At 65.3% G+C, this 54418-nt stretch carries 53 protein-coding genes and 1 tRNA gene (1 of these 54 only partly in view); 36 read left to right on the forward strand and 18 right to left on the reverse strand.

The genetic code is table 11. The annotated features are described in order from the left end of the window. The 7 genes from GGD63_RS24975 to GGD63_RS25005 all read left to right on the forward strand — a co-directional run. Window positions 1–206, forward strand: the 3' portion of a protein-coding gene (locus GGD63_RS24975; RefSeq protein ID WP_183245805.1) for a DUF2948 family protein. Its footprint begins 244 nt before the window's first position; the window shows 206 of its 450 coding nt (coding positions 245–450); its start codon lies off the left edge, out of view; the stop codon is at window positions 204–206. Window positions 207–323: 117 nt separating this feature from the next. Then, window positions 324–1619, forward strand: a complete 1296-nt coding sequence (gene hisD / locus GGD63_RS24980; protein ID WP_183245806.1) for a histidinol dehydrogenase — start codon at window positions 324–326, stop codon at window positions 1617–1619. Next, the gene (locus GGD63_RS24985) at window positions 1616–2113 is read left to right on the forward strand and encodes a UPF0262 family protein (protein ID WP_080135152.1); all 498 of its coding nucleotides are present in this window, start codon (window positions 1616–1618) and stop codon (window positions 2111–2113) included. The genes hisD and GGD63_RS24985 overlap by 4 nt, the downstream gene beginning before the upstream one ends. Before the next feature lie 6 nt (window positions 2114–2119). Beyond that, window positions 2120–2587 carry a low molecular weight phosphatase family protein gene (locus GGD63_RS24990; RefSeq protein WP_183245807.1) on the forward strand — a complete coding sequence of 156 codons (468 nt, stop codon included), beginning with the start codon at window positions 2120–2122 and terminating at the stop codon, window positions 2585–2587. Window positions 2588–2785: 198 nt separating this feature from the next. Beyond that, the gene (locus GGD63_RS24995) at window positions 2786–3415 is read left to right on the forward strand and encodes a Maf-like protein (RefSeq protein ID WP_183245808.1); all 630 of its coding nucleotides are present in this window, start codon (window positions 2786–2788) and stop codon (window positions 3413–3415) included. A 154-nt stretch (window positions 3416–3569) separates the two neighbouring features. After that, a complete protein-coding gene (yacG, locus tag GGD63_RS25000) occupies window positions 3570–3752 on the forward strand; it encodes a DNA gyrase inhibitor YacG (RefSeq protein ID WP_183245809.1) in 183 nt (60 codons plus the stop codon). Between the two features lie 175 nt (window positions 3753–3927). Next, a tRNA-Phe gene (locus GGD63_RS25005) sits at window positions 3928–4003 on the forward strand. 97 nt (window positions 4004–4100) lie between these two features. On the opposite strand, the gene GGD63_RS25010 is transcribed toward GGD63_RS25005, so the two are convergent. After that, entirely contained in the window at window positions 4101–4598 is a 498-nt protein-coding gene (locus GGD63_RS25010; protein WP_183245810.1) for a cupin domain-containing protein, read from the reverse strand. A gap of 244 nt (window positions 4599–4842) precedes the next feature. On the opposite strand from GGD63_RS25010, the gene GGD63_RS25015 reads away from it, so the two are divergent. From GGD63_RS25015 to GGD63_RS25040, 6 genes are all read left to right on the forward strand, one after another. Continuing rightward, on the forward strand, window positions 4843–6129 hold the full coding sequence (locus tag GGD63_RS25015) for an adenylate/guanylate cyclase domain-containing protein (RefSeq protein ID WP_183245811.1): 1287 nt from the start codon (window positions 4843–4845) through the stop codon (window positions 6127–6129). 129 nt (window positions 6130–6258) lie between these two features. Further along, window positions 6259–6504 carry a hypothetical protein gene (locus GGD63_RS25020; RefSeq protein ID WP_183245812.1) on the forward strand — a complete coding sequence of 82 codons (246 nt, stop codon included), beginning with the start codon at window positions 6259–6261 and terminating at the stop codon, window positions 6502–6504. A gap of 159 nt (window positions 6505–6663) precedes the next feature. Then, window positions 6664–7983, forward strand: a complete 1320-nt coding sequence (locus tag GGD63_RS25025; protein ID WP_183245813.1) for an aminotransferase class V-fold PLP-dependent enzyme — start codon at window positions 6664–6666, stop codon at window positions 7981–7983. 208 nt (window positions 7984–8191) lie between these two features. After that, window positions 8192–8863, forward strand: a complete 672-nt coding sequence (locus GGD63_RS25030; RefSeq protein WP_183245814.1) for an FABP family protein — start codon at window positions 8192–8194, stop codon at window positions 8861–8863. Between the two features lie 19 nt (window positions 8864–8882). After that, a complete protein-coding gene (locus GGD63_RS25035) occupies window positions 8883–9605 on the forward strand; it encodes a dihydrofolate reductase family protein (RefSeq protein ID WP_183245815.1) in 723 nt (240 codons plus the stop codon). 9 nt (window positions 9606–9614) lie between these two features. Beyond that, window positions 9615–10886 carry an NAD(P)/FAD-dependent oxidoreductase gene (locus GGD63_RS25040; protein WP_183245816.1) on the forward strand — a complete coding sequence of 424 codons (1272 nt, stop codon included), beginning with the start codon at window positions 9615–9617 and terminating at the stop codon, window positions 10884–10886. A 49-nt stretch (window positions 10887–10935) separates the two neighbouring features. On the opposite strand, the gene GGD63_RS25045 is transcribed toward GGD63_RS25040, so the two are convergent. From GGD63_RS25045 to GGD63_RS25055, 3 genes are all read right to left on the reverse strand, one after another. Then, a complete protein-coding gene (locus GGD63_RS25045) occupies window positions 10936–11238 on the reverse strand; it encodes a hypothetical protein (protein WP_183245817.1) in 303 nt (100 codons plus the stop codon). Window positions 11239–11394: 156 nt separating this feature from the next. Next, the gene (locus tag GGD63_RS25050; protein WP_183245818.1) at window positions 11395–11964 is read right to left on the reverse strand and encodes a cysteine hydrolase family protein; all 570 of its coding nucleotides are present in this window, start codon (window positions 11962–11964) and stop codon (window positions 11395–11397) included. Window positions 11965–12050: 86 nt separating this feature from the next. After that, complete coding sequence (locus tag GGD63_RS25055; protein ID WP_183245819.1) at window positions 12051–12398, reverse strand: DUF3088 domain-containing protein; 348 nt, start codon at window positions 12396–12398, stop codon at window positions 12051–12053. A 113-nt stretch (window positions 12399–12511) separates the two neighbouring features. Here GGD63_RS25055 and GGD63_RS25060 point away from each other — a divergent pair, with 113 nt between their 5' ends. After that, window positions 12512–14326 (forward strand): long-chain fatty acid--CoA ligase, encoded by a 1815-nt coding sequence (locus GGD63_RS25060; protein ID WP_183245820.1) that lies wholly within the window; start codon window positions 12512–12514, stop codon window positions 14324–14326. A 107-nt stretch (window positions 14327–14433) separates the two neighbouring features. Next, window positions 14434–15993: an oleate hydratase gene (locus GGD63_RS25065; protein WP_183245821.1), complete on the forward strand. Its 1560-nt coding sequence runs from the start codon at window positions 14434–14436 to the stop codon at window positions 15991–15993. A 22-nt stretch (window positions 15994–16015) separates the two neighbouring features. Here the strand turns inward: GGD63_RS25065 and GGD63_RS25070 are convergent, their stop codons facing one another. The 5 genes from GGD63_RS25070 to GGD63_RS25090 all read right to left on the reverse strand — a co-directional run bounded on the left by GGD63_RS25070 (window position 16016) and on the right by GGD63_RS25090 (window position 21879). After that, a complete protein-coding gene (locus GGD63_RS25070) occupies window positions 16016–17872 on the reverse strand; it encodes an ATP-binding protein (RefSeq protein WP_183245822.1) in 1857 nt (618 codons plus the stop codon). Window positions 17873–18014: 142 nt separating this feature from the next. Next, window positions 18015–18605: a hypothetical protein gene (locus GGD63_RS25075; RefSeq protein ID WP_183245823.1), complete on the reverse strand. Its 591-nt coding sequence runs from the start codon at window positions 18603–18605 to the stop codon at window positions 18015–18017. 189 nt (window positions 18606–18794) lie between these two features. Continuing rightward, a complete protein-coding gene (locus GGD63_RS25080) occupies window positions 18795–20111 on the reverse strand; it encodes a tetratricopeptide repeat protein (protein WP_183245824.1) in 1317 nt (438 codons plus the stop codon). A 15-nt stretch (window positions 20112–20126) separates the two neighbouring features. Beyond that, the gene (locus GGD63_RS25085; protein WP_183245825.1) at window positions 20127–21149 is read right to left on the reverse strand and encodes an aldo/keto reductase; all 1023 of its coding nucleotides are present in this window, start codon (window positions 21147–21149) and stop codon (window positions 20127–20129) included. Window positions 21150–21453: 304 nt separating this feature from the next. Then, a complete protein-coding gene (locus tag GGD63_RS25090; RefSeq protein WP_183245826.1) occupies window positions 21454–21879 on the reverse strand; it encodes a PaaI family thioesterase in 426 nt (141 codons plus the stop codon). Window positions 21880–21946: 67 nt separating this feature from the next. Here GGD63_RS25090 and GGD63_RS25095 point away from each other — a divergent pair, with 67 nt between their 5' ends. Both GGD63_RS25095 and GGD63_RS25100 read left to right on the forward strand, forming a co-directional pair. Continuing rightward, window positions 21947–22576 (forward strand): CoA pyrophosphatase, encoded by a 630-nt coding sequence (locus GGD63_RS25095; RefSeq protein ID WP_183245827.1) that lies wholly within the window; start codon window positions 21947–21949, stop codon window positions 22574–22576. Between the two features lie 56 nt (window positions 22577–22632). After that, a complete protein-coding gene (locus tag GGD63_RS25100; RefSeq protein WP_183245828.1) occupies window positions 22633–23847 on the forward strand; it encodes a hypothetical protein in 1215 nt (404 codons plus the stop codon). A 173-nt stretch (window positions 23848–24020) separates the two neighbouring features. Here GGD63_RS25100 and GGD63_RS25105 read toward each other — a convergent pair whose 3' ends face one another. Beyond that, a complete protein-coding gene (locus GGD63_RS25105; protein ID WP_183245829.1) occupies window positions 24021–24323 on the reverse strand; it encodes a hypothetical protein in 303 nt (100 codons plus the stop codon). Window positions 24324–24518: 195 nt separating this feature from the next. On the opposite strand from GGD63_RS25105, the gene GGD63_RS25110 reads away from it, so the two are divergent. The 5 genes from GGD63_RS25110 to GGD63_RS25130 all read left to right on the forward strand — a co-directional run bounded on the left by GGD63_RS25110 (window position 24519) and on the right by GGD63_RS25130 (window position 29638). After that, window positions 24519–24998 (forward strand): hypothetical protein, encoded by a 480-nt coding sequence (locus GGD63_RS25110; RefSeq protein ID WP_183245830.1) that lies wholly within the window; start codon window positions 24519–24521, stop codon window positions 24996–24998. Window positions 24999–25171: 173 nt separating this feature from the next. Beyond that, on the forward strand, window positions 25172–26119 hold the full coding sequence (locus tag GGD63_RS25115) for a TAXI family TRAP transporter solute-binding subunit (protein WP_183245831.1): 948 nt from the start codon (window positions 25172–25174) through the stop codon (window positions 26117–26119). 212 nt (window positions 26120–26331) lie between these two features. Then, window positions 26332–28440, forward strand: a complete 2109-nt coding sequence (locus GGD63_RS25120; RefSeq protein WP_183245832.1) for a TRAP transporter permease — start codon at window positions 26332–26334, stop codon at window positions 28438–28440. Next, window positions 28401–28820: a DUF1850 domain-containing protein gene (locus tag GGD63_RS25125; protein ID WP_183245833.1), complete on the forward strand. Its 420-nt coding sequence runs from the start codon at window positions 28401–28403 to the stop codon at window positions 28818–28820. Before GGD63_RS25120 ends, GGD63_RS25125 begins: the two co-directional genes overlap by 40 nt. Before the next feature lie 11 nt (window positions 28821–28831). Beyond that, entirely contained in the window at window positions 28832–29638 is an 807-nt protein-coding gene (locus GGD63_RS25130; RefSeq protein ID WP_183245866.1) for an SDR family NAD(P)-dependent oxidoreductase, read from the forward strand. A gap of 164 nt (window positions 29639–29802) precedes the next feature. Here the strand turns inward: GGD63_RS25130 and GGD63_RS25135 are convergent, their stop codons facing one another. Both GGD63_RS25135 and GGD63_RS25140 read right to left on the reverse strand, forming a co-directional pair. Next, window positions 29803–30573, reverse strand: a complete 771-nt coding sequence (locus GGD63_RS25135; RefSeq protein WP_183245834.1) for a hypothetical protein — start codon at window positions 30571–30573, stop codon at window positions 29803–29805. A gap of 202 nt (window positions 30574–30775) precedes the next feature. Continuing rightward, window positions 30776–32353 (reverse strand): sodium:proton antiporter, encoded by a 1578-nt coding sequence (locus tag GGD63_RS25140; protein ID WP_183245835.1) that lies wholly within the window; start codon window positions 32351–32353, stop codon window positions 30776–30778. An 80-nt stretch (window positions 32354–32433) separates the two neighbouring features. On the opposite strand from GGD63_RS25140, the gene GGD63_RS25145 reads away from it, so the two are divergent. The 5 genes from GGD63_RS25145 to GGD63_RS25165 all read left to right on the forward strand — a co-directional run bounded on the left by GGD63_RS25145 (window position 32434) and on the right by GGD63_RS25165 (window position 38471). Beyond that, on the forward strand, window positions 32434–33198 hold the full coding sequence (locus GGD63_RS25145) for a hypothetical protein (RefSeq protein ID WP_183245836.1): 765 nt from the start codon (window positions 32434–32436) through the stop codon (window positions 33196–33198). Between the two features lie 129 nt (window positions 33199–33327). Continuing rightward, window positions 33328–34710, forward strand: a complete 1383-nt coding sequence (locus GGD63_RS25150; RefSeq protein ID WP_183245837.1) for a tetratricopeptide repeat protein — start codon at window positions 33328–33330, stop codon at window positions 34708–34710. A 420-nt stretch (window positions 34711–35130) separates the two neighbouring features. Further along, window positions 35131–37053 (forward strand): propionyl-CoA synthetase, encoded by a 1923-nt coding sequence (locus GGD63_RS25155; protein WP_183245838.1) that lies wholly within the window; start codon window positions 35131–35133, stop codon window positions 37051–37053. Window positions 37054–37219: 166 nt separating this feature from the next. Further along, on the forward strand, window positions 37220–37489 hold the full coding sequence (locus tag GGD63_RS25160; RefSeq protein ID WP_018646450.1) for a hypothetical protein: 270 nt from the start codon (window positions 37220–37222) through the stop codon (window positions 37487–37489). A 253-nt stretch (window positions 37490–37742) separates the two neighbouring features. Beyond that, window positions 37743–38471 carry an OmpW family protein gene (locus GGD63_RS25165; protein WP_183245839.1) on the forward strand — a complete coding sequence of 243 codons (729 nt, stop codon included), beginning with the start codon at window positions 37743–37745 and terminating at the stop codon, window positions 38469–38471. A 101-nt stretch (window positions 38472–38572) separates the two neighbouring features. On the opposite strand, the gene GGD63_RS25170 is transcribed toward GGD63_RS25165, so the two are convergent. Then, the gene (locus GGD63_RS25170) at window positions 38573–39265 is read right to left on the reverse strand and encodes a DUF1013 domain-containing protein (RefSeq protein WP_183245840.1); all 693 of its coding nucleotides are present in this window, start codon (window positions 39263–39265) and stop codon (window positions 38573–38575) included. Window positions 39266–39518: 253 nt separating this feature from the next. On the opposite strand from GGD63_RS25170, the gene ispH reads away from it, so the two are divergent. The 3 genes from ispH to rnhA are packed head-to-tail and all read left to right on the forward strand — an operon-like array spanning window position 39519 to window position 41938. Further along, window positions 39519–40487 carry a 4-hydroxy-3-methylbut-2-enyl diphosphate reductase gene (ispH, locus tag GGD63_RS25175; protein WP_183245841.1) on the forward strand — a complete coding sequence of 323 codons (969 nt, stop codon included), beginning with the start codon at window positions 39519–39521 and terminating at the stop codon, window positions 40485–40487. 6 nt (window positions 40488–40493) lie between these two features. Continuing rightward, window positions 40494–41477 (forward strand): homoserine kinase, encoded by a 984-nt coding sequence (locus GGD63_RS25180; protein WP_183245842.1) that lies wholly within the window; start codon window positions 40494–40496, stop codon window positions 41475–41477. After that, window positions 41474–41938, forward strand: a complete 465-nt coding sequence (gene rnhA / locus GGD63_RS25185; RefSeq protein ID WP_183245843.1) for a ribonuclease HI — start codon at window positions 41474–41476, stop codon at window positions 41936–41938. The genes GGD63_RS25180 and rnhA overlap by 4 nt, the downstream gene beginning before the upstream one ends. A 136-nt stretch (window positions 41939–42074) precedes the next feature. On the opposite strand, the gene GGD63_RS25190 is transcribed toward rnhA, so the two are convergent. The 5 genes from GGD63_RS25190 to GGD63_RS25210 form a co-directional block, all read right to left on the reverse strand. Further along, window positions 42075–42560 carry a peroxiredoxin gene (locus GGD63_RS25190; RefSeq protein ID WP_183245844.1) on the reverse strand — a complete coding sequence of 162 codons (486 nt, stop codon included), beginning with the start codon at window positions 42558–42560 and terminating at the stop codon, window positions 42075–42077. A gap of 233 nt (window positions 42561–42793) precedes the next feature. After that, window positions 42794–44479 carry a long-chain fatty acid--CoA ligase gene (locus GGD63_RS25195; protein WP_183245845.1) on the reverse strand — a complete coding sequence of 562 codons (1686 nt, stop codon included), beginning with the start codon at window positions 44477–44479 and terminating at the stop codon, window positions 42794–42796. 192 nt (window positions 44480–44671) lie between these two features. Further along, the gene (locus GGD63_RS25200) at window positions 44672–46117 is read right to left on the reverse strand and encodes a D-alanyl-D-alanine carboxypeptidase family protein (RefSeq protein ID WP_183245846.1); all 1446 of its coding nucleotides are present in this window, start codon (window positions 46115–46117) and stop codon (window positions 44672–44674) included. A gap of 190 nt (window positions 46118–46307) precedes the next feature. Then, entirely contained in the window at window positions 46308–48104 is a 1797-nt protein-coding gene (locus GGD63_RS25205) for a glucan ABC transporter ATP-binding protein/ permease (protein WP_183245847.1), read from the reverse strand. Between the two features lie 85 nt (window positions 48105–48189). Next, entirely contained in the window at window positions 48190–49239 is a 1050-nt protein-coding gene (locus GGD63_RS25210) for an ABC transporter substrate-binding protein (RefSeq protein WP_183245848.1), read from the reverse strand. A gap of 227 nt (window positions 49240–49466) precedes the next feature. Here GGD63_RS25210 and GGD63_RS25215 point away from each other — a divergent pair, with 227 nt between their 5' ends. From GGD63_RS25215 to GGD63_RS25240, 6 genes are all read left to right on the forward strand, one after another. Beyond that, complete coding sequence (locus GGD63_RS25215; RefSeq protein WP_183245849.1) at window positions 49467–49835, forward strand: hypothetical protein; 369 nt, start codon at window positions 49467–49469, stop codon at window positions 49833–49835. Window positions 49836–49964: 129 nt separating this feature from the next. Further along, entirely contained in the window at window positions 49965–50369 is a 405-nt protein-coding gene (hisE, locus tag GGD63_RS25220; protein ID WP_183245850.1) for a phosphoribosyl-ATP diphosphatase, read from the forward strand. Between the two features lie 36 nt (window positions 50370–50405). Further along, a complete protein-coding gene (locus tag GGD63_RS25225; RefSeq protein ID WP_183245851.1) occupies window positions 50406–51008 on the forward strand; it encodes a YqaA family protein in 603 nt (200 codons plus the stop codon). Window positions 51009–51055: 47 nt separating this feature from the next. Further along, on the forward strand, window positions 51056–51595 hold the full coding sequence (locus GGD63_RS25230; protein WP_183245852.1) for a hypothetical protein: 540 nt from the start codon (window positions 51056–51058) through the stop codon (window positions 51593–51595). A gap of 36 nt (window positions 51596–51631) precedes the next feature. Beyond that, a complete protein-coding gene (locus GGD63_RS25235) occupies window positions 51632–53032 on the forward strand; it encodes an aspartate ammonia-lyase (RefSeq protein WP_183245853.1) in 1401 nt (466 codons plus the stop codon). 263 nt (window positions 53033–53295) lie between these two features. Further along, window positions 53296–54264 carry a nitronate monooxygenase family protein gene (locus tag GGD63_RS25240; RefSeq protein WP_183245854.1) on the forward strand — a complete coding sequence of 323 codons (969 nt, stop codon included), beginning with the start codon at window positions 53296–53298 and terminating at the stop codon, window positions 54262–54264. Window positions 54265–54418: the final 154 nt, after the last annotated feature.

Genomic DNA, 54418 nt, shown 5'->3' on the forward strand with positions numbered 1-54418 from the left:
TGGGCGCGCTGGACAAGGTTCTGGACCTCGTTGGCATCGAGTTTCACCCCCAGGACGGCCGCGCCGAAGAGCCCGGCGGCAGCGCCCTCCTGCTGTTTGCCCAGGGCGGCGCCATCCGCTTGGACGTCGAATGCCTGGAATGCGAGTTGACGGATCTGGGTACGGACGATCTGGGGACGGGTGTGGAGGTCGAGGGGGAGGGGTGAGGTGGCATGCCAACAGGGGCGGGGCCCCAAGGGTTGACGCCGCTTCCCCGCCGCGCCATTGAGCAGGGGCCCGGGTGAGCCAATCCGCCCCAAAGACCAGCCGGAAGCCAAGCCAAAATGCCCGTCCGTCTCGACCGCAGCAGCGCCGATTTTGACCAGCGATTCGCGGCCTTCCTCGCCGCCAAGCGCGAGGTTTCGGCCGACGTGGAGGCCGCCGCGCGCGCCATTGTCGACGATGTGGCGAGGCGCGGCGACGCGGCCCTGCTCGAGGCCACCGCCAAGTTCGACCGGCTGAAGCTGGATGCATCCGGCCTGCGCGTCACGGCCGCCGAGATCGAGACGGCCGTGAAGGCCTGCGATGCCGCGACGCTGGACGCGCTCAAGCTCGCGCGCGACCGCATCGAGACCTATCACAGCCGCCAGCTGCCGAAGGACGAGCGCTTCACCGATCCGCTCGGTGTCGAGCTCGGCTGGCGCTACACCGCGATCGAATCCGCCGGCCTCTACGTCCCCGGCGGCACTGCGGCCTATCCGTCCTCGGTGCTGATGAATGCGGTGCCCGCAAAGGTCGCCGGCGTCTTGCGCCTCGTGATGGTGGTGCCCTCGCCGGATGGCAAGCTCAATCCGCTGGTGCTGGCAGCCGCGCATCTCGGCGGCGTCACCGAGATCTACCGCGTCGGCGGCGCGCAGGCCGTCGCCGCGCTCGCGCACGGCACCGCGACCATCGCGCCGGTCGCAAAAATCGTCGGTCCCGGCAACGCCTATGTTGCCGCCGCAAAACGGCTGGTGTTCGGCAAGGTCGGCATCGACATGATCGCCGGTCCCTCCGAGGTGCTTGTCATCGCCGACGACACCGGCAATGCCGACTGGATCGCCGCTGACCTCTTGGCGCAGGCCGAGCACGATGCCAGCGCGCAATCGATCCTGATCACGGATTCCGCGCGGCTTGCCGCCGATGTCGAAAAGGCCGTGGAGGCGCAGCTGAAGATGCTGCCGCGCGCCGCGATCGCAGGGAGCTCGTGGGCGGATTTCGGCGCCATCATCATGGTGAAGAATCTCGCGGAGGCCATCCCGCTCGCGGACGCGATCGCCGCCGAGCATCTCGAGATCATGACGGTTGACCCCGACGCGCTCGCCGCAAAGATCCGCAATGCCGGCGCGGTGTTCCTTGGGGCCCATACGCCTGAGGCGATCGGTGACTATGTCGGCGGCTCCAACCACGTGCTGCCGACGGCGCGCTCGGCGCGATTCTCCTCGGGCCTGTCGGTGCACGATTTCATGAAGCGCACCTCGATCCTGAAATGCGGCCCGGATCAGCTCCGCGCGCTGGGACCTGCCGCGATGACGCTCGGCAAGGCGGAGGGGCTGGATGCCCATTCGCGCTCGATTGGATTGCGCCTCAATCTGTCATGACAAAGCCGCCCGAACAGGACGACTCCAACAATCGCATCGTCGCGGTCACTCTCGACGAGGACTCGATCGGCCGCTCCGGGCCGGACATCGAGCACGAGCGCGCGATCGCGATCTACGACCTGATCGAGCAGAACCTGTTCGCGCCGGACGGTGCGGACGGGCAAGGGCCGTTCACGCTGCATATCGGCATCACCGGCAATCGCCTGATGTTCGACATCCGCCGCGAGGACGGCACGCCCGTGGTCGCGCATCTGCTGTCGCTGACGCCGTTCCGGCGGATCGTGAAGGACTATTTCATGATCTGCGACAGCTACTACCAGGCGATCCGCACCGCGACGCCGGACAAGATCGAGGCCATCGACATGGGCCGCCGCGGCATCCATGACGAGGGATCGCGCACGCTGCAGGAGCGGCTGAAGGGCAAGGTGCGGGTCGATTTCGAGACCTCGCGCCGGCTGTTCACGCTCATTACTGTCCTTCATTGGAAAGGCTAAACGCGGATGGCTGCGCCCCCACGCGCACGCGATCCGCAATCGGTGCTGTTCGCCTGCGCGATGAACAGCGTGCGCTCGCCGATGGCCGAGAGCCTCCTGCAGCACATGTTTCCGCAAGGCCTCTACGTGAAGTCCGCCGGTGCGAGAAAGGGCGAGCTCGATCCGTTCGCGATCGCCGTGATGGGCGAGCTCGGCCAGGACATCTCCACGCACAAGCCGCAGACCTTCGAGGAGCTCGAGGACTGGGAGGGGCTGAATTTCGACCTCATCATCACGCTCTCGCCGGAAGCGCACCACAAGGCGCTGGAGCTGACCCGCACGCTCGCGGCCGATGTCGAATACTGGCCGACCCAGGACCCCACCACCATCGAGGGCAGCCGCGACCAGAAGCTCGCCGCCTATCGCGAGGTCTGCGACCAGCTCCTGCTGCGCATCCGCCGGCGGTTCGCCAAGGTTGGCGCGGCGAGCGGGTGAGGGACGACTGCTGCTTCGCTCCCTCTCCCCGCAAGCGGGGAGAGGCGAAGGGCCCGTAACACCCGCGTCACAGAGCGCAGGCACAGCCATGTCGGAGACATCGAATCAGCAAAGTCCGGGTTCCCGGGTTGTGAAATCAGCCCCCTTCCGATAGGTTCCGCGCGCAATTCACCCCTGCCTCATCCCCCAAATCACCTGATGCTCGGCCGCCCCAAATTCGTACTTGCCTCCGGTTCGCCGCGGCGCCTGTCGCTGCTCAACCAGGCCGGCATCGAGCCGGACGCACTCCGGCCGGCCGACGTCGACGAGACGCCGCGGCGGGGTGAGCTGCCGCGCGCCTGCGCCAATCGGCTCGCGCGGGCCAAGGCCGATGCGGCACTCAAATCGGTGCAGCTCGACGACGAGCTGCGCGGTGCCTTCATCCTCTCCGCCGACACCGTGGTGGCGGTCGGCCGCCGCATCCTGCCCAAGGCCAATCTCGTGGATGAAGCTGCGCAGTGCCTGCGGCTGCTGTCGGGCCGCAACCACCGCGTCTACACCGCGATCTGCCTCGTGACCCCGCGCGAGGCCTTCCGCCAGCGCCTGGTCGAGACCCGCGTCCGCTTCAAGCGCCTGTCGGAGGACGACATCCAGGCCTATATCGGCTCCGGCGAATGGCGCGGCAAAGCCGGCGGCTACGCCGTGCAGGGCATCGCCGGCTCGTTCGTGGTGAAGATGGTCGGCTCCTACAGCAACGTCGTCGGCCTGCCGCTCTACGAGACCACGACGCTGCTCGGCGGCGAGGGGTTTCCGATCCGCTTCGGCTGGCTCAACTCCACCGCGGTGTGAGCGCCAGGCCGCGCCGACAAAAACCTCGAAAACAACCCCATGCACAGTAGAATGGCCCGGCCGGGTTCGGGTGGCGGCGCATGTGCCGCCACTCCGGGAACCCCTTCGCCGACAGGCGCTTGAACTCCCTCACCCCGTGTAAGCTGCGCGCATCATGGACGACCAGGTCAAAAAGCCCGCCGGGCCGCTCAAAACCTGCCCGATCTGCGGCAAGCCGCAGGCGCAGGCCACCCGCCCGTTCTGCTCCTCGCGCTGCCGCGACGTCGATCTGAACCGCTGGCTGAAGGGTACTTACGTCATCCCCGGCCGCGACGACGATGTGGATGACGTTGAATAATGAAGTAATATCAATTGCTTAATTGAGCGGCCGTGCCGCCGCCTCGGTGAGGCCCCACCTTGTGCACAGCCGGGCCGCGCCCCGCGAAGCCAAGGGCGAAGCGTGGGTGGACAGGCAGCTCTCGGCCCACTATAAACCGCCCGCTCGATGGGCTTTGGCCCCTCTCTTGGAGCACGCCCAGGTAGCTCAGTTGGTAGAGCATGCGACTGAAAATCGCAGTGTCGGTGGTTCGATTCCGCCCCTGGGCACCAAGGCCCGCCCTTCAGCAGCGGTTGCCCGAATTCCACTTTCCGACGTCGCTCCTGCATCTCTAAGAAAACCGGGGCGCCGCTTGCGGTGGCTGTTCGTTCAGCCAGCCGACGAATGGATGATGACACCGTGCTGCTCGGCAATTGCAGCGATGGTCTGGATCGGTGGCACCTGTCCGCCCCGTTTTCCGAGCTCGTCGAAGGTGGCGAACATGCGATCGAGGCCCGCGCCTGGCATCGCGAACACCAGGAGGCGCGCCGTATCAGTGCCGACGTTGCGGTAGCCGTGGCGCCGATGGCGCGGTGCAAAGAGAAATGCGCCAGGACCGAGACGCAACGGATCGGCAGCACCTTCGACCTCCACGAGCACTTCGCCACTCAGCACATAGAAGGCTTCGTCCTCGCGGGTATGCGTGTGTGCCGGCGCGCCGCAGCCTGGCGGCACGATCGATTCCCACACCGAGAATTGCTGGCCGGTCTCACTCGCCATCGCCTTGTAGCTGTGCGTCACACCCAGCACGTCGAGCATAGGTCCGGTGTCCGGCGTCCGAAAGAGCGGGCTCAATTGCGAAACATCGCGGCGTGCCTCGTTGCTCATGGGGAGCCTCCGCGATCGGGTTGCGATGACGTCGTTGAGCAGGAATGAACCCGCCTCATGCCCGCAAGGTTCCTCGCATAAAGGATGTGATGCGCGTGCCGAGGTTGCGCGATGTGGAACCAGCCTTGCCGATTGATGGAACACCACTTGCCGCAATTGCAGCGCTTCCCAGATGAATGGGGTGGTCGCCGCTCGGCTCGGAGAGCGGGGGCCCGTCTTAGGTTCTCCGCCGGGGAGACCGGCCATGTCCTTGCCGACACCTGCAAACGAAACGGAACGGTTGGCTGCCCTGCGCGCGCTCGACATCATCGATAGCGCGCCGGAAGCCGCTTACGATGAAATCACCGAGCTTGCGGCGCAGATCTGTGGTTGTCCGGTCTCTTATATCAGCTTCATCGATGACGACCGACGGTGGCTCAAGGCAAGATATGGTTTGCCAGCTGAAGCGACTGACGCACCGCGTGAGAGTGCCATCTGCACGACAACGATTTGCGGTACGGAACTGCTCGTCGTTCCCGACTTGAAGCGGGATTCCCGCTTTGAGAATAGCCGGATGGTCACGCGGGAGCCGTCCTGCCGCTTCTATTGCGGGATGCCGCTCATTACCGATGAAGGCTATGCGCTTGGAACGCTGTGCGTGATGGATTTCGAGCCGCGGCAACTCTCTTTCGAGCAGACTGAATCGCTGCGACGGCTGTCGCACCAGGTGCTGGCGCAACTGGAGCTCCGTCGGAAACTGATCGAGCACGGCCGGACCATCAGGGAGCTGGATCAGGCGCGCCTCGAGGCAACTGCCGAAAGAGCGCGTGCCGAAGAGCTGCTCCGCAACGTCCTGCCGGCGCCGATCGCCGACGAGCTGGAGCGCAGCGGCAAGGTTCAGCCGAGATACACACGGTCGGCAACCATTCTGTTCGCGGATATTCAAGGCTTTACGCTGCTGGCTGAACGGACCGAGCCGGCCAGGCTCATCAATCTTCTGGACGCGTATTTCTCAGCCCTTGACGAGATCGGCGCCCGATACGGTCTGGAGAAGGTCAAGACCATTGGCGATGCCTACATGGCGGTTGCCGGCGTGCTTTCGCCCGAGCGACGACATTCGATCGATGTTTGCCTCGCGGCGCTGGAGATGCGGATCCGGCTTGATCAGTTGAAGGCGCGAAGCGAAGCGATCGGAGAATGTGCCCTCCAATTGCGCATCGGCATCCATACTGGACCGGTCATTTCCGGGGTCGTCGGTCACCGCAGGATGACCTTCGATATCTGGGGCGATGCGGTCAACACCGCCTGGTTCATGGAAGCGTATGGGGTCGTCGGGCGGATCAACGTCTCGGAAACCGTAGCCGGACATGTCCACGGGCTGTTCGAACTGGAGCCGCGCGGCCCTATCGAAGCCAAGCACGAACGCTCGCATGAAATGTTCTTTCTCAACGGCTTGAAGAAGGAATATTCGCGCCATGGCGACGGCCATCTGCCGAATGACCATTTTCTTGCGGAGTATGACCGTATCGGTGGTTCGCGGTTGGCCCCATAGCCGGACCATCGCGCCGTGCGCAGCTGATTCCCGAACCAGATCCCGCCCGCCCATTCCTGGCACTCCGCTTGCTCAGCTGAGTCCAATCCAGGCCCCAGCAGAGGTGGCCGTTTCAGATTGAGGCAAGTCATGCAGGAAGTGTCCCGTTCTGGTGCTGGTGAACTCCAGCTCGATGCGTTGATCGCCGATTTGTGGTGGCGTGTTCGGCTGCTGAACACCGACATTCTCGAGGAAGAAGCGAAAACCGGGGTGTTCGACGTGAAACAGCCGACCTATCCGCTGCTCGCGGCCAATCTTCGCGCGCGACGCGACAATCTGGTGTCGACGATCGGCGTGCTCGAGCAGCGTGCGAAATCAATGTCGGAAGCGGCTTGAGCGCGGTCTTCGGTTGAGGGCTGCGATCAGCGGCCCTCATTCCCGCGACCGCCTGCGCGATGCACGCACATTCCCTGTGCGGGGCCGCCGGCATCATCGGATTGTCATCGCCCGGTCAATGAATGCTGCTCCTTTCGCCGCGCTTCGCGGAGAGTGGACATGCATCTGATCAAGACAATTTCTTCCGACCGCCGGTCGATCCTGAAGGGCCTCGCGGCCGCAGCCGTCGCGCCGCTGGCGGCGCCGGCGCTTGCCGCCGAGGGCCTGCCGGCGCAGCCGACCGGACCTGCGGCCGCAATCGCCACCGACAAGGCCTATTGGACGCCCGTGAAGGGGCTCTATGCGGTGACGCCTGACGTCGTCAATCTGGAGAACGGCTTCTGGGGCATCATGGCCGAGCCGGTGAGGCGCGAGTTCATCCGCCTCTCCGACATGGTCAACTATCAGAACACCTATTACGCGCGGCAGCGCGCGGGCGCGGATTTCGAGGCCGTGCGGGCCAAGGTGGCGGCGGCGGTGGGTGCAGCGCCGGAGGAAATCGCGCTCACCCGCGGCGCGACCGAAGCGCTGCAGCTGCTCATCGGCGGCTACAACAGGCTGAAGCCCGGCGACGGCGTGCTCTACGCCGACCTCGACTACGATTCGATGCAATATGCCATGAACGCGCTGAAGGCGCGCCGCGGTGTCGACGTGGTCAAGTTCGACGTGCCGGAGCCGGCCACCCGACAGGGCGTGCTCGACGCCTATGCCCGCGCGCTCGAGGCGAATCCGAAGACCAGGCTTCTCCTCCTCACCCATGTCAGTCATCGCACCGGCCTCATCATGCCGGTCGCCGAGATCGCGCGCATGGCCAGGGCGAAGGGCATCGACATCATCCTCGACGCCGCTCATTCCTGGGGGCAGATGGACTTCAGGGTAAGCGAGCTCGAGGTCGATTTCGTCGGCTTCAACCTGCACAAATGGATCGGGGCGCCGGTCGGCGTGGGCTTCCTCTACATCAGGAAGGACCGCCTCGCCGACATCGATCGCGACCTCGGTGACGAGGATTTCCCGGAAACCGACATCCGCTCGCGGGTGCACACCGGCACGGTCAATTTCGCGACGGTGCTGACGGTGCCCACGGCCGTTGAACTGCATCAGCAGATCGGCGCTGCGGCGAAACAGGCGCGCCTGCGCTATCTGCGCGACTACTGGGTCAGTCGCAGCAGGGGCTTTAGGGACCTCGAGATCCTGACGCCGGATGAGGCGGGCCTCTATGGTGCGATCACCTCCTTCCGCCTCGCCGGCAAGACGAGCAAGGCCGACAACGACGCCATCGTGGCGAAGCTCAGGGACACCTACAAGGTCCTGACGGTTCGCCGGGCGGGCGTCGCCAAGGGCCAGTGCATCCGCGTGACGCCGGCGCTCTACACCGATGAGGCCGATCTCGACCGCCTCGTCGAGGCGCTTGCGGCCGTCACGGGGACGAAGGCGGGCTGAACCCGAAGGGGGATTCAGCCAGTCGCAGTCGCGGTCGGTTTGCGTCAGCGCGTGATTGACGACACATATCATTCTCGCTGGAGCCGCGACGTGCCCCGGCAAGCATCTGCGCGTGGCGCCTATGTCCATTCGCGATTGTGAGGCTCGAGCCCGAGCCAGGGTCCCGCTGCCGTGCTATTGCTGCCTCCGCAATGACGCGAGGCCAGCCATGCTCCCGATTCCCGCCGACATCTTCACCGAGCCCGAGGACGTCTCGCCCGACGCCCTCGCCAATCTCGGCCCGCTTCGCCGTCTTGCCGGCACGTGGCAGGCGGACAAGGGGATCGACATCAATCCGAAGGCGGAGGGGCCGGAGCGGCGGACCTTCATCGAGCGCATCAGGATGGACCCGATCGATCCGCAGGCCAACGGGCCGCAGCTGTTCTATGGCTTGCGCTATCACATCCACATCAACACGCCGGAAGAGGACATCACCTTCCACGACCAGGTCGGCTACTGGCTGTGGGAGCCCGCGACCGGGCTGATCATGCAGACGCTGGCGATCCCGCGCGGGCAGGTGCTGCTGGCCTCGGGCAAGGCCGCGCCGGACGACCGCAAGATCTCCGTCACGGCCAGGCGCGGCGATACCGCTTACGGGATCTGCTCGACCGACTTCCTGGAACAGGCCTTCCGCACTGATTCCTACCGTTGCGACATCGCCTTCAACGACGACGGAAGCTGGACCTATCTGATCCAGACCGAGTTGTTCGTCCGCGGCGCGCCGTTCAATCATCACGACACCAACACGCTCAAGCTGGTCGCGCCACCCAAGCTCAATCCGCTCGCGGTGATCGTCAACGATCGCGCCAAAGCCGACGGCGGTGGCGGAACGGCGGCTTGAGCGTCATCAGGAGATTTGCATGAAGCCGTACGTCATTTGCCTGATGCATTCGAGCCTCGACGGCCGCACGCATCCCAGCCGCTGGCGCCCGAAGGGCGCGGGCATGGACTGGTTCGAGAAGATCCATGAGGAGCTCGGCGGCGATGCCTGGGTGATCGGCAGGGTTACCGGCTCGGAGTTCGCCAAGGGCAAGCCCTATCCCGCGAGGCGGGGCGAGACGTTTCCGCGCCAGAACTGGTTCGCGCGGCGCGACGCGAAAACCTACGGCGTCGTGCTCGACGCGCAGGGCAAGATCGGTTGGGGCCGTTCCGACATCGGCGGCGATCCGATCGTGGTGGTGCTGACCGAGAGCGTGCCGGATTCGCATCTCGCGGGGCTGCGTGGCGAGGGTGTATCCTACATCTTCGCCGGCAAGTCCGAGATCGACTCCGAGATCGACCTGGCGCTGGCGCTCGACATCCTCAATCACGAGCTGGGGGTGAAGCGGCTGCTGGTGGAGGGCGGCGGCGTCGCCAACGGCGCCTTCCTGCGCGCCGGCCTGATCGACGAATTCAACCTGATCCTCAGTCCCGCGATCGATGGCGCCAGCGGCGCGCCGTTCGTGTTCGATTCGATCGCAGCGGACAGCGACAAGCGCGCGCCTCTGGCCGCGATGACGCTGGAGAGCGTGCGTGAGCTCGGCGGCGGCGTCCTGCTGCTGCGCTATCTGATCAAGAACGATCCGCAAGGCGTGGCCGGGTAAAGCGTCGCCATGTCGGACATGTCGGAGCACATTGTCATCGTCGGCGCGGGGGCGGCCGGCCTGATGGCGGCGCGCGGGCTCGTGCGCGCCGGCAAGAGGGTGACCATCCTCGAAGCACGCGAGCGCTGCGGCGGTCGCATCCATCCGCTGCCGGCATCGGAGTTCGGTTACCCCGCCGATGGCGGCGCCGAATTCGTCCATGGCGAGGCGCCGGTCACGCGCGCCCTGCTGCGCGAGGCGGGGCTGTCGCTTCAGGAGATCGAAGGAACGCAATGGAGCTTTGACGGCACAGGACTCTCGCGCGAGGACCGGCACGATCCGCATGAGGCGGAGCTGCATGCCGTGCTCGCGGAGTTGAAGGACGATCTCACCGTCACCGATTTCCTGCGCCGCCATTTTGCCGGACCCGAATACGACCGGCTGCGCTATTCCGTCGAGCGCATGGTCGAAGGCTACGATGCGGCCGATCCGGCGCGCGCCTCCATTCTGGCGCTGCGCGAGGAATGGATGGACGGCGGGCACCACACCCAGGCGCGCATCGTCGGCGGTTATGGCGCGCTGATCGAATTTCTGGCGGCCGAGTGCCGCGGGCATGGCGCCGCGATCCGCTTCGGCTGCGTGGTGTCGGCCATCGAAGAGGCGAGCGGCGCGCTCGTCATCCGTTGCGCCAATGGCGAGGTGCACGGCTGCGATCGCGCCATCGTCACCGTTCCGCTGCCGCTGTTGCGCGAGATCGCTCTGCCTGCGGCTGCACGGGCGAAGGCCGCTGCCGCCCACGACATCGGCTTCGGCAGCGTGATCAAAATCCTGCTGCGCTTCGCGCGGCCATGGTGGCGCGAGCGCAAGCCTGACCTCGCCGACATGACCTTCCTGCTGTCGGGCGAGGCTATCCCGGTGTGGTGGACGCGCTATCCGGACCAGCACCCGGTGCTCACCGGCTGGTTCGGTGGCCCGCGGACGGCGGAGCTGTCGCATCTTGATTCGCAAGGACTGGTCGACGCTGGACTGGACTCGCTCGCCACGATCTTCGGCCTGCCCCGCGAGGATGTCGCGCGCGAGCTCGTCGCGGCCGCGGCGACCAACTGGGCACATGACCGCTTCGCCCGCGGCGCCTATTCCTGGGCGACGCCGCGCACGCGCGACGCGCAGGCGATCCTCGCGCGCGCCGACGGTGCCGTGCTGTTCTCCGGCGAAGCGCTTTATCGCGGCCGCGACATGGGTACGGTCGAGGCCGCGCTGGCGAGCGGGCTGGCGACGGCGGAGACGATCTTGCGCGGATGAAAAAAGGCCCGCGCATTCGCGGGCCTTTGGTTCGTCCGCGCCGGCCAGTTTACCAGCGGCTGCCGCCGAAGCCGAACGTTACACTCGGACCGCCGCTGTAATAACCGTACGGTCCGCCGCCGTAATAGCCGTGGTGCCGCGGGTAATATCCGTAGTTCCGGTAGTGCGGACGATAATAGCCGTGGTGGGGATGGCGCCAGTGATGATGGCGGTAGCCATGATGGTGCCGGTGTTGCGCGCTGATGTCGGTCGGCGCGTTCTGCTTCGCGCTCGTGGTGTTGGCCGCGTACGCCGCCGATCCGCCAGCCAGCGCCGCGGCACCGATGGCCATCACGGCAATGAGATACTTCATGTCATCACTCCAGTTGAATGTCGTGTGACAACACATGGGTGCTGGCTGCGTTCCGGCCAGAGCGGGCGTCGAAACGACGCAGCGCGCGATGCCACGCGAATGATCGCATGTCGTGGGATTTATTGTCGCATCACGGCGCGCGCCGCGCCGCTGCCATCACTTCGCCGCGAATGACGCGATCACGTCACCGGCCGTGACGATGCGCGCGAATTCGCCGTTGAGATTCGACAGCGTCATCGCGTGGATCTCCGCGGCGGAATGCACATCGCCGTCCGGTCCGACCCGGTCGAATGTCCAGGTCGCATCGCGCACCAGGCGCGCATCGAAGCCGAGATTGCCGGCCATCCGCGTCGTCGTCTCGACGCAATGATTGGTGGTGGCGCCGCAGATGACGAGCGTGGTGATGCCGCTTGCACGCAGGCGCGTCTCGAGGTCCGTGCCGATGAAGGCGCTGTTGACGCGCTTGACGATCACAGGCTCGCCGTCCTGTTCGCGCGCCTCGTCCTTGACGGCATAGCCGGAACGCGACGGCAGAAACGACGAATTCGGCTGCGTGCCCTCGTGGCGGATGTGGAAGATCGGCGCACGATTCGTCCGGAAAGCCGCGAGCAGTTCGGCGATGCGTGCCACTGCATCCGGATTGTTGCGCCGCTTGCCCGCCGCCTCCCATTCATCGAATGCGCGCTGGACGTCGACGACGATGAGGGCGGGGAGGGAAGCGGGCATGGTGGGGCCTTCAGATGTTTGTCGAGCCGACTATGCGCGGCGATCGGGCGGGCGCAATGCCAATCTTCCCTCGTTTCGCGACGTCGTCACGGATGCGGATCGGGAAAGCCGTGGCGTTCGGAGAGCGCGGCGAGGATGGTGTCCTTGTCGGCGATGAAGGCGCGGCCCTGATGGCTGCCGGTCTGGTGCCGCGACGTCGCGCCGTCTGCCAGCACGAGCAGCGGCAGCGACTGGTTCTCCTCACCCACCAGTGCGATCACCGCCTGCCGCGGGCGCGGCCACGCGATGCGTTCGACGTCGAGCCGTTCGGCAAGCTGTGGAAACGAGGCGAGCACGCCCTCGATCAGCGCGCAATGCCAGCAATAGAAGCGGCGGCCCGGGAAGGCGGGATCCTCGAAGCTGGGGCGCAGCAGGAACAGGCGGTCACGCGTCATGGGTCGCTCCGAAGCATGGGCCGCCTTGCTGAGGATCAAGGTGGCCCGAACTGGCCGGCCTAGTGTCGAGGTCCCAGATTGATGTGGAATCAATCAGGCCAGGAAAGGACGCCATGCCGGGGCCGATCAGTCAACCGCAGACGCTCGCGGACGTCAGGACATTGCCGGAGCTGCTGCGCTGGCGCATCAACGCGACGCCGGCGGCGGAGGCCTATCGCCATTTCGACGGCAAGGCTGCGCGCTGGGTCGGCCAGTCCTGGCACGAGATCGACGTGGAATTCGAAAGATGGCGGCAGGCGCTGGCGGCGGAGGGCTTTGCGCCAGGCGAACGCGTCGCCATCCTGATGCCGAACGGCATTCCGCATGTTGCGATGGACCAGGCGGCGCTGTCGCGCGGCCTCGTGCCGGTGCCGATGCATGCGGTCGATAACCCCGACAGTATCACCTATATCCTCGCCGATTCCGGCGCGCTGCTGCTGTTTGTCGACACGCTGGAACGCTGGCGGGCGATCGCTGCAACCGGACAGCCGCTCGATGCGCTCAAGCGCATCGTCTGCGCCGACATGACCGGGCCGGGACCTGCCGATACGCGCATCATCGCGCTCGACGCATGGCTCGCGAGCGCACCTGAAGCCACCGCGCCATTGCCGGACGTTGCGGTGGAACCAGACGATCTTGCCGCCATCGTCTACACCTCGGGCACGACCGGGCGGCCGAAGGGCGTGATGCTGTCCCACGACAACGTGATCGCCAATGTCCAGGCGATCGCGCGGCGGATCGCCGCCGAACCGCACGACGTCTTCCTGTCCTTCCTGCCGCTCTCGCACACCTTCGAGCGCACCGGCGGCTATTACTATCCGATCGCGGCCGGGGCCTGCGTCGCCTATGCGCGCTCGGTGCCGCTGTTGTCGGAAGATCTGAGGCATGTGCGGCCGACGGTGCTGATCTCGGTGCCGCGGATCTATGAGCGCATCTACGCGCTGATCGTGCAGCATCGCGCATCGGCCGGAGCCCTCGAGCGGGCGCTGCTCGACCTCACGATCGCCGTCGGCGGTCGGCGTTTTGACGCGCGGCAGCGGCGCGCCGCGCCGTCGCTGCCGGATCGGCTGGCCTGGCCGTTGCTGCAGAGGCTCGTCGCCGACAAGGTGCTGGCGCAGCTCGGTGGTAGGCTGCGCATCGCGGTCTCCGGCGGCGCGCCGATCGCCGAGCCGGTCATCCGGCTGTTTCTCGCGCTGGGGCTCGACATCCTCCAGGGTTACGGCATGACCGAAACCTCGCCGGTGGTCTCGGTCAATACGCCCGAGGACAACGATCCGCATTCGGTCGGCCATGTGCTCGATGGCGTCGAGGTCAGGCTGGGTGAGAACGACGAGCTGCTGGTCCGCGGCCGCAACGTGATGCTCGGTTACTGGCACAAGCCAGAGGAGACGCGCCGCGTGAAGCAAGCCGACGGCTGGCTGCACACCGGCGACCAGGCGCGCATCGAGAACGGCCGCATCACCATCACCGGCCGCATCAAGGACATTCTGGTGACGTCCACCGGCGAGAAAATCGCGCCGGTGGACCTGGAAACCGCAATCCTCGCCGATCCCCTGTTCGAGCAGGCGCTGGTGATCGGCGAGCAGCGCCCGTTCCTCACCGCGCTGGTCGTGCTCAACGCCAAGGCCTGGACGCAGGAGAAGGAAAGGCTGGCTGCGAGCGGTAAGCAAGGCGGCGCGGCGGAGCGGGCCGCGCTGCTGGCGCGCATCGCGTCCGCCGTGAAGGCCTATCCGTCCTACGCGACGCCGCGCGCGGTGTGGTGGACGCTGGACCCCTGGACCATTGGCGCTGGTCTCCTCACGCCGACGCTGAAGAACAAGCGTCCCGCGCTCGAACACCGCTTCGCCGCGGAGATCGAGCAGATCTACGCGAAGAAGCCGCGGCAATAACGTCGACGTGATTTCCGCTGCTCGCCGCGCTTGATCCAGCGCAACTCTGGCTGCGCGTCGCCATGCAATGTCGCTTTTGGAAAGTGGAATTGCAATCGAGGCAGGTCATGAAGGCGTATTTCATCGGTGGCGGCATCGGGTCGCTCGCGGGCGCGGCATTCCTGGTTCGCGACGCGCAGCTGCCGGGACGCGATATCGTGATCTACGAAGCGCAGCCGCTGGTCGGCGGCAGCCTCGACGGCGCGCTGCTCGCGAGCGGCGCCTATTCGCTGCGCGGCGGGCGCATGCTCACCACCGACCATTACGAGTGCACCTGGGATCTGCTGTCGAGCATTCCCTCGCTCGAACATCCCGGCCTGAGCGTGCGCGAGGAGACGATCGCGTTCAATCTGGAAAATCCGGCGCATTCGCAGGCGCGGCTGGTCGACCGCAACCGCTTCAAGATCGACGTGACCCATATGGGCTTTTCCGCACGCGACCGGCTCGAGCTGCTGCGGCTCACCGAGGCCTCCGAGGAGACGCTCGGCAACAGCCGCATCACCGATTGGCTGTCGCCGAAATTCTTCGAGTCGAATTTCTGGTACATGTGGCAGACCACTTTCGCCTTCCAGCCCTGGCACAGCGCGGTCGAGCTGAAGCGCTATCTGCACCGCTTCATGAGCGAGTTCCCGCGCATCGAGACCCTCGCCGGCGTCAAGCGCACCGTCTACAATCAGTATGACGCGATCGTGCGGCCGCTCGCCGACTGGCTGAAGCGGCAGGGCGTGCAGTTCGTGCGCGGCACGGCCGTCACCGACATGATGCTCGAGGACGACGGCGGGCGCGTGCGCGTCCGCCAGTTCATGCTCGATCGCGACGGCCGCACCGCCAATGTCCGCCTCGAGGACGACGACCTCGTGTTCTTCCAGAACGGATCGATGGCGGACGCTTCGAGCTTGGGCACCATGACCGAGCCGGCGCCGCACCTGACCAAGACAGACAGCCAGGGCTGGGCGCTGTGGGAGACGATCGCGCAAGGGCGTCCCGAATTTGGCAACCCGTCCGCGTTCAACACCTCGATCCCGGAGTCGTACTGGCTGTCGTTCACCGTCACCTGCCGCGACCCGCGCTTCTTCGACAAGATGGAGGCGTTCTCGGGCAACAGGGCCGGCACCGGCGGGCTGGTCACGTTCAGGGATTCCAACTGGCTGATGTCGGTGGTGCTGTATCACCAGCCGCATTTCGCCGGGCAGCCGAAGGACGTGCAGGTGTTCTGGGGCTACGCGCTGCATCCCGATCGCATCGGCAATTTCGTCGCAAAGCCGATGTCCGATTGTGGCGGCGCCGACATCCTGAACGAGCTGTGCGGGCACCTGAATTTCGATCGCAACGTGTTCGAGACTGCGACCTGCATTCCCTGCCGCATGCCCTACATCACCAGCATGTTCATGCCGCGCAATCTGGCCGACCGGCCGCTGCCGGTGCCCAAGAATTCGGTCAATCTCGCCTTCGTCAGCCAGTTCGTCGAAATCCGCGACGACGTCGTGTTCACCGTCGAATATTCGGTGCGCGCGGCGCAGATGGCGGTCTATCAGCTGATGAAGATCGATCGCCCGGTGCCGCCGGTGACCCGCCACGACAAGTCTCTCGCGGTGATCTTCGCGACGCTGGAGAAGGCGTTCGCGTGAGGCTCCCGCCGGGACGGCGTCGCTACCGCGACGCTGCCAGCGGCAGGCTGACGTGAAAGACGGCGCCCCCTGACGGGGCGTTTTCGGCCCAGATGCGACCGCCATGCGCCTCGACGATAGTATGCGCGATCGAGAGGCCGATGCCCATGCCTTGCGCCTTGGTCGTGAAGAACGGCTTGAAGATCTCGGTCACTCTCTCCGCGAGGATGCCGTGGCCTGCGTCGGCAATTGACACAAGGGCCAGGTTGCCGTCGGCCAGACTGGTTCGTCCGACAACGCGGCGCCGCTCGTCCGGAAGTTCGGTCACAGCCTCCATGCCGTTCACGACGAGGTTCAGGATGGCCTGCTGGAGTTGCACCTTGTCGCCCTTCACGCGAATGTCCGCGGACGACGGCTCCGTGACGAGTTCGACATCGTGGGTCAGGGCCTGCACGGAAAGGAATCGAAACACCTCGCCGACCGTGGCATTGAGGTCGAGCTCGCGCCGTTCGGTCTGGTCTCGCTTCAGGAACGAGCGCAGCCGGCCGATGACTTCGGCGGCCCGCTGATCGTCACGGCGGATGTGGTCCAATATGTCCCTGACCTCGCCGAGGTCGGGCGCCGGATTTTGCAGGATCCGCTGGGCCGTCTCGGCATTGATCAGAATGGCGGCGAGCGGCTGGTTCAGCTCGTGTGCGAGCGAGACGGACATCTCTCCCGCGGTCGCACGGCGGTTCATGTGGGCGAGCTCCGACATGCGCTGGCGCGCCTCGACCTCGGCCACGAAGCGCAAGCGGCGCTCGCGCAGCAGCACGGTGATCATCAGCGCCTGCACCAGCACCACGCTCGCGATGATCACGGAGTGCCAGTAATACTGCGCCCAGAAGCTCGGTTCGCGGAAACGTACCTCGCTGCCGGGGGGCAGATTGACCTCATCCACGTTCCAGCGCTTCAGCTGCCGCCAGTCGAAGATCGGCTTCACGTTGTTCCCGCTGACGGGTGCGATGCTCGACGGCGCTTCGCCGTCGAGGATCCGCATCGCAACCTCGCCGGCTTCCCGCCCGATGATTTCGGGCAGCAGCAGGAAGCCGCCCACGCCCGACCGCCCGAGGAACGTGTCTGATGTGATGATGATCGGGCGGTTCGCATTCTCGGCAACGCGTGCGAGTGCCGAGGCCGGGGAATAATAGGTGCCTTCGCCGTCGGAATACATCGCCGAGCTCAGGATCGCAGAGCGGGCGGGCAGGGAGGCGACGTGACTGCGGACCTCACGCAGCACCGCGCCGGACAGATCGGTGACTTCGAGATCGGGCATCTCGGCCGCGAAGTCCTGCTTCCAATGTCCATATGTCAGCGGATTTTTCCAGGCATCGCCCACGAGGACGACATGGTTCAGGTCGGGAACGACGGCGCGCGCTGCGGTCAAGAGCTGCGCCGGTCTCACCCTTGCGAAGACGGCTGTCGTGTTGGGCAGGAACAGCGCGCGCGTCTCGGGCAGGTCGGGCACGAAACCGTAAACGACGGGCGCGGTGGGCCAGATCTCCTGCTTGCGTGCTTGAAGGAATTTCGCCGATGTAACGCCGATCGAAACGATGACGTCGATCGGCCGCTGCGCATATTTGGTCTTGAGATGACCGACCAGACTCTCTTCGTAGTCAGGTCCCGGGAAGCGGGCGAGATCGAGGCTCTCGCCGTAAATCACCGTGCGGCTCCTGCCGTTCTGGTTCGCGGCGGCGCGGATACCGGCAAAGATCTCGAGATAAAATGGCGAGCGGAAATCGGCTTCTTCCAGAACCAGGATCGAACGTTGCCGTGGGCCGTCGGCTGCGATGCATTCACGCGACAGGCTTGCGAGCAGGCAGACGATCAGGATGCGCACGAGCCCGGTGATCATACGCATTGCTGGACTCTCGGCCCCGGCTCCAGTTGCAATCGGGCTTCCTCGATGAGGACGCTCGCGAGAGCATACCCGCCAGACCTGGAGTTTCAAACGGAAGGATGCGCGTCCGCTCCGCTGACAAGCGGACCGGGACGAAGTGCCGCTACTTGAACGGGTCCTGGATCGACGGCGACGATTGCCGGATGCGGCGCACGCTCACCGGCGTACCGTCGGAGACGAACAGCAGTTCATATCGACGGCCTTCGCTGTCGGTCGCCGAGCAGGTCACGTCGTTGACCTTCCTGGCAGCGAAGTTACCAGTCTGGCGGCAAACGCCGGTGGAGGCCTGTTCGGCGGGCACCGGCAGACCGTCGACCTTGGGCCGGTCCTTGGAGTTGAGCAGCATGCGGTCGATCGGCAGCTCATAGGAATTGTCGTCGGCGCGCTTGCCGTTCTCGCCGGAGAACGACACGACGTGGTTGGCATCGGCGGGGTCGTCGACGGCGACCGCGAAATTGACCCGGCCCGTATCGCCATGGGCGTAAGCGATCGTCTTGCAGGCGAAGCTGCGGCCCGCGACCTTCAGCGTCTTGCACTGGCCGGACATCAGCGCCAGCAGGTCGATCAGGGCGTTCTGCTGCGCCGGCGGATTGTTGACCGGAATGGGCTTGGAATCCTCGGCGAAACAAGGGCTTGCCGAAGCTGCGACGGAGGCGGCGAGGGTTGCTGCGAGGACCGGTCGGCAGAGGCGCATCGTCAGGCTCGTATGCCAGGGGACGCTGGAGGTCCGCTTCATAACCATCGAACCGCAAATTGGTTGCGATCCTGTTCGCGCCGCCGAGTCCGTCTGGAATACCACCGCACCATCCCTGGCGATTCGTCCAAATCGCCCACCGTCCCGGCGGGCACTTGCCGTCAGGCAGGTGTTTTTTTCGTGGCAGGGCTAACCCATCGCCGCCTGCCAGCGCGTATCGCGCAGGGAGGGACGGCGGTGCAGGCGGGCGTCGAGCAGGGTGCGCGCGCGGGAGAGCTCGCCGCCGCGCATCAGCGCAACGATGAAGGTGTCCTCGATCAACTCGCGCTGGGCGTGGCTGCCGCCGATGCGCACGACCTCGCTGAGGACAGGCGCGAGCAAGCGTACGCAAGCCGCATAGTCCTCCTCGGCAAAGGCCGCCAGCGCGCGGCAGATCGCGGGGACCACAGGGCCGGCCGGCAGCTTGCCGTCGGCGAGGCGCTGCTCGATCACGGCAAGGCGGGTGGCGAGCGCCTCATGATTTTGCGTTGCCGCCGCGAACAGCGCCATGTGGACGTCGGCGAACGGCAGGCTCGATTTCGGAAACAGTTTTTGCGCGGCGGCGGTGTCGGCCTCCATCCACAGCGCCTTCGGCACCGCATGGCCGTAAGCCGACAGGCGCCAGAGCAGCGAGGCGCCATCGGTGATGACGTTGAGCGGCGGCGCTTGCGTCGCCGAAGGCTGGAGCACGTCGGCATAGATGTTGAGCGCCCGCGCCGCATCGCCATGCTCGAGCGCGCCGAGCGCCTGGTGCCAGAGGATATGGCCGTGCAGAATTCCGGCGCGGCCGTAAGAGGGGATCCAGTCGTCGACAAGACGGTCAGCCTCGTCGATGGAGCCGTCCTCGAACATCGCATGCAGCACCGCATGCGCGGCATGGGCGTTCGCGCGGCGGAGGTTGAAGCCGCGCTCAGTGACGGCGCGGCCGTGCGCGACGTCGCCGTTCTCCGTCATCGCCCAGCCGGACATGGTGAGAAACCACCAGTCCTCGCCATAGTGCCGCGCGACCCGCTCGCACAGCTCATGCCGCGCGCGGTCGTGATCGGCCATGCCGGAGAAGGCGAACAGGCCGAAGGCACCGAGCGGCAGCGACAGCACGACGGCATCGCGGGGCCACGCCTCGACATGTTGCAGCATCGCCGCGATCGCTTCGGGCAGCCGGCCCTCGATCGCGAGCGCCAGCGTCTCGACATGCGAGCGCTCGCGCTCGGTGCCGCGCCTCGCAACAAGCTCGCGCGCGCGTGCCGCCTTCTGCCGCGCGAGATCGCCCTGCTGGTAAAAGGCATGCACGCGGCCGCGGGCGATATGGGCAAGCGCGAAATCCGGGTCAGTCGCAATTGCGCGCTCCAGCGTCTCCGCCGTACCGGTCCAGCCCGCGAGCATGAGGTCGACGCCCTCGCGATAGGCAGATGCCGCCGCATCGGATGCGGTGGAGAGCGGAAGGCCGTAGCGGTCCTCATGCGCCATCGTCGTCTCCCGCTGTTAGCTCGTCCGCGCGCGGCGGCCCTCGATCGGATAGGCCGGGTCGTTGTAGCCCGGCGTCGAGGGGTGGCCCGGCACGACCAGCCGATCGATCAGCGCCTCGTCCTCCGCGGTGAAGCGATAGTCGAGTGCGCGGATATAGTCGTCCCACTGCTGCTCGGTGCGGGGGCCGGCAATGATGGAGGTCACGAACGCCGAGTTCAGCACCCAGGCGACCGCGAACTGGCCGGCGGTGATGCCTTTCTTCTCGGCGTGAGCCTTGATCTCCTGCGCGAGCTGGAGCGACTCCGGTCGCCACTCCGTCTGCATCATGCGGGTGTCGTTGCGGCCGGCGCGCGTCTCCTTGTCCGGGGCGGCATCCGGCTTGTACTTGCCGGTGAGCACGCCGCGCGCCAGCGGGCTGTAGGGCACGATGCCGAGGCCGTAATAGGCGCAGGCCGGGAAGTGCTCGACCTCGGGCATGCGGTTCATCGCGTTGTAATAGGGCTGGCTCACCGCGGGCCGGTCGATGCCGAGCCGGTCGCAGATGTTGCAGATTTCGGCGACGCGCCAGGCGCGGTAGTTGGAGACGCCGAAATAGCGCACCTTGCCGGCGCGGATCAAATCGCCCATCGCGCGCACCGTCTCCTCCAGCGGCGTCGCGTGGTCTTCCTTGTGCAGATAGTAGATGTCGATGTGATCGGTGCCGAGCCGCTTCAGGCTCTCGTCGGCTGCCTGCAACACCCAGCGCCGCGACAGGCCGACGCGATTGGGATCATCGCCCAATTCGTTGTTCATGGGATTGGCGAGTTTTGTCGCGAGCACCCAGGCGTGACGGTTGCCGGCGATGGCGCGTCCGACGACCTCTTCGGACGCGCCCTTTGAATAGGCGTCCGCGGTGTCGATGAAGTTGATCCCGGCATCGAGCGCCTTGTCGATGATCCGTTTCGATGCGGCCTCATCGGTCGGCCCGCCGAACATCATGGTGCCCAGACAGATCGGCGAGACTTTCAGGCCGGTGCGGCCGAGCTGGCGGTATTGCATGGGTCATCCTCGAAGCTTTCGGAGGCGACAGCATAGCTATTCAGTCCCGTCATTGCGAGCGCAGCGAAGCAATCCAGAGATGCGTCCGCGGTGAGATTTCCGGATTGCTTCGCTGCGGTCGCAATGATGGGTGGCGGGAACTGCCTGCCACGCTCTCAACTGTCATCGCCCGGCTTGACCGGGCGATCCAGTACTCCGAGACGGTAGTGATTGAATCGATGGGCCGCGGTGTACTGGATTCCCCGCTTTCGCGGGGAATGACAGCGGTGGGTGTGGTTGGCAGCGGAGGCTGCCTAACGCGCGCCTACGCCGGCCCCTTCAGAATCTTGAACACGCCGTTCGCCATCACGATGCAGCGATCATCGACCGTCACCTCGGTGCTCATGAAGATCAGGCTGCGGGTCGAGCGGACCACGCGCGGGCGGGAGATCAGGATGTCGCCGATCTGGCCGGCTTCGACGAAATGGGTGTCGAGCTGCACCGTCGCCATGAATTCCTTGCCGGAGGTGTAGCGGGCGGTCATGCCGCAGGTGCGGTCGGCGAAGGTCATCATCACGCCGCCCTGGACCATGCCGCGGCGGTTGTGGTGCTTGTCTTCGGTGGCGAGCGCGAATTCGTAGTGGCCGTCGACCTTGCGCTCCCACAATGGGCCGATCAGGTGCATGAAGCCCGTGGTCTCCAGGATGCTCCAGCCCTCTGATTTGAGCCTTGCGGCGGCCTTGCTCGTCATCTCGTCGTCCATTCCTATGCGGGCCTTCGATCTCATTTCATCGGGGCCGGACGTGGTGTAGTCAAGCATGATGAGACCGTTCGACGATGCCACACGGCGGAATATCGCGGCTGCTTGCGCGGCCTTCACACGGCTGCCGGAGGATGACACTGCACCGGCACTGAAGCGCGCCGCGGTGGCGGTTGCATTGACCGCAGCAGGCGAGGGGGACGACACCGCGTTCCTGCTCACGCTGCGCGCATCGCACTTGCGCGCCCATCGCGGCCAATGGGCGCTGCCGGGCGGGCGCTGCGATGCCGGCGAGACGCCGGTCGAGGCGGCGCTCCGCGAGCTCGACGAGGAGCTCGGCCTTCGCCTCACCGGCGCCGATGTACTCGGCACGCTCGATGACTATCCGACCCGCTCCGGCTATCTGATCACCCCGGTCGTGGTCTGGGCCGCAGGCGCCGCTGCGATCCGGCCAAACCCCAATGAGGTCGCCTCGGTCCATCGCATCGGGCTTGCCACGATCGAGCGCGAAGATGCCTTCGACTTCATCGCGATCCCCGAAAGCGCGCGCCGCGTGATCCGCTTCCATCACCAGATGAGCCTGATCCACGCGCCGACGGCGGCGCTGATCTATCAGTTCCGCGAGGTGCTGGCAGGGCGGCTGACCCGCGTGGCCGAGCTGGAACAGCCGGTGTTCGCCTGGAAGTGACGATGGTAAACGGCGCGTTAACGTGACGGTTACCGGATGCCTGCTAAGAGGGCAGCATGCATCACTCGATTCGAAAAAGCCTGGTGGCGGTTCCGTTCGCGTTTCTCCTGCTCATGCCCGCCGCGCGCGGCGGCGAGGCCGACGCGCTGCCGCCTTCCGTCAGCAATGCCAGGGCCCAGTTGCTGTCGCAGTTCTTCGCGCAAGGTGGCGCCTCGCCCGCCGTGCTCGAATATCGCCGCAAGCTCGCGGAGTATCAGGCCGCGCGCGCCGCCTTCGACGAGGAGGCCGGCGCCTATTGGAGCCAGATCTCCGACAAGCGGAAGACCCGCAACGCCAAGCGGCGCAGCGGGCAGCAGATCACGCTCGACGATTATGTGCTGGAGCATCCGCCGCTCTATACCGGGCCGAAGCGTCCGGTGAATCCGGAGCCGGAGGAAACGCCGGAACGACCGCCCAAGAAGCCGATTCCCGTCGTCGCCGACCTCCTCCGCGCGGCGCAGGAGCTCTACCAGTTCACGCCGCAGCGGCCGTCCAGCGAGGTCGAGTTCAAGCGCGCCTATGCGCGCTATGCGCTGGCCTCGGGACTGACGCGCGAGCAGGCGGTGCGGGTCTATTCGTTCGAGACCGGCGGCACCGGCAGCTACGACGTGCAGGCGGGCATCGAGCATGGCGGCAAGCGCGCGATCTCGACCGCGATGGGCTACAACCAGCTGCTCACCACCAACAGCGTCGAGCTGCTCGCCGAGCAGGGCCACGAGTTCATCCGTACGCTCTCCGACAAGGTGGCGCGGACGTCGGGGCCGGCGCGCCAGGCGCTCGAGCACAAGCTCGCTGTTCTCAAGAAGATGGTGGCGCATGCGAAGTCGGTGCCCGACACCTGGTCGGAGCACGAGAAGATCGGCAACACCGCGCAGGGCTGGGCCATGCATGCGATGGTGCTGGACGTCGACATCGGGCCGATGCTGCAGACCCACAAGCTGCTGACGTCGGTGCTGTTCGCACGCGCCAAGGGTTACACCCGCCCGCTCACCGCGGCCGAGCTCGAGATGATGAACCTCACCGGCGACGGCACCGGCCTCGACATGGTGACGATGCCGCAGGCGATGCGCGAGCAGGTGCCGACCTCGAACTTCTTCCAGCGCGGCGGCTATGAGCGCAATCCGGTCGCGATCCGCCACAACACGGTGGCGAAGCTGCTCGCGGTGACGGATACGCGGATGGACTCGAACAGCAGCAACGCCGGGGCGAGGGAGCTGGCGGGGGCGTTTTAGGGCTCGGTGTCGTCCCGCCACATCCTCCGCTGTCATGCCCCGGCTTGACCGGGGCATCCAGTACGCCGCGGCCTGTCGATTCAATCACAACGGCCTCTGGAATACTGGATCGTCCGCCTGCGCGGACGATGACACCGAGTGTGTCGCGGCGCTATCGCCCGCCAGCTCAGCCCCTACTGATCCGGTCCGAACTTGAACTTGCCGTCGCCTTCCAGATATGGGCCGCTGCGCATGTAGAGCTGGCCGTTGTGGCCGATGAAGAACAGCGTGCCCTTCGGCACCTTCTTGGCGCCCTTCAGCAGCTCGCCTGCATTACTGGTGCCCATCTTGTAGGAAAAGGTCTTGCCGTCCTTGTCATAGGCGTAGCCCGTGTCGGGCTTGAGCTCCCAGGGTGTCGCCGGGGCTTGCGCCAATGCGGGTGCTGCGAATGCCGCGAGCGCGGCCGCGATTGCAAATGTCTTCGTTGAAAATGCCATGTTTCCATCCTCCCCATCCTCGGGGTGCCCGGCTTGAACAAATCACGAACAGTATTTTCGGGTCAATTCGCGAAAGCGTCGCGGCGCATCACGTGTTGCCCAGCAGTTTGTGATTTTCCCTTCGTCCCCTCGCGACTATGTTCCGCTTTCCGTCTAGAACGCAATTCGACAAAAATATTGGTGGGGATGATTCGAATGAACCATGTCATTAAGGCCTGCTCGGCTGCCGCGCTGCTGCTCACGGCGCTGGCGCCGGCCGCCCGGGCCGATGATTACCAGCTCAGCCACAACCAGCGGATTTCCTGCAGCCGCGGCCTTGCCCCGGGCAAGCTGAACACGGCGACCTGCAAGTCCTACACCTATCTCTTCAACACCAAGACCTCGGAATATTTCCGCTGCCAGGTCTCGCTGGCGCTGACGCGGGACAACAAGGAGGTCATCAACGTCCAGACCGACGGCGGCTGCACCAGGAAGCCGCGCATCTTCGAGACCGACGGCCACTACGATTTCGATGCGACCGAGACCGAGCCGCCGAACACCAACTCGTTCTTCGGTCCCGGCGGCTACTCGGTCTGGGCCGCCGACGTCACCGCGCAGAAGGTGCGCGGCTGCATCATCATCTCGTCCGGCCTCGGCTCCGACATCTCCAAGTGCCTGGACATGACGTTCCAGTAGGACTTGCCAGCTGCGGCGAGGTGCGCTCCTGCGCCACCTCGCCGCACCCGCCGGGTTCCGCAAAAACCGAGCCGGAACGGCCGTTTACCGCAGTCCTGTTTTGCCTTTTGGATGGGTTGACCCGCATCCCTCGTCCGGCCAATTTCGCCGCCGGTTTGGGGAGTACAAAAATCATGAAACGGACGTTCTTCGGCGTGGCCGCGGCTCTTGCTCTGGCGGCGTCGGCACCTTGCGCGCATGCGCAATCCTTCATCAACGTGCTGACCGGCGGCACCTCCGGGGTCTACTATCCGCTCGGCGTCGCGATCGGGAAGATCTACGGCGACAAGATTCCGAACGTGAAGACGCAGGTGCAGGCCACCAAGGCGTCGGTCGAGAATTTGATCCTGCTGCAGCAGGGCCGCGGCGAGCTGGCGTTCACGCTGGGCGACTCGCTGAAGGCGGCCTGGGACGGCGAGGAGGAGGCGGGCTTCAAGACCAAGCTCGACAAGCTCCGGACCATCGGCGCGATCTATCCGAACTACATCCAGATCGTCGCCACGGCCGACAGCGGCATCAAGACGCTCGCCGACCTCAAGGGCAAGAGCCTGTCGGTCGGCGCGCCGAAGTCGGGCACCGAGCTGAATTCCCGCGCGATCCTCAGCGCGGCCGGCATGAGCTACAAGGATCTCGGCAAGGTCGAATATCTGCCGTTCGCCGAATCCGTCGACCTCATGAAGAACCGGCAGCTTGCGGCAACGCTGCAATCGGCCGGCCTCGGCGTCGCCTCCCTGAAGGATCTCTCGACCTCGAGCCCGATCACGGTGGTGTCGGTGCCGAAGGAGACCGTCGACAAGATCGGCCCGCCCTTCATCTCGGCGATCATTCCCGCCAACACCTATACCGGCCAGGACAAGGACGTGCCGACCGCGGCCGTGGTCAACTACCTCGTGACCAGCTCCGCCGTCTCCAACGACCTCGCCTATCAAATGACAAAACTGGTCTACGAGTCGCTGCCCGAGCTCGCCAACGCGCACGCGGCCGGCAAGGAGATCAAGCTCGAGACGGCCGCCAATGGCAGCCCGGTTCCGCTGCACCCCGGCGCGATCCGCTACTACAAGGAAAAAGGGCTGATCAAGTAATCTGCTTCATCCGTCATTCCGGGTTCGATGCTCCGGGCCGCGCTGCGCGGTCCCGCCGCATCGCCCCGGAATGACGGAGTGAGAGTGGATGCCCGGGTCATAGGCGAGCGGAAGCCGACGCCGTCCTTTGGACGGCTATGCCAGGACATGACGTATTCAGGGTGCAGCGCGAATGCTGTAGGAACGCCCTATCAGGGCGCGGGGACATATCGATGTTGCAGGCTGAGGGCACTCAAGGGCCCATCAAGGTCGAGTTCGACAATTTCGAGCACGGTTTTCCGGAAGGGTTCGGCCCGGGCGGGTGGGGCGCGCTCGCCTACTGGATCGGCATCGCCTTTGCGACCTTCCAGCTCTATGTCGCCGCCTTCAACTATCTGCCGAGCCAGGTGGTGCGCGGCGTCCATGTCGGCTTTCTCGTTCTGCTCACCTTCGGCCTGATCGCGAATTTCACCGCGAAGAGCAATGCCGGCCGTGCGCTCGGCTGGGTGATCGGCGCCGCGGGTTTCTTCTGCGGCCTCTATCAGTGGATCTTCTATGCCGATCTGATCGCGCGCGACGGCGATCCGACCAGGCTCGACCTCGCGGTCGGCACGCTGCTCGCGGTGCTGATCTTCGAGGGCACGCGGCGCCTGATGGGCGCGGCGCTGCCGCTGATGTGCGGCGCGTGCCTGCTGTACTGGTTCTTCGGGCAGTACCTGCCGTCGCCGCTCAACCATCGCGGTTATGATTTCGACCAGATCGTCACGCATCTGTCGTTCGGCACTGAGGGCTTTTACGGCGTGCCGATCTACGTCTCGGCGACCTACATCTTCCTGTTCATCCTGTTCGGCTCGTTCCTGGAGCGCGCCGGCATGATCCAGCTGTTCACCGACGTCTCGCTCGGCCTGTTCGGCCGCACCCGCGGCGGACCAGCCAAGGTTGCAGTGTTCGCTTCCGGCATGATGGGCACGATCTCCGGCTCGGGCGTCGCCAACGTCGTCACCGTCGGCCAGTTCACGATTCCGCTGATGATCAAGTTCGGCTACCGCCGCGCCTTCGCGGCCGGCGTCGAGGCCACGGCCTCGATGGGCGGGCAGATCATGCCGCCCGTGATGGGTGCGGTCGCCTTCATCATGGCCGAGACCCTCGGCGTCCAGTACTCGGAGATCGTCAAGGCCGCCGCGATCCCGGCGATCCTCTACTTCGCCTCCGCCTTCTGGATGGTGCACCTCGAAGCCGGCAAGCACGGCCTCGTCGGCATGAAGCGCTCGGAAATCCCTAGCGCCTGGAAGGCGCTGGTGACGCGCTGGTATCTCGTGCTGCCGCTCGCGGCCCTGGTCTACATGCTGTTCGAGGGCTTTACGCCACTCTATGCCGGCAGCATGGGCCTTGCGCTCACGGTGGCGCTGATCCTGGGGACGAGCATCACCGCCGGCGTGTCCGCGACGGCCATCCGCTACATCTTCTGGATCGGGCTCGCGCTCGTCGTCGCGGCACTGTCGCGCGACGGCCTCCAGATCGTGCCGGTTGCGACCGTCGTGGTCGGGCTCGTCGTGATCACGGCGTTCGTGCGCGGTGGGTTCAAGGCGTTGCGTGAATGTCGCGATGCGCTGGCCGAGAGCGCGAAATCCGCCGTCACCGTCGGCATGGCCTGTGCCATCGTCGGCGTCATCATCGGCATGATGTCGCAGACCGGCGTCGGCACCATCTTCGGCGGCTGGGTGATCGGGCTCGGCGAGAAGAGCCTGTTTCTGGCGCTGATCATGACCATGTTGCTGTCGATCCTGCTCGGCACCGGCATTCCGACCATCCCGACCTACATCATCACCGCCGCGCTCGCCGCGCCGGCGCTCGCCAAGCTCGGCGTGCCGCTGATCGCGAGCCACATGTTCGCGTTCTACTACGGCATCATGGCCGACCTCTCGCCGCCGGTGGCGCTCGCAGCGCTCGCGGCGGCGCCGATCGCGAAGGAGAATCCGGACAAGATCGGCTGGGAGGCGATGCGCATCGCGCTCGCCGGTTACGTCATCCCCTTCATCTTCGTCTATTCGCCGGCCCTGATGCTGCAAGCAGGCGATCCCATGGCGGCCAAGCTCGGCTTCTACGGCGCGGTGGCGCTCGCAAGCTTGAAGGCGCTGGCGGCGATCGCGCTGTTCGGCATGGTGGCGATCGGCTTCCTGTTCACGCGGCTGACGCTCGTCGAACGCCTGGTCGCGCTCGGCGCCGCGTTCTGCCTGCTCGGCGACTTTCCGTTCAGCGACACTGCGGGCTTCGTGCTCTCCGCCGCGCTCGTGCTGTGGCAATGGCGGCAGCGCCCGCCTGCGACCGTCGAGGCGGTGTGAGCCTCTGCGTCGCAACAGCCGGCGGCGTGAAGGCTCTGGTGCTGTCCGCGTTCACGCTTGCCTGGACGCATTCGATCGCGAAGGTCGAGTGGCAGGAGGACTGGCGCGTGACGCCCGCCGGCCTCGAACTGGTGCAGGCCCGCGTCAAGGGCACCGGCCCCGGCATGGAGCCGCCGCCCGAGGCGCGGCTGGTCGATGGCTGGTTTCAATGGCGGCCGCAGCGTGCGCCGATGCCGGAGGTGGTGCTGGGCAATTCCGGTGCGGCCGGGGAATGGCGATTGTGCCATGATGGAAAGTGCCGGACATTGTCGGAGATTGTCGGGCATCCCATTGGTGCTAACGTGACCAAAATGAGAGTCTGCGAACAACAAGAGAAATAAGGGAGATCATGATGGATCGGCTCAAGGGCAAGGTTGCGATGGTGGTGGGCGCCGGCTCGATCGGACCGGGCTGGGGCAACGGCAAGGCGACCGCGGTGACCTTTGCGCGCGAGGGCGCGCAGGTGTTTTGCGTCGACCGCAACGGCGGTGCGGCCGAGGAGACCGCCAAGATCATCATCGGCGAAGGCGGCAAGGCGACCGCGTTCACCGCCGACGTCTCTCGTCCTGCCGAGATCGAGGCGATGGTCGCGGCGTGCCTGAAGGCCTATGGCCGCATCGACGTGCTCGATAACAATGTCGGCATCGCCGAGATGGGCAGCGTGGTCGAGGTCACCGAGGAGAGCTGGGACCGCGTCTTCAGCGTCAATCTCAAGAGCGCCTATTTCGCCATGAAGCACGTGATCCCGATCATGGTGAAGCAGGGCGGCGGCTCGATCATCAACATCTCCTCGATCGCCTCGATCCGCCACATGGGCATCTCCTACGTGACCTACGGCACCTCGAAGGCGGCGATGAACCAGATGACGCGCACCACCGCGATCGAGTTCGCGAAGAACCATGTGCGCGTGAACGCGATCCTGCCCGGCCTGATGAAGACGCCGATGGTCGAGCATTCCGCCGGCTTAGCTGCCAGCTACGCCAAGGGCGATGTGGAGGCAATGTGGCGTGCGCGCGACACCCAGGTGCCGATGGGCCACATGGGCGACGCCTTCGACGTCGCCAACGCCGCGCTGTTCCTGGCCTCGGACGAGTCGAAATATGTGACGGGAATCGAGCTCGTGGTGGACGGCGGGATCACCTGCAAGGCGGGGGCCTGAAGCAATCCAGCGAGACCGTCATCCTGAGGTGCGAGCCATGGGGCGCGACGCGCGCCATGGGGAGCCTCGAAGGATGAGCGGCCCCGCTGCTGCAGCCGGGCCGTCGCCCTTCGAGGGCCGCTGAAGAAGCGGCCGCCTCAGGGTGACGGAGTTACATGGGTTGCTTACTGCGCCAGCGCCAGGATCCCACCGGCAAATGCGTGCCACGCGGCCGTCTCGCTGATCGGCCAGTTCAAGACCTTCACCGCGAGCAGCGCGAGCATGCCGGCGATATAGACCGGATGCACGCGGCCCTCAATGCGCCAGTCGCGCACCATGGCGACGACGAGCAGCAGTGCGGCGACCACGGCAGGGGCGATCGTCACGGGCACCGGCGGCGGGCCGGGCGGTCCAGGAGGTGCGAGGAAGGTCAGGAACCAGCGCGCGATCGCGGCGTCGAGGATCGAGACTGCAGCGAGCAGCATCAGGCGCTTGTGAATCTCGGGCCTGCGCGTGTTCATGATCCCGAGCACGAACGCCACGGCAAAGAATGCGATGCCGCTGAGCGGCACGATCGCGAAGGCGATGCCCGCCTCGGTCTGCCCGAGCGCGGCTGAGTGCTTCATCACGTGCACCGAGGCGAGGAAGCCGAAGATTGTCATCGCGGTCGCAAGCGAGACGCCGACAATGCCGAGCGAGCGGTGATTGACCACGCGGCCGGAGGCCGCGAGCCAGGTCTGGAGCACGAAATAGAGCGACCAGGTGAAGAACAATAATCCGTGAAAATGAATCACCGGGCTTGCGGAGAATGTCCGGTGAGCGAGCGGCACCCAATAGGTCGGCGCAAAACCGAGAAAGGCGGTGGCCGCGCAGGCCAGGGCCATGTGGAGATAAAAATATCGTGCAGGCGACGCATCACGCGCGCGTACACGACGGTCGTCGATCAGGGTTGTCATCAAGAATGAGTCTGGGGAGGCGGGGTTTGGTTCAAACTCGCTGTCGTCCCGGACAAGCGTAAGCGCCGATCCGGGACCCATAACCACAAGACGTAGTTGTATCGCTCGCTGGCAACTCCGAGTCTTCGCCAAACAAAATTTCGTGGCTATGGGTCCCGGATCTGCGCGCTTTGGGCGCGCTTGTCCGGGACGACAGCGGAGTTTAACCGCCCGCGCTCAATTCTGCGCGATCGAGCTCTTCCTCGAGCCGGTGAAACGCGTCGTCGCCGATCACCTCGGTGGCACGCAGGTCGAAGATGGATTTGCGGGCGGCCTCGATGGCGCGGCGGCGCAGGGGATCGGCGGGCAATTCGCCGTTGGCGATGCCGCCGTTCGGGTCGGTCTCGGTCTGCATCAGGATGGCGCGATATTCGAGTCGCAGGATTTCCGCCTCCTCCGACGGATCGCTTTCGATCGCATCGAGCGCCGCGCGATAGGCCGCGGCGCGACCGCGGGCGACCTCGACGCCGACGGGATCGTCGTCCTTGAGGTCGAAGGCGAGGATCAGCGGCCGTAGCGTCAGGCCCTGGATGATGAGCGATCCCAGCACCACCGCAAAGGCGATGAACACGATGAAGTCGCGATAGGGAAAATTCTCCGGCAGCGCAAAGGCGGTGGCGAGCGTGACGAGGCCGCGCATGCCGCACCAGGAGATGATGAGCCCGCCTTTCGGTGAGGCCACCGCCTTCGGATTCTTCGGATGATAGAGGCCGTGCGCGATCAGCACGCGCAATGTCGTGCGATAGAACGTCACCCAGAACAGGCGCACCAGGACCACCGTGAGCAGGATCCAGGCCGCAGCCACGCAATATTCCCAGCGCACGTCGGCATCGAGCCGCGTCCAGATCGGCCGCATCTGCATGCCGATCAGCATGAAGGCAAGCACGTTGAGCACGAACACCGTCGTCTCCCACACCGCGTAGGACGGTACCCGCAGCCGTGCCGGCATGCGTGCCGGCGCGGTGCGCGCGAGGGCAATGGCGTAGATCACGATGGTGAGGATGCCGGACAGGCCGAGATGCTCGGCACCGATCCAGATCATGAAGGTGGTGGCGAACTGAACGATGATCGCGCTCGGTGCTTCCGTCACCCGCTCCATGATGGGCGCGATGAGGCGGGCTGCGAGCAGGCCGGCGATGACGCTGCCGACCAGCGCCAGTGCCATGGTCGGCGCGACCTGGCTCCAGGTCAGATGCTCGGTGGCAACCGCGCCGACGGCGATGCGATAGATCAGCAGCGCACTCGCATCATTGAGCAGGCTTTCGCCCTCCAGCACCTTCACCATGCGGTGGGGCAGCTTGACCTGGCTCAGGATCGCGACCGCGGCGGCGGCATCCGGCGGCGCGACGATGGCGCCGAGTGCAACCGCGGCGGCCCAGGGCATGTCGGGCATCAACCGGTGCGCGACATAGGCGACGCCGGCCGTGGTCAGGCCGACCGCGGCCACGACCAGGGTGGAGACTGGTACCCAGTTGTTGCGCAGATCCCGCAGCGAGGTGTCGAAGGCGGCATCGAGCAGCACCGGTGCGACAAAAAGCGCCAAGGCCAGGTCCGGCTCCAGCGCCCAGGTCGGGCTTGACGGCACGAAAGCGATCAGGGCGCCGCCGATGGCGAGAAAGGTCGGATAGGGGACCTTGATCCGCCGCGCCAGCGCCGATAATGCAACGGCGCCGAGCAGCAGTGCGATGATCCATTCGAATGTCGACACGTTGATCCCTGAGACCGATTTGACCGGTGCCACAAGCTAGCACCAATCCGGCCGTATGATGGATAGTGCGGCCCCAAGGCAAGAGTGAAGCAGACCTTCCGACTGCAACAAGCATGCGTTTTCAAAAACTCATTCAATGGTCAGCTGCCGCGGTGATCTCAGCGCTTCCGGTCGGCGCGGCCCATGGCGCGACCGGCGGCGAGCCGGCGGCCGTCGCGCAGGTCGATATCGCGCCGTGCCTCGCGGCGACGGTGGCCGACGACATGGACAAGGCGGCCACGGCCTGCGCGGATGTGATCGACAACGAGAAGACGGCGAAGTCAGACCTGATCAAGGCGCTGATCGCGCGCGGTGCGTGGTATGCGCGGCACGACCAGATCGATCGCGCGATCGCCGACGACAGCCGCGCTCTTTTGCTCGACCCCACGCTCGCGGACATGTTCAACGCCCGCGGCGAGCTCTGGCTGAAGAAGGGCGACAAGCCCAAGGCAGTGCAGGATTTCGGTGCCGCGCTCAAGATCGATCCAAACCACGAGAAGGCCAAGGCCAATCACAAGGCGATGGCGCGCGAGCTGGAGCGGATCGGCGCGCAGATGGCGGTCGCCGGCAAGCCGAGCTTCAACTGCACCCGCGCGGCCCGCGCCGTGGAGAAGGCGATCTGCGGCAATCGCGAGCTCGCCGATCTCGACCGGGAAATCTATGGGTCCCATCTGCGCGCAATCCGCGAGGCCCAGAGTCCGTCGGAGGTGCGCAAGATCCAGCGCGAGCAGGACGCCTTCGTCGCCCGCCGCAACGCCGAATTCGGGCGGCCGGGGTACGATCTGAAAAAGGCGATGCAGGAGCGCTTGCAACAGATCAACGGCGTGGACGGATATTGACGGGACCTTCGCCTCTCCTCCCAAAGAACGGAGTGAGGGATGGCAGGCTCGTTCCGGCATGCCCGATTTGAACCCATTCCTTGCCAGCCGCGACAACGGTGAGAACCCGACGTCACGGAGCCCTATGCCATGTGCGGCACGCATTCTTCCGCGCAAATGCCCTCGCTCGCCAAGATCTCGCTTCGCGCCTTCTTCCTCGGCGCGGCTATGAGCCTGACCCTCATCGGTCCGGCTTCCGCCGGCACCGATTGCGTGCCGGGCAGCAAGGCTGCTCCCGCGGAACTGATCTCCGCATGCAGCGCCATCATCGACCAGACGGCAAATCCGGCGTCTGAACGCTCAATGGCGCTCGTCGCTCGCGCCGAAGCCAACGGGCGAACCTCCGGAGGCCAGTCGCAGGCGTTGCGCGATCTGGACCGCGCCATCGCGCTTGACGGCAAGAACGCAAAGGCCTGGCGCGTGCGCGGCGACCTCTTGCGTGAGGCCGGCGGCGACCTCAACCGCGCCGCGGCGGATCTGACCAAGGCGATCGAGCTCGATCCAAAGGATGCGGAAGCTTATGAGCTGCGCGGCGTCGTCTACACCAATCAGCATCGCTTCGACCGTGCCATTGCGGACTACGACCAGGCCATCAAGCTGAAGGCGGATTTCGCCCAGGCTTGGTCCGACCGCGGCGCGACCTTCTATCTGCGCGGCGACTACGACAAGGCCGTCGCTGACCTCAGCGAGGCGCTGCGGCTCGATCCAAACCGGGCGCGCAGCTACACCAACCGCGGCGCCGCTTACAAGAAGCTCGGCGAGCTCGACAAGGCGATCGCAGACGATAGCGAGGCGATCCGGCTCGATCCAAAGGTGCCGGAGTATTTCGATAACCGCGGTCTCACCTATGCCGCGATGAAGGATTACGACAAGGCGATAGCCGATTACGATCAGGCGATCCGTCTCGAGCAGCGGGTGAACTTTCTGACCAACCGCGGCGACTCCTACCAGTTCAAGGGCGAACTCGGTGCTGCGCTGTCGGACTACAACGACGCGCTGAAACTCGATCCGAATTTTGCCAAGACCTACAACAACCGCGCCGTGCTCTACAAGAAGATGGGCGAACGCAAGAAGGCGCTGGCCGACTACGAGGCGACGTTGCGGCTCGATCCCGCCAATGAGAACGCGCTCGACGGCCGCCGCGCGATGATCGCCGAGATCGCAAGATTCGGCGGCGAGCCGGCCCGTGTGCTGAGCGCCGCCGCCAGCGACCCGTCGTTCGACTGCGCCTCCGCCAAGCGCGAGGTCGAGAAGGTGATCTGCGCTGATCCCCAGCTCGGCGTGCTCGACCGCCAGATCGCCGAGGCTTACGAGCGCGTGTTGAAAGCGGCGAGCAAGCGCTCGGCGGATGGTCTGCGCAAGTCCCAGCGCGATTTCCTCATCACGCGCGATGCGAGCTTCCGTCGCCCCGGCTATGATCTGAAGAAGGTCATGCAGGATCGCTTGCAGCGGCTGAATGCGATGGAGAGCTGAGAGCCTCTTCGCCTCTCCCCGCAAGAACCAGGGCAGTCGCATATGAAGAGGCGTGGCGGATAGCTCGCCCGTAGCCCGTCCTTCGAGACGCCCGCCTATGGCGGGCCCTCAGGATGAGGGCGGAGTGCGCGGCAGCAATTTCAGCGGTCACTAACGCTGCTTAGCCTCATCCTGAGGAGACCGCTGGAAGCGGTCGTCTCGAAGGACGAGGCGCTTGCTCAGGACGCCACCAAGAAGGCATCTGCGACAACCCTCCCGTAAGAACTGAGAGAGGAAGATACGTTCTTTTCGGCTTGAACCGCGGCCCGTTCCCGGGAAAATAGCCCTCAAACAAGGCCGGCAATTGATCCTGGTCATGGCGGGACGGCTGTCCTGCCACAAGGGTCGGGGCCAGGCCAAAAAAGGAACGGGAGCGCGGGAATGAACGTCCAGGGAAAAGCCGACGGGAAGAGCCGTTATCATGAGGTCTATGCGCGCTCGCTGGCCGACCCCGAGGGCTTCTGGGCCGAGGCGGCCAAGGAGATCGACTGGATCGAGCCGGCGAAGACGATCTTCGATCCCTCGCAGGGACCCTATGGCCGCTGGTTTGCCGGCGGCGTGGTCAACACCTGCTACAACGCGCTCGACCGCCATGTCGAACGCGGCCGCGCAGACCAGGTCGCGCTGATCCATGATTCGCCGCTGACGGGCTCGATCACCAAGCTCACCTATGCCGAGCTCTTGAGCGAGGTGCAGGCGCTTGGCGCTATCATGCAGGATTTCGGCGTCGCCAAGGGCGACCGCGTCATCCTCTATATGCCGATGGTGCCGGAGGCGGTGGTTGCGATGCTCGCCTGCGCGCGCATCGGCGCGGTGCACTCGGTGGTGTTCGGCGGCTTTGCCGCAAAGGAGCTCGCCACCCGCATCGACGATGCGCAGCCCAAGCTGATCCTGTCGGCGAGCTGCGGTATCGAGCCCGGCCGCATCGTGCAGTACAAGCCGCTGCTCGACGAGGCGATCAAGCTTGCCGGCAGCAAGCCGAAGGCCTGTATCGTGCTGCAACGTCCGCAGCTCACCTGTGACCTGACGCCGGGCCGCGACTATGATTGGGCGAGCCTGCGCCGCAAGGCCATGAATGACGGCAAGAAGGCGCCGTGCGTACCTGTTGCCGCCACCGATCCGCTCTACATCCTCTACACGTCGGGCACCACGGGTATTCCCAAGGGCGTCGTGCGCGACAATGGCGGCCATCTGGTTGCGGTAAAATGGTCGATGTTCAACCTCTACGGCGTCAAGCCGGGCGAGGTCTGGTGGTGCGGCTCCGACATCGGTTGGGTGGTCGGCCACAGCTACATCATCTACGGCCCGCTGCTGCATGGCGCGACCTCGATCATGTACGAGGGCAAGCCGGTGGGCACGCCCGATGCAGGCGCGTTCTGGCGCGTCATCAGCGAGCACAAGGCGGTCGCCTTGTTTACCGCGCCGACCGCGTTCCGCGCGATCCGGAAAGAGGATCCGGACGGAAAGTTCATCCGGCAATACGACCTGTCGGCATTCCGCACGCTGTTCCTCGCCGGCGAGCGCGCCGATCCGCCGACGGTGGAATGGGCGGAAGCGCAGCTCAAGGTGCCGGTGATTGATCATTGGTGGCAGACCGAGACCGGCTGGTGCATCGCCGGCAATCCGGTCGGGCTCGGCGTGCTGCCGGTGAAGCACGGCTCGCCGACGGTGCCGATGCCGGGCTACCAGGTCGATGTCGTCGACGAAGCGGCCAAGCCGGTCGGCCCCAACATCATGGGCTCCATCGTCATCAAGCTGCCGATGCCGCCGGGCTGCCTGCCGACGCTGTGGAATCAGGACGAGCGCTTCAAGGAGGGATACCTCAGCGAATTCCCCGGCTATTACAAAACTTCGGACGCCGGCTACAAGGACGAGGACGGCTACGTCTTCGTCATGGGCCGCACCGACGACATCATCAATGTCGCCGGCCATCGCCTGTCGACCGGCGGCATGGAGGAGATCCTGGCCTCCCATCCCGACGTCGCCGAATGCGCCGTGCTCGGCGTCAAGGACGCGATCAAGGGCGAGGTGCCCTGCGGCTTCCTGGTGCTCAAGGCCGGCGTCAAGCGCGCGCCCGCCGAGATCGAGGAGGAGATCATCGCGCTGGTGCGCGACAAGCTCGGTCCGGTCGCCGCCTTCAAGCTCGCCATCACCGTGGGCCGGCTGCCCAAGACGCGCTCCGGCAAGATCCTGCGCGGCACCATCAAGAAGATCGCCGACGGCGAATCCTGGACCATGCCGGCGACGATCGAGGATCCCAAGGTGCTGGACGAGATCGGCCAGGCGCTGAAGGGAAGGGTGTGAGGTTTTGCACTCCGGCCGTCGCGCCAGCGAGGCGCGGTGCCGCTACCAAAACCTCCGCTGTCATTCCCCGCCTTCGCGGGGAATGACAGCGAGCGGGGAACGGCGTCCAGGGACTTACAATCTCCGCATTCCGCGCTAAACAGGGCCGGTCAACAAGGGACCCTCGATGCCACTCGCCACCGCGCCGCGGCTGCTTGCAGCCGTCACTCTCGCCATTGCTCTGTCCGCCTGCTCGGCGCGCTACCAGACGCCGGTGGCGGTGGGCGGCGACGATGACGACGCGGTGTGCCAGAGCCGTGGCTATGCGCAGGGCTCGCCGGAATACGTGGCCTGCCGCAAGGACCGCGACGTCCAGCGCAACGCCGCCACCGCGCGCGCCGACCGCCGCCAGCGCGATCTCGGCGAGTACATGCTGAACAATCCCGTGCGGCCGTAGCCGTCTGAGCTCGTTGCACGCGCTGAGTTGACGCGCCTTGCGGTTCTCCGCGGCCAAAGCCGCGCACGCCCCTCTGCCCAGGCACCGCGCAAGTGCCTCGCAATGCCGTCTGCCGTGGCAGATCTGCAACGCCGTAGCTGATTTGTGGCGCCTCAGCCCAAATTTGATTCAGGTCAAATCCGAGGGCGCCCCCTTTCTGCTCTGACAGCTGTGATCGCGCAACGGGGCGCGCATGGCTCTCAAGGGGAATTCAATGCGAAGGACAATTCGGAATGCCGCACGGCTGGCAGTGCTCGCCGCCGCGTTCGGCGGCGCGCTTGCATCGGCGCAAGCTGCGGATCTACCGGTCTATACCAAGGCACCGCCGGCGGTGGAGGCCTGGAATCCCTGGATGATCCGTCTGCGCGTGCTCGGCGTTTTGCCGGACGGCGGTGACAGCACGGTCAATGTCACGGGTGTGCCCGCGCTGTCGTCGCCGAACTCGGGCCTTCACATCAGCAACCAGGTGGTCCCCGAGCTCGACATCTCCTATTTCTTCACCCCGAACATCGCGGCTGAGTTGATCCTCGGCGTGACACGGCATCACCTCACCGGATCGGGCACGCTCCAGGGGCTCGATATCGGCAAGACCACGCTGCTGCCGCCGACGCTCACCCTGCAATACCACTTCACCAATTTCGGCGCCTTCAAGCCCTATATCGGCGCCGGCGTGAACTACACCGTGTTCTTCAACAATTCGGCGTCGAACATCCCGTTCGGCGGCCTCGCCGTCACCAACCTGCATGTCAGCAACCAGTGGGGCGGCGCCGTGCAATTCGGCTTCGACTACATGCTCAACAAGCATTGGGGCCTCAACGTGGACGTGAAGAAGCTGTGGCTCCAGCCGAACTACTCGGCCATGGTCAACGGCGCGATCCCGGTCACCGGCACCGCGCATATCGATCCGTGGCTGGTAGGTGCGGGCGTGACGTACAAGTTCTGAGGCGCTCGCGGCGTCCGTCTCGACGCCCGCGATCTCACACGCAAAAACGCGGCAGGTTTCCCTGCCGCGTTTTTTCGTGCGGTCGATTGTCGAAGTAGGAACTACTCCTCGTCGTCCTGCTTCTTGCCGCCGAGCGTCTTCAGCTTGGCGAACACGGCGTCGACGTTGAGGTCGTCGCTCGATCGCTCGGCCGGCTCGAACTCGTCCTTCTTGGTGGTCTCCGAGGCCGGCAGCAGAGTGGCGCCGCCATAGGTCGCGTCGATCGGCTTTTCCTTGGCCGCGCGCTGGACCTCGAAATCCAGCTCGATCTGCGAGCAGAGGCCGAGCGTCACCGGGTCGATCGGGGTGAGCGACGACGTGTTCCAGTGGGTGCGGTCGCGCACGCTGGCGATCGTGCTCTTTGTGGTGCCGACGAGGCGCATGATCTGGGCGTCCTTCAGCTCGGCATGGTTGCGCAGCAGCCAGAGAATGGCGCTCGGGCGCTCGTGGCGGCGCGAGACCGGGGTGTAGCGCGGGCCCTTGCGCTTGGGCTGCGGCGGCAGCACCACCTTGCTCTCCTGCAGGCGGAGCCGGTAGTCCGGGTTCTTCTCGCCCTTCTCGATCTCCTCGCGGGTCAGCTGACCATTGGAGAGGGGGTCCATGCCCTTGATGCCCTGGGCGGCGTCGCCGTCGGCGATGGCGCGCACCTCGAGGGGATGCATCTTGGTGAAATCGGCGACCTGGTCGAAGGTCAGCGCGGTGTTGTCGAGCAGCCAGACGGCGGTCGCCTTGGGCATCAGAGGTGCGTTGCTCATGGCAAATCTCCTTTGTGCTTCGCCCACCCCTCTGGAGGCGAAACCGGTGGTCATCAGCGATGACTGGGAATTCGCGCTATATAAGCCCGGAGGGGCTAGCCACGCAATGGTTCTGCTATAGATAGTGCCTTGACAGCGCCCGAAAGGGGGCCCAATTCCCTCTGCAGTCCCGTAAGCCCGTACCTAAGCCCTATTCATCCATCCGACCGCTTCCCGCCCATTTGGCGAGGTGATTCGGTCCCGAGATCGCCCAATGTCAGCCAAACCAGACCTCAAGATCGTGCTTTGTTCTCCCCGCGGCTTCTGTGCCGGGGTGGTCCGGGCGATCGACACCGTGGAACGGGCGCTCGATAAGTACGGCGCCCCCGTCTATGTTCGCCATGAGATTGTGCACAACAAGTACGTCGTCGACGGGTTGAAGAAGAAGGGCGCCATCTTCGTCGAGGAACTGGCCGAAATCCCGGAAAATGCCACCGCGCCAGTGGTGTTCTCGGCCCATGGCGTGCCGAAATCGGTTCCGGCCGACGCCCAGTCCCGCAATCTGTTCTCGCTGGATGCGACGTGCCCGCTGGTGACCAAGGTCCACCGCGAGGCCGCGATCCACTTCAAGCGCGGCCGCGAGATCTTCCTGATCGGCCATTCCCATCACCCCGAAGTGGTCGGCACGCTCGGCCAGCTTCCGTCCGGCGCCGTCACGCTGATCGAGACCGCCGAGGACGCCAAGACCATCAATCCGAAGGACCCTGATAACCTCGCCTTCGTGACCCAGACCACGCTGTCGATCGACGACACCGCGGAGATCGTCGCGCTGCTCAAGGAGCGCTTCCCGAACATCAACGGTCCGCACAAGGAAGACATCTGCTACGCCACCACCAACCGCCAGCTCGCGGTGAAGAAGGTGGCGCCGGTGGTGGACGCGCTCATCGTTGTCGGTGCCCCCAATTCGTCGAACTCGCAGCGCCTGCGCGAGGTCGCCGAGCGCGAGGGCTGCAAGATCGCTGTGCTGGCGCAGCGCGCCACCGACATCGACTGGACCAAGTTCGGCAACATCGCGAGCCTCGGCATCACCGCGGGCGCCTCCGCGCCGGAAGTGATCGTCGAGGAGATCATGGACGCCTTCGCCGAGCGCTACACGCTGCACGTGGAGACGGTCTCGGCCGCGGAGGAGAACGAGTTCTTCCCGCTGCCGCGTCAGGTGCGCCCCGAAGCTGCTGCCGAGTAGACCTTTATGGCGGTCTACACCGACGTCGCCGCCGACGAGCTTGCGGATTTCCTGAAGCAATACGATCTCGGCGAATTGCTCTCCTACAAGGGCATCGCCGAGGGCGTCGAGAATTCCAACTTCCTGCTGCACACCAGCCAGGGGTCGTTCATCCTCACGCTCTACGAGAAGCGCGTGGCGAAGAACGATCTGCCGTTCTTCCTCGCGCTGATGACGCATCTGGCCGAGCACGGCGTCAATTGCCCGCTGCCGGTGAAGGGACGCGACGGCGAAGCTTTGCGCGAGCTGTCGGGCCGCCCCGCCGCGATCATCACCTTTCTCGAAGGCGTCTGGCCGCGCAAGCCGAACGCGACCCATTGCGCCGGCGTTGGCGAGGGCCTCGCCCGGATGCATCTGGCCGGCGCCAATTTCGCGGTTCGGCGCGCCAATGCGCTGTCGGTTGCGGGCTGGCGGCCGCTGTTCGACGCGGCGTCAAGCCGTGCTGACGAGGTGCAGCCGGGCCTCTGCGCGTTTCTCGCCGCCGAGCTCGATCATCTCTCGAGCGGGATCTGGCCGACCAACCTGCCCGAGGGCGTGATCCACGCCGACCTTTTCAACGACAACGTCTTCTTCCTCGGTGACAAGCTCTCCGGCATCATCGACTTCACGTTCGCCTGCAACGACATGCTGGCCTATGACGTCGCGATCTGCCTCAACGCCTGGTGCTTCGAGCCGGATCACTCCTTCAACGTCACCAAGGCGCGCGCCTTCCTCAACGCCTATGGCCGTGTGCGCAAGCTCTCCGAGGCGGAAGAAGCCGCGCTGCCGCTGCTGGCGCGCGGCGCCGCGATCCGCTTCCTGCTGACGCGGCTGGTGGACTGGCTCAACGTGCCGCCCGGCGCGCTGGTCAAGCCGAAGGATCCGCTGGAATATGTCCGCAAGCTGCGCTTCCATCAGAGCGTATCGAGCGTGCGCGATTACGGGTTGATGCCGTCGGGGCTGGTGGCGTGAGCGAGCTTCCCAACGTCACGATCTATACCGACGGCGCCTGCTCGGGAAATCCCGGGCCGGGCGGCTGGGGCGCGATCCTGAAGTTCGGCGACAAGGAGAAGGAGCTGAACGGCGGCGAGCGTCACACCACCAACAACCAGATGGAATTGATGGCGGCGATCTCCGCGCTCGAGGCGCTGAAGAAGCCGTGCACCGTCGATCTCTACACCGACAGCCAGTATGTCCGGCAGGGCATCACCGGCTGGATCTTCGGCTGGAAGCGCAACGGCTGGCGCACCGCCGACAAGAAGCCGGTGAAGAATGTCGAGCTATGGCAGCGCCTCGACGCCGCCTTGAAGCAACACGAGGTCCGCTGGCACTGGGTCAAGGGCCACGCCGGCCACCCCGAGAACGAGCGCGCCGACCAGCTCGCACGCGACGGAATTGCGAAGGCGCGGTTGCAGCAGCGGGTGGCGGAGTAGGCGACGCATTGTCAGCGTCACCCGGTTTCGTAGGGTGGGCAAAGCGAAGCGTGCCCACGGTTTTTTTCCATCTGGGAAAGATGGTGGGCACGGCGCTGACGCGCCTTTGCCCACCCTGCGGCACTTCCGCCGTGGCTCAGAGCTGCCCGAGCAGCGTATCGCCGCCGGAGACCTCGACCTTGCCGGGCATGGCCTCGAGGTTCAGCTTCTTCACCACGCCGTCCTCGACCAGCATCGAATAGCGCTTGGAGCGGATGCCGAGGCCGTTGGCGGAGGCGTCCAGCTCCATGCCGATCGCCTTGGTGAAGTCGGCATTGCCGTCGGCGAGGAAGACGGCCTCGTCGCGCTGGTCGGTGTCGCGCTTCCAGGCGTTCATGACGAAGGCGTCGTTGACGGAGACGATGGCGATGGTGTCGACGCCCTTGTCCTTGATGGCGTAGGCGTTGAGGAAGATGCTCGGCAGATGCATCTTGTGGCAGGTGCCGGTATAGGCGCCGGGCACGGCGAACAGCGCCACCTTCTTGCCCTTGAAGATATCGTCGGTGGTCTTCACCTGCGGGCCTTCCGCCGTCATCACGCGGAATTTCGCCTCGGGCAGTTTGTCGCCAGTCTGGATCGCCATCGTCGTTTCTCCATGGAAATGGGCCGGGGCTGTTCTAGAGCATTTTACCGGCGGAGGGAAACGGCTTCACGGCGCTGTGATGAGGCCGCGGTGCTCATTTCTCGTCATTGCGAGCGCAGCGAAGCAATCCAGACTGCCTCCGCAGATACATTTCTGGATTGTTTCGCTGCGCTCGCAATGATGATGGGGCGCGCAAGCGCGTCCCATCGGGCCGACGGTAGAGAGCCTCGGCCTTACGCCGCCTCCGCCTTCTTCTCGTCGCGAAGCTGCCGGCGCAGGATCTTGCCGACATTGGTCTTCGGCAGGTCGGTGCGGAATTCGATGTGCTTGGGCACCTTGTAGCCGGTGAGCTGCTCGTGACAGAACTTGATCACGGCTTCCGCTGTGAGGTTCGGGTCCTTCCTCACGACGAACGCCTTCACTGCCTCGCCGGACTTGGAATCGGGAATGCCGATCACGGCGCATTCGAGCACGCCCGGATGGCTCGCGATCACTTCCTCGATCTCGTTGGGATAGACGTTGAAGCCGGAGACCAGGATCATGTCCTTCTTGCGATCGACGATCTTGGTGTAGCCCTTCTCGTCCATCACGCCGATGTCGCCGGTGCGGAAATAGCCGTCCGCGGTCATCACCTTGGCGGTTTCTTCCGGCCTGTTCCAGTAGCCCGACATCACCTGCGGGCCCTTGGCGCAGATCTCGCCCGCCTGGCCGAGCGGCACTTCGTTGCCGTCGTCATCGCGGATCGAGATATAGGTCGAAGGAACGGGAATGCCGATCGATCCCGAGAATTCGGTCGTGGTTGCGGGGTTGCAGGTCAGCGTCGGTGAGGTCTCCGACAGGCCGTAGCCTTCGGCGATGAAGCAGCCGGTCACCGCCTTCCACTGCTCGGCGACGGGGCGCTGCACCGCCATGCCGCCGCCGTTGGAGATCTTCAGCTTGGAGAAGTCGAGCTTCTTGAAATCGGGATGGTGCATCAGGCCGTTGTAGAGCGTGTTGACGGCCGGAAAGCTGTTGACCTGGTACTTCGCCAGCTCCTTGACGAAGCCGGGGATGTCGCGCGGATTGGGGATCAGCAAATTGCAGCCGCCGGCGCGCACCGCGAGCAGGTAGCAGGCCGTGAGCGCGAAGATGTGGTAGAGCGGCAGCGCGCAGACGATCATCAGCTGCTCGACATGCGGCGGCGCGGCGAGCGCCGGCTGGAGCCAGGCATCGTTCTGCAGGACGTTGGCGACGATGTTGCGGTGGAGCAGGGTCGCGCCCTTGGAGACGCCGGTGGTGCCGCCGGTATATTGCAGGAAGGCGACGTCGCCCGGCGACAGCTTTGGCTTGTTGAAGGTCATGCCGCGGCCGGACGACAGCGCGTCATTGAACGACACCGCGCCCGGCAGCGACCAGGCCGGCACCATCTTCTTGACGCGGCGGACGACGAGATTGACGATCACGCCCTTGAAGCCGAGCAGGTCGCCCATGCTGGCGACGATGACGTGCTTCACCGGCGTCCTGGCGATCACCTGCTCGACGGTGTGGGCAAAATTCTCCAGCACGATGATGGCTTCGGCGCCGGAATCCTTGAGCTGATGCTCGAGCTCGCGTGGGGTGTAGAGTGGGTTGACGTTGACGACGGCGAATCCTGCGCGCAGCACCGCGGCGGTCGCCACCGGATATTGCAGCACGTTCGGCATCATGATCGCGACGCGGGCGCCTCGCTGCAGCCCGCGGCCTTGCAAGTAAGCGGCGAGCGCGACGGACATCTGATCGAGGTCGCGATAGCTGATCGACTTGTCCATGCAGATGAACGCCTTGCGGTCGGCGAACTTGGTGAAGCTCTCCTCCAAGAGGTCGACCAGCGATGCGTATTGCGTCGGCTCGATGTCGGCGGGCACGCCGGGCGGATATTGCTTGAGCCAGATGCGCTCCATGGAAAACTCCCCTCAATTTACCAGAGCCCGTTGTGTCTCGGGCTTGCCTCGTTGCCGCCAGTATCGAGCCTGCCGGAACGGGTGGCAAGCCGTCGAGGCTTAGGGCAAAGGTCGGAGGGTGGCTACTGGAATCGTCGCAAACCGCGTTGCCGCAGGTGCGAAGCGCAGGCGGCGGTTTAATTCCGATGGGCGTTAACTGTTGTTGGCCGGCTTGGCGGGCGGCTTGGTCGCGGCCTTGGGCTTGGCGGGCTTCGCGGCCTGGTCGCCGCTCGCCGCGGGCTTTGCCGCCGCATCGGGCTTGGCCGCGGCATGCTTGGTCCCAGCCGGCTTGGCTGCGGTCTTGCCGTCGCTCTTGCCGTCGCTCTTGGCGTCAGCCGGCTTTGCCGCTGCCGTCTTCGCGTCCTTCGGCTTATCGGCGGCGTCAGGCTTCTTGGCGACGCGCGACTTCTTGCCACGCGGCTTTGGCGTCGCCTGCTGGTCGGCATCGGCCGCGACCGCCGCGATCAGGGCGGTGCCGGTGCGGGTCGGGCCGGTATAGACCAGCACGGGCTCGGCCGCCGCCGGCGCCGAGGCCATCAGCTCGGAGGCCTTCATCAGGGGCGGCTGGAGGCCGGCGGTGAAGAAGGTCACCTGGGCTTCGCCGCCGGTGGCGGAGGCCGATCCCGATGTGCCGCCATTGGCTGCGATCAACGCATCGTCGTCGTCGCTCGCCGGCCGCTTGCGATGACCGCCGCACATCTCGTCACGCAGGTTCGGCGGCGAGGCATCGACCGGCACCAGCTTGTCGACGGTGCCGAGCGAGGGGCGGAGCCAGGTGAGACCGTCCTGGCTGAAGCCGCGCTCGAGCAGTTGCGCGGCCTTCACCGCGCGTGCGGTGCCGGAGCTTGCACCCAGCACCACCGCGATCAGGCGGCGGCCGTTGCGCGTCGCCGAGGCCACGAGATTATAACCGGAAGCGCAGATGAAGCCGGTCTTGAAACCGTCGGCACCGGGATAGCGGCCGATCAGCTTGTTGAAATTGCCGGTGATACGCTTGCCGAAGCGGATCGCCGGGATGTGCACGAAGTATTCATATTCGGGCAGGTCGCGCAGGAACGAGCGGGCGAGGATGCCGAGGTCGCGGGCCGAGGTGATCTGGCCGTCGGCAGGCAGGCCGTTCGGATTGACGTAGCTCGTCTGCGTCATGCCGAGCTTCTGCGCGGTGTCGTTCATCATCGCCGAGAAGCCGTCGATCGAACCGCCGACGCCTTCGGCGAGCACCACGGCCATGTCGTTCGCCGACTTGACCATCATCATCTTCAGCGCGTTGTCGACGGTGAGCTGCGTTCCCGGACGGAGCCCCATCTTCGACGGCGACTGCGAGGCGGCCGTCGGCGACACCGTGAGCAGCGTGTCGAGCGTGAGCCTGCCGTCCTTGACCGCCTTCAACGTCACATAGGCTGTCATGATCTTGGTGACGGAGGCCGGATACCAGGGAATGGTCGCGTTGTCCGCCTGCAGCACCTTGCCGCTGTCGGCCTCGATCAGCAGCAGCGCCTCGGCGCCCGCCGCGCGCGGCGCGAGCAGCAGGGCACATGCGAAGGCCGCAGCGAACAGGTTGAACAGGGATTTGCGAAGCAGCGGGCGAAAGGCGTGCACTATCCGATTCCGGTCCTGGGAGATCCGCCGGTACCGGACGGCTCTCGTGATCTGAGTTTCGGGTTCTGAAATCCGGCGCCGCCGCTTGCGGCGTCGCAAACCTATACCGGCTCGTGCGTCGAGAATAGGGGCTTGGGGCGGGTATTCCGCAACGAAGTAGGCCGAATTTCGACGGTCCTCTCGGGACTTGCTAGGGGGATTTGGCAGCTGTCGCAGCAGCCTCGGCGGCCGTCACGCTGGCCCGCCCATGCTCCTGAACCATGAACTGGGCCTTGGCCATCTCGGCAAAATGGCCGCCTTTGGCCACGAGTTCATCGAAAGTTCCGGTTTCGATCACCCGTCCGTTCTCGAACACCAGGATCCGCGTGGCGTTGCGGATGGTGGAGAGGCGATGGGCGATCACGAAGGTGGTGCGGCCCTTCATCACTTCGTCGAGAGCGGCGTTTACCTTGACCTCGGTGACGGCGTCGAGCGCGCTGGTGGCCTCGTCCAGGATCAGGATCGGCGGGTCCTTCAGCAGGGCGCGGGCGATCGACAGCCGCTGCCGCTCGCCACCGGAGAGCATGCGGCCGCGCTCGCCGGCATTGGTCGCGAAGCCGCCGCTGCGCTCGATGAAGTCGAGCGCCTGCGCGCGCTCGGCGGCCTTGCGCATCTCGGCTTCGGTGGCGTCCGGCTTGCCGACGCGCAAATTCTCCTCGATCGAGCGGTTGAACAGCAGTGCTTCCTGGAACACGACGCCGATGTTTCGCCGCAGTGAGGTCAGCGTGACGCCGCGCACGTCCATGCCGTCGATCCTGATGAAGCCGGATTGCGGATCGAAGGCGCGATGCAACAGCGCGATCGCGGTGGACTTGCCGGCGCCGGTCGGCCCGACCAGCGCGATGGTCTGGCCGGGCAGCGCGGTGAAGGTGAGGTCCTCGATCGCGGGCCGCTTGCCGTCATAGGAGAAGGTGACGTCGTTGAACTCGACGAGGCCGGACAGCCTGCCGGCATCGATCGCGTCGGGCCGGTCGTGCACGGCCGGCACGGCATCGAGCACGTTGAAGAATTCGCGCAGGCGCGGGGCTTCCATGAAGACGTTGTTGATGAAGCTCACGACCTGCTCGAGCTTTTGGATCAGCATCGTCGCAAAGCTCACGAACATCACGATCTCGCCGACCGAGGTCAGCCCCTGGTCATGCAGGGCGATGCCGAGCGTGAAGATCGCGAGCACCGTGATGGTGGTCGAGGCCCGCGTGATCACGGTGACGAGCGCCCACCAGGACAGCACCGGCATCTGCGCCGCCAGCAGCTCGTCGGCGACGGAGCGCAGCCCCTTCACCTCGGATTCGACGCGGACGAAGCTCTGCACCAGCGCGACATTGCCGAGCGCGTCCGAGGCGCGGGCGGAGAGCTCGCTGTAGTGCTCCTCGACTTCCATCTGCATGCCGAAGGTCTTGCGCACCACGAAGGTCGTCAGCGCGGTGAAGACGATGCAGAGCACGAACAGCAGGATCGCGAGCCGCCAGTTCAGGTACAGCGACAGCGGCAGCAGCACCACGACCGAGAGGATCGCGGCGAAGTGCTCGCGGAAGAAGCCGAGCCACAGCCGCCACAGCGCATCGGTGCCGTTGAGCATCACCTTCATCAGCCGGCCCGAATGGGTGCCGGAGTGGAAGGTCAGCGGCAGCTGCAGGATGTGCTCGAAATAGTCCGTCAGCACTGCCTGGCGCTGGCGGTGCGAGAGCCGGTCGGCCTGCAGGGCCACGAGCGCGCTGCAGCCGATGGTGAACAGCCCGAACGCCACCCAGGCGACGAGAAACGGCCAGGCCGAGTTCGATCCCGCGACCGTCTTGCCCGAGAGCACGTCGACGATCCGGCCGAACAGCACGGGCTCGGCGAATTGCGAGGCTGCGAGCAGGAGGTTGGCGACCGCCAGCAGCCAGCCCAGCCGTGCCTCCTTGCCGAGCAGCTCGAGAACGCGGGAATAGAGACGGAGCATGGACATGCGGACTGGCAACTCGGGCAGCGGATGGAGCCCGTATTGTAAGCCGGGATCACCCGCGAGATACAGCGGAAGCTGTTGGTTTTGCTCAATTGATGAGCCGGCTCTCGACCGGCGGCAGGAACCGGTCATCGAAGATATCGCTTGCCGCCGGCCGTTTGCGGAATTTGAAGTCCTGGGCGATCTGGTCGATCGAGCGCTCCAGGCGCGCCTGGTCGATTCCGCCGAGGCCGTTGAGCCTGACCTCGTCGGTCAGGATGTTGTCGACGAGCACGGTGCGCAGGCGTTCCAGCTCGAGCTCGCGGTCGCCATCGTCGATGCGGCTTGCAGCCTCGTCCGCCGCACGCGCCGGCTCTTTGACCGTTGCGTTGATGCCGGCGATCAGGGCGCGGACGAAACCCTTCACGGCGTCCGGCTTCGCCGCGGCGAAGGCGGGATTGGCCACCACGGCAAAGCCATAGGCTTCGCAACCATAGTCGGCATAGCGCAGCACGACGAGATCGCCGCCGGGCACGCCGCGGTCGCGCAGATTCACTGCCGACAGATGGCTGAAGCCGGCGACGGCATCGACCTGTCCCGCGGACAGGATCGGCTCGCGCACCGCGGCGCTGATCTTGTGGAATTTCACGCGCGAGGCGTCGATGTTGTTCTGCTGCGCCAGCGCCGGCCAGAGCCGCATCGACAGATCGCCGTCGGCGACGCCGACGGTCTTGCCGTCGAGGTCGGGCAGGAGGTGGATGCCGCGGCTCCTGCGCGCGACGATCGCGTAAGGCGCGCGGTTGAACAGCACGAACACCGCCTTGATCGGCGCCGCATCCTCCTTGTCACGAAAGCGGATCAACTCGTTGATGTCGACCAATGCGAGCTCGCTGTCGCCCTTGGCGACACGCGCAAGCGCCTCCGGTGATCCGGGCGCGGTGTTGAAGGTCACGTTGAGATGCTCGGCGCCGAACTTGCCGTCTTTCGCGGCAAGGAAGAATGGTGCCATGCTCGCGTCGATGGGACGGTCGAAGGTGAAGTGGATCGCCGTCGAGGGGGCGGCGCTCTCGGCCGCTGTGGCATCGCGTGCCGTCAACGCGGCGAGCGAGATTGCAAGGGCCAGCAGGCCGCGAAGGGCGATCGTCTTGAATCCTGACATCAGTTGCGCCGGTCCCGCATGGTTGTGGTTTCGTGACGCTCGCAGCGCCGGCCAGCGACGACCGTGCGCGCGCCAACATGAACGGCGGATGAGCGTCGGTTGCGTCACGATCACGCAACCCCGTTCAGCTTGTGTTGGGGTTGGGGAACCCAACATGGGAGGCGGGTGTTTGAAAGACATGAGCCTGTCTGCAGGCACCATTCGAGGTCCCAAGGAGGGTCCAGGACATGTTTGACAGATTTTCGAGCCTTACCGGCCGCAAAGCCGTCCTGACGACGGCTGCGGTGCTGGCGCTGACCGCGGTCGTTCCGACGGCCTCTTACGCAGGTGGCCGCCACTGGCATGGCGGCGGCGGCGGTGCTGCGGCAGCCGCGGCTTTCGCAGCCATTGGCACCGGCCTCGCCATCGCTGCAACCCGCGACGCGTACGCCTACGACTACGGTCCGGGCTACGGCTATTACGGCGGTCCCGTCTATTACCGTGCTCCGGCCTACGGCCCCTATTACGGCCCGGGCCCGAACTACGAGTATCAGCGCTACGGCGGCTCCGCGCCCTCGGAGCTCTGCGGCCAAGGCCACTTCACGAACTGCTACTAGGCTTGCCGGCCCCCTTGGCTACCAAAGGTTGACCAAAACAGGCCGTCGCGCTTGTCGCTCCGGCCTGTTTTTTGCTTTTATTGTCGGGCGTTAACGCGCTCGCCATTGGTTTAGAGTAGTTTGAGTACCATGAGTGATTCGCTTGAGCGGCTATATCTGGCTGTGCTCGCGGCCAAGGATCTTGATCCGGCAACATCGCGTACGGCCCGGCTGTTTCAGCGCGGCCCCTCCAAAATGGCGAAGAAACTGGCCGAGGAGGCCATCGAAGTCGTCATCGATGCCGTCAATGGCGACAGCGAGGCCGTGATCCGGGAAAGCGCCGACCTGCTCTACAATCTGACCGTGCTCTGGGCCTCGGCCGGCGTGCGCCCCGAGGACGTCTGGCGCGAGATGACGCGGCGGGAAGACATGCTCGGCATCGCCGAGAAGCTGCCAAAGTCGACAGTGAAGCTGCCCAAAGTTGCGTCACCGCGCATGGCCGCCAGGCGGCCAATTGTCGCGCTCGAGACACGCACCGCGCGCAAGCGGCACTAAAAACTTCACAAAACTCGCGATGGACAAATCCGTCCCATGGTGCTTCATCGCGGCGCCATGCTGAAACGTATCTACGACTGGTGCATCGACGCCGCCCACAAGCCCTACGCGCTCTGGATCATGGGAGCCGTGTCTTTCGCAGAAAGCTCCTTCTTTCCGGTCCCGCCGGATGTGATGCTGATCCCGATGTCGCTGGCGCGCCCGCAGCGCGCCTGGGTCTATGCCACGGTCTGTACCGCGACGTCTGTGCTCGGCGGCATCCTCGGCTATGCCATCGGCGCGCTTCTCTACGACTCGCTAGGTCACTGGCTGATCCAGCTCTACGGGCTCGGCGATCAGGTCGAGGGCTTCCGCGCCAAATACGCCGAATGGGGCGCCGTGATCATCCTGCTCAAGGGCCTGACACCGATCCCCTACAAGCTCGTCACCATCACCTCGGGCTTTGCCGGCTACAATCTGCTGCTGTTCGTCCTGTTCTCCGTTATTGCGCGCGGTGGACGCTTCTTCATCGTAGCGATCCTGCTCAACCGCTACGGCGACTGGATCCGGCACAAGCTCGAGGAGCGTCTCGGCTTGTGGGTGGCGATCGGCGCCGCGCTGCTGGTGCTCGGCTTCGTGGTGGCGGTCAAGCTGATCTGAAACCTCCACGCTTTGCCGCTGCGCCGGCTTCGGCTACGATTGCCGCCATGATGGTTCGATCCGGCAATCCGGCCGCGCGGCTCGGGGCGCTGATATCAGCAGTGGTGCTGATCCTGCTCGGTGCCGGCGAGGCGGGTTGGCCGCAATCCCGGCCGTCGTCGCTCGGCCTCCAGGAGCCGGGGCCACAGGCCGCGCCGCCGTTGTCGACGCCAGCTCCATCGGCGCCGCCGGCGGGCGAGGAGAATCCCGGGCTGATCAACGAAATGGGCAAGCTGTTCGGCAAGCTGCCCTCGATCCTGCCGCCGATCAAAAGCCCCAGCGAAACCATGAATGACCTGTCGCGGCTGGCCAAGCCCTCGACCATGGTGTCGGGGCGCGTGGTCTGCCCGGTCTCGTCGAACGGCGCGCCCGACTGCAAGCAGGCCGCCGACCAGCTCTGCCAGGGCAAGGGTTACAAGGAAGGCAAGAGCCTCAACGCCGACTCCGCCGAGAAATGCTCGGCCAAGGTTCTCATCCCGGGCAGGCAACGCAAAGCGGACGACTGCCGCACCGATACTTTCGTGACCAGCGCGCTGTGCCAGAACTGACGTGATGGCCTCGCGCGCATGCAACAAGGAGCGCCCATGAGTCGTACGGAGCAGGATTTCCTCGGACAGCGTGAGATCGCCGACGACATCTACTACGGCGTCCAGACCATTCGCGGGAAGGAGAACTTCCACATCACCGGCATTCCCATGAACCAGGAGCCTTACTTCGTGAAGGCGCTCGGTTACGTGAAGAAGGCCGCCGCCATGGCCAACCGCGACCTCGGCGCGATCGACGCCAAGGTGGCCGACGCGATCGTCCTCGGCTGCGACCGCGTCATTGCCGGGGACATGATGGACCAGTTCGTCACCGACTTCATCCAGGGCGGCGCCGGCACATCGACCAACATGAACGCCAACGAGGTGATCGCCAATCTCGCGTTGGAATCGCTCGGCTTTGCCAAGGGCGACTATCAGCATGTCAGCCCCAACGATCACGTCAATTACGGCCAGTCCACCAACGACACCTATCCAACCGCCTTTCGCCTCGCGCTGATCCTGCGGCTCGAGAGCTACATGACGGCGCTGCGGCAGTTGCAGGAGGCCTTCTTCGCCAAGGGCCGCGAGTTCGACCGTGTGCTGAAGATGGGCCGCACGCATCTCCAGGACGCGGTGCCGATGTCGCTCGGCGCCGAATTCCGGGGATGGGGCACCACGATCGGCGAGGAGGTCGATCGTATCTCCGAGGCGCGGGCGCTGCTGCGCGAGATCAATCTCGGCGCCACCGCGATCGGCACCTCCGTGACCGCTGTGGTGGGCTATCCAAAACTCGCGGTCCGGCATCTGAGCGCGCTCACCGGCGTCGACTTCATTCTCGCCGGCGACCTTGTCGAGGCAACCTCGGACACCGGCGCCTATGTGCAGCTCTCCGGCGTGCTGAAGCGCACGGCGAGCAAGCTGACGAAGATCTGCAACGACATCCGCCTGCTCGCCTCCGGCCCGCGCGCCGGCTTCAACGAGATCAACCTGCCGCAGCTTCAGCCGGGCTCCTCGATCATGCCGGGCAAGGTCAATCCGGTCATTCCCGAAGTCGTCAACCAGACCAGCTTCCTCGTTATCGGCCTCGACACCACGGTGACGCTCGCCGCCTCCGCTGGCCAGCTCCAGCTCAACGTGATGGAGCCCGTGATCTCGTTCGCGCTGTTCTTCTCGATCCGTACCATGGAGCGCGCCGTCAACAGCCTGCGCGAGCACTGCGTCGTCGGCATCACCGCCAACGAGGACCACACCCGCAACATGGTGCTGAACTCACTCGGCATCGTCACGGTGCTGAAGCCGCTGCTCGGTTACAAGCAATGCGCCGAGATCGCGCGCGAGGGCTACAAGAGCGGCAAGTCGCTGCACCAGATCGTTGTGGTCGAGCGCAAGCTGCTGACGCAGGAAAAGTGGGACGAGATGTTCTCGTTCGAGCGCCTGATCAACCCGGATTTGATTGGGTAGGGGATGGTCTCTCCTCTCGTCATTCCGGGGCGACGAGCACGTCGAGCCCGGAATCCATCGTGCCTCAGCGCGAATAGAGAAATGGATTCCGGGTTCGCGCCAAGAGGCGCGCCCCGGAAAGACGGCGAGAGGAATTCCGCTGCTTGGAATTGCGGCAGCTGCATCCGCTGCGGCGCCAAAACGCAATACTTGACAGTGGAAAGATTGCCTTGTTGGTATGGCTCCCAACTTCGATTTGACCGCCAGAAGAGGATCGTTCCGCAATGTCCATGCCTGCCTTGTTCAAGGGGCGCCTGTCGATCCCCGTGATCGGCTCGCCGCTCTTCATCATCTCGGTGCCCGATCTCGTGATCGCGCAGTGCAAGGCGGGTGTGGTCGGCTCGTTTCCGGCGCTGAACGCGCGGCCGCCGGAGCTGCTCGACGAATGGCTGGCGCGGATCACCGAAGAGCTCGCGGCCTATGACCGCGCGCATCCCGACAAGCCGTCGGCGCCGTTTGCGGTGAACCAGATCGTGCACAAGTCGAACAACCGGCTCGATCACGACATGCAGCTGTGCGCCAAGTACAAGGTGCCGATGATCATCTCTTCGCTCGGCGCGCGCGAGGAGCTGAACCAGGCCGTGTACGGCTGGGGCGGCATCGTCTTCCACGACGTGATCAACCAGAAATTTGCGCACAAGGCGATCGAGAAGGGCGCGGACGGCCTGATTCTGGTCGCGGCCGGCGCCGGCGGTCATGCCGGCACCATCTCGCCGCTGGCTTTCGTCGCCGAGACGCGAAAGTGGTTCGACGGCCCGATCGCGCTGTCGGGCGCCATCGGCAACGGTAGGGCGATCCGCGCCGCGCGCATCTTAGGTGCCGACTTCGCTTATATCGGCTCGGCCTTCATCGCGACCAAGGAGGCCAATGCGGTCGAGAAGTACAAGGAGATGATCGCGGGCTCGAGCGCCGACGACATCGTCTACTCCAACCTCTTCACCGGCGTGCACGGCAATTACCTGAAGCCGTCGATCCTCGCCGCCGGCATGGATCCGGAAAACCTGCCGACCTCCGATCCGTCCAAGATGAATTTCGGCACCGACGCCTCCGGCGAGCGTGCCAAGCCGAAGGCGTGGAAGGAGATCTGGGGCTCGGGCCAGGGCATCGGCAGCATCGAGGGCATCGTGCCCGCCGCCGAGCTGATCGCGCGCTTCAAGAAGGAATACGACGAAGCGATCGATCCGCCGTTGTGAAGTCCTGGCGTCCTGCCTCTCTCACCTGTCGTCCCGGACAAGCGAGCAAGGCGAGCGCAGATCCGGGACCCATATGTGGACGGCCCCCGTGGCACAAGAGCATTTTGAGGTTTGATCGGATCGCTTGCATCCATATGTCCGGCCTGTCGATGCG

The organism is Bradyrhizobium sp. cir1 (assembly GCF_014198245.1).
Lineage (GTDB): Bacteria > Pseudomonadota > Alphaproteobacteria > Rhizobiales > Xanthobacteraceae > Bradyrhizobium.

Excerpts from the sequence above, each read along its gene's own strand:
- hisD (WP_183245806.1), top strand. The coding sequence starts at position 324 with ATGCCCGTCCGTCTCGACCGCAGCAGCGCCGATTTTGACCAGCGATTC.
- GGD63_RS24985 (WP_080135152.1), top strand. The coding sequence starts at position 1,616 with ATGACAAAGCCGCCCGAACAGGACGACTCCAACAATCGCATCGTCGCG.
- GGD63_RS24990 (WP_183245807.1), top strand. The coding sequence starts at position 2,120 with ATGGCTGCGCCCCCACGCGCACGCGATCCGCAATCGGTGCTGTTCGCC.
- GGD63_RS24995 (WP_183245808.1), top strand. The coding sequence starts at position 2,786 with ATGCTCGGCCGCCCCAAATTCGTACTTGCCTCCGGTTCGCCGCGGCGC.
- yacG (WP_183245809.1), top strand. The coding sequence starts at position 3,570 with ATGGACGACCAGGTCAAAAAGCCCGCCGGGCCGCTCAAAACCTGCCCG.
- GGD63_RS25010 (WP_183245810.1), bottom strand. The coding sequence starts at position 4,598 with ATGAGCAACGAGGCACGCCGCGATGTTTCGCAATTGAGCCCGCTCTTT.
- GGD63_RS25015 (WP_183245811.1), top strand. The coding sequence starts at position 4,843 with ATGTCCTTGCCGACACCTGCAAACGAAACGGAACGGTTGGCTGCCCTG.
- GGD63_RS25020 (WP_183245812.1), top strand. The coding sequence starts at position 6,259 with ATGCAGGAAGTGTCCCGTTCTGGTGCTGGTGAACTCCAGCTCGATGCG.
- GGD63_RS25025 (WP_183245813.1), top strand. The coding sequence starts at position 6,664 with ATGCATCTGATCAAGACAATTTCTTCCGACCGCCGGTCGATCCTGAAG.
- GGD63_RS25030 (WP_183245814.1), top strand. The coding sequence starts at position 8,192 with ATGCTCCCGATTCCCGCCGACATCTTCACCGAGCCCGAGGACGTCTCG.
- GGD63_RS25035 (WP_183245815.1), top strand. The coding sequence starts at position 8,883 with ATGAAGCCGTACGTCATTTGCCTGATGCATTCGAGCCTCGACGGCCGC.
- GGD63_RS25040 (WP_183245816.1), top strand. The coding sequence starts at position 9,615 with ATGTCGGACATGTCGGAGCACATTGTCATCGTCGGCGCGGGGGCGGCC.
- GGD63_RS25045 (WP_183245817.1), bottom strand. The coding sequence starts at position 11,238 with ATGAAGTATCTCATTGCCGTGATGGCCATCGGTGCCGCGGCGCTGGCT.
- GGD63_RS25050 (WP_183245818.1), bottom strand. The coding sequence starts at position 11,964 with ATGCCCGCTTCCCTCCCCGCCCTCATCGTCGTCGACGTCCAGCGCGCA.
- GGD63_RS25055 (WP_183245819.1), bottom strand. The coding sequence starts at position 12,398 with ATGACGCGTGACCGCCTGTTCCTGCTGCGCCCCAGCTTCGAGGATCCC.
- GGD63_RS25060 (WP_183245820.1), top strand. The coding sequence starts at position 12,512 with ATGCCGGGGCCGATCAGTCAACCGCAGACGCTCGCGGACGTCAGGACA.
- GGD63_RS25065 (WP_183245821.1), top strand. The coding sequence starts at position 14,434 with ATGAAGGCGTATTTCATCGGTGGCGGCATCGGGTCGCTCGCGGGCGCG.
- GGD63_RS25070 (WP_183245822.1), bottom strand. The coding sequence starts at position 17,872 with ATGCGTATGATCACCGGGCTCGTGCGCATCCTGATCGTCTGCCTGCTC.
- GGD63_RS25075 (WP_183245823.1), bottom strand. The coding sequence starts at position 18,605 with ATGCGCCTCTGCCGACCGGTCCTCGCAGCAACCCTCGCCGCCTCCGTC.
- GGD63_RS25080 (WP_183245824.1), bottom strand. The coding sequence starts at position 20,111 with ATGGCGCATGAGGACCGCTACGGCCTTCCGCTCTCCACCGCATCCGAT.
- GGD63_RS25085 (WP_183245825.1), bottom strand. The coding sequence starts at position 21,149 with ATGCAATACCGCCAGCTCGGCCGCACCGGCCTGAAAGTCTCGCCGATC.
- GGD63_RS25090 (WP_183245826.1), bottom strand. The coding sequence starts at position 21,879 with ATGACGAGCAAGGCCGCCGCAAGGCTCAAATCAGAGGGCTGGAGCATC.
- GGD63_RS25095 (WP_183245827.1), top strand. The coding sequence starts at position 21,947 with ATGATGAGACCGTTCGACGATGCCACACGGCGGAATATCGCGGCTGCT.
- GGD63_RS25100 (WP_183245828.1), top strand. The coding sequence starts at position 22,633 with ATGCATCACTCGATTCGAAAAAGCCTGGTGGCGGTTCCGTTCGCGTTT.
- GGD63_RS25105 (WP_183245829.1), bottom strand. The coding sequence starts at position 24,323 with ATGGCATTTTCAACGAAGACATTTGCAATCGCGGCCGCGCTCGCGGCA.
- GGD63_RS25110 (WP_183245830.1), top strand. The coding sequence starts at position 24,519 with ATGAACCATGTCATTAAGGCCTGCTCGGCTGCCGCGCTGCTGCTCACG.
- GGD63_RS25115 (WP_183245831.1), top strand. The coding sequence starts at position 25,172 with ATGAAACGGACGTTCTTCGGCGTGGCCGCGGCTCTTGCTCTGGCGGCG.
- GGD63_RS25120 (WP_183245832.1), top strand. The coding sequence starts at position 26,332 with ATGTTGCAGGCTGAGGGCACTCAAGGGCCCATCAAGGTCGAGTTCGAC.
- GGD63_RS25125 (WP_183245833.1), top strand. The coding sequence starts at position 28,401 with ATGGCGGCAGCGCCCGCCTGCGACCGTCGAGGCGGTGTGAGCCTCTGC.
- GGD63_RS25130 (WP_183245866.1), top strand. The coding sequence starts at position 28,832 with ATGGATCGGCTCAAGGGCAAGGTTGCGATGGTGGTGGGCGCCGGCTCG.
- GGD63_RS25135 (WP_183245834.1), bottom strand. The coding sequence starts at position 30,573 with ATGACAACCCTGATCGACGACCGTCGTGTACGCGCGCGTGATGCGTCG.
- GGD63_RS25145 (WP_183245836.1), top strand. The coding sequence starts at position 32,434 with ATGCGTTTTCAAAAACTCATTCAATGGTCAGCTGCCGCGGTGATCTCA.
- GGD63_RS25150 (WP_183245837.1), top strand. The coding sequence starts at position 33,328 with ATGTGCGGCACGCATTCTTCCGCGCAAATGCCCTCGCTCGCCAAGATC.
- GGD63_RS25155 (WP_183245838.1), top strand. The coding sequence starts at position 35,131 with ATGAACGTCCAGGGAAAAGCCGACGGGAAGAGCCGTTATCATGAGGTC.
- GGD63_RS25160 (WP_018646450.1), top strand. The coding sequence starts at position 37,220 with ATGCCACTCGCCACCGCGCCGCGGCTGCTTGCAGCCGTCACTCTCGCC.
- GGD63_RS25165 (WP_183245839.1), top strand. The coding sequence starts at position 37,743 with ATGCGAAGGACAATTCGGAATGCCGCACGGCTGGCAGTGCTCGCCGCC.
- GGD63_RS25170 (WP_183245840.1), bottom strand. The coding sequence starts at position 39,265 with ATGAGCAACGCACCTCTGATGCCCAAGGCGACCGCCGTCTGGCTGCTC.
- ispH (WP_183245841.1), top strand. The coding sequence starts at position 39,519 with ATGTCAGCCAAACCAGACCTCAAGATCGTGCTTTGTTCTCCCCGCGGC.
- GGD63_RS25180 (WP_183245842.1), top strand. The coding sequence starts at position 40,494 with ATGGCGGTCTACACCGACGTCGCCGCCGACGAGCTTGCGGATTTCCTG.
- GGD63_RS25190 (WP_183245844.1), bottom strand. The coding sequence starts at position 42,560 with ATGGCGATCCAGACTGGCGACAAACTGCCCGAGGCGAAATTCCGCGTG.
- GGD63_RS25195 (WP_183245845.1), bottom strand. The coding sequence starts at position 44,479 with ATGGAGCGCATCTGGCTCAAGCAATATCCGCCCGGCGTGCCCGCCGAC.
- GGD63_RS25205 (WP_183245847.1), bottom strand. The coding sequence starts at position 48,104 with ATGTCCATGCTCCGTCTCTATTCCCGCGTTCTCGAGCTGCTCGGCAAG.
- GGD63_RS25210 (WP_183245848.1), bottom strand. The coding sequence starts at position 49,239 with ATGTCAGGATTCAAGACGATCGCCCTTCGCGGCCTGCTGGCCCTTGCA.
- GGD63_RS25215 (WP_183245849.1), top strand. The coding sequence starts at position 49,467 with ATGTTTGACAGATTTTCGAGCCTTACCGGCCGCAAAGCCGTCCTGACG.
- hisE (WP_183245850.1), top strand. The coding sequence starts at position 49,965 with ATGAGTGATTCGCTTGAGCGGCTATATCTGGCTGTGCTCGCGGCCAAG.
- GGD63_RS25225 (WP_183245851.1), top strand. The coding sequence starts at position 50,406 with ATGGTGCTTCATCGCGGCGCCATGCTGAAACGTATCTACGACTGGTGC.
- GGD63_RS25230 (WP_183245852.1), top strand. The coding sequence starts at position 51,056 with ATGATGGTTCGATCCGGCAATCCGGCCGCGCGGCTCGGGGCGCTGATA.
- GGD63_RS25235 (WP_183245853.1), top strand. The coding sequence starts at position 51,632 with ATGAGTCGTACGGAGCAGGATTTCCTCGGACAGCGTGAGATCGCCGAC.
- GGD63_RS25240 (WP_183245854.1), top strand. The coding sequence starts at position 53,296 with ATGTCCATGCCTGCCTTGTTCAAGGGGCGCCTGTCGATCCCCGTGATC.